We start from the raw sequence: 55,090 nt of genomic DNA on the forward strand, positions 1-55,090 counted from the left end.
CCCTGTAAACTAGCACCCCGCAAATCAATGCCGATTAAATCGGCGCCAACCAGATTGAGGCCAGTCAGATTCACAGTTTGAAAATTGGTTTGACCCTTGGCATAGCAGGCGAGCAATTCTGCGGATTCCATCGTTAGTCTCCAGCAGGGAGCAGCATTGGCATTCCAGCAATACCATACCTATAGTGAACCCTGCCAGTCCCCATACTGCAGTCCATAGTGTTGGAGAATCTCCTCACAGCGTGCTTGCATGTTTGGCGTTGGCGGCCAAGTCACGGCAATGCCTTCAATTTGGCTCAATTCGTAGTCAAAGCGGGAACAGGTTTGGGGCAACAGCCGCACAGAAATCCCATCAAGTAACTGCAAGTGGGCAGCCAGCTCACGATAGACGGCCAGTGGCAGGCGGGGATTGTAGTACACACGTTCACTCATGGGGCTGGGTAGGGGGGGTGGGCAGTGCACAACAATTGACATCATTCAAGCAAACTTTACCCCACGCTAAAGCCCAGCGCACAAGTGCCACACGATTTTCTGATTTTGTTTTCATCAGAATATTACTGATATGGTTATCTACCGTACGCTTGCTGATGTCTAGTTTGGCGGCAATGTCTTGGTTGGTTAGCCCCGCCGCCACAAGCTCCAACACCTGTAGCTCACGCTCCGACAGCAGTGAATACTCCAACCGATCGTCTTGCGGTATAGACATCCCTAAATCCGTATAATTACTTAGACCCTTATACTCATTCTAGTTGACGATTTCTCTCCTTGCTGCTCTTTTAGCCCAAAACCACACGATTCCCTTACACACGCCCGGCCATCAACGGGGTCGAGGCATGGAACCGCTGTTGCGTGCCCTTTGGGGAATGGCCTTAGCCCAAGATTTAAGTGAGTTGCCCGGCCTTGATAATTTGGCGCAGCCAACAGGAGTCCTGGCAGAGGCACAGGCGGCGGTAGCAGCGACGGTGGGGAGCGATCGCGCTTGGTTTTTGGTGAATGGTGCCACCAGTGGTCTTTTAGCCGCACTTCTAGCCACGGTAGGGCCGGGCGATCGCGTTCTTGTGGGGCGCAATGTCCACCGCTCAGTGATTGCGGGACTGGTGTTAACGGGGGCGAAGCCCGTCTATTTGGGAGTCGCGGTTGATCCCCAGTGGGGGCTGCCGTTGCCCATTACCCGTGATGTGGTTGCCGCCGGCTTGGCTGCCTATCCCGATACCAAGGCGGTTGTGCTTGTCAGTCCCACCTATGAAGGCCTTTGCTCACCCTTGGTCGAGATTGCTCAGTGCGTCCATGACCACGGTTTGCCCCTCATTGTCGATGAAGCCCACGGCAGTCATTTTGCCTATCATCCCGCCTTTCCGGTAGCTGCTTTGGCCGCAGGCGCAGATGTGGTGGTGCAGTCGTGGCACAAAACCCTCGGCACGTTAACCCAAACGGCAGTGCTGCATCTGAAGGGGGAGCGGGTGTCCCCTGAGCGCTTGAGTCAAGCCCTGAACCTCGTGCAAACCACCAGTCCCAGCTATTGGTTTTTGGCAGCCCTTGAGCGGGCGGGGGTGCAGATGGCTGAGCAGGGAGAGCAAATCTATGCCCGACTTCTCCAGTGGGTTAAGACCTCTGAATGGCCTTTGCCGCGCTGGCAGCCCACAGGCATCCCTCAGGATCCGCTGCGATTGACCCTAGGTACTTGGCCAATTGGACTGACGGGCTTTGAGCTGGATGCGCTGTTGCAACCGCAAATTATGGCCGAGTTGCCCAGTGGGCGATCGCTCACCTTTTGCCTTGGCCTCGGTACCAGCCAAACAATGCTCGAAATCTTGGCCGATCGCCTGAAAAGTGTTTACGCCGAATACGTTCACAATGCGCCTCTGCCGCCACTGGCCATCCCCCCAATCCCTAACCTTGAAGAACCTACGCTCTCACCACGGGACGCCTACTTTTGCCCACAGGTCTCGGTTCCCCTCAAGGCGGCCTGCAATAAGATTAGCGCCGAGACACTCTCCCCCTACCCACCGGGAATTCCCGCTGTTATCGCCGGGGAACGGATCACTGCATCAGTGATTGAAACCTTGCAAACCCTCCAAGAGCTGGGGGCAGAGATCGTGGGGGCTGCCGATCCTACGCTACAAACCCTAAGAATCTGTAGGGTCTAGTCTTCCCAGTCCTCCTCTTCAATGAGATGGCTCACCAAATGCTGTTCCAAGAGGGGTTGCAGGTGTTGAAAATCTTGGGGAGAGAGCAGTTCGGGTTCTTGACCGGGGACAAGACGGGCAACGTACAGGGTCGGACTCAGGGGCGTATAAACGCTGTATTCTCGCGTACCGCAAAAGAAGCTACTGCCGAGGGGTTGATACTCCTCAATGTCATCATCGGCTTCCACCTCAACCGTGAGAATCTCATCTTCATCCAGATCCGGTAGTTCACCCGCTACGGTGAGGGTCAGTGCAGTGCGCTTGAGGGTGAGGTTTTGTTCTTCAAGGATGGCACGGGCTGTATCAAAGACCGCATCAATTTCCTGCTCCTCTAGGGGCACCAAGGTTTCTTCCTCGTCGTTTTCGGCCACGACCGCAAAAATTTCTACGGGATAGTCCACTGGCCGCAGCAGCGCATAGGTTTCCCCTTGCACATTCAGACGAAACTCGATGTAGCAGTCGAGGAAGCGACCGTCATCATCGTAAAGGCGGAGTTGCTCCATCTCCTCCTCGAAGTCTTCCTCCTCCCAGGGCTGCTCATTACTGTTTTGCTGGTTTTGATAGTTTGAACCCATGCTGCTTCGGTAAAAAGATTCCCTATGGCATTGGAGCATACCATGTAGCGGGTCGCCGTGGGGCATTCCCTGTGGCAACCTTGGTTAATTTTCTACAAAAAATTAAAATTAAGGGGGATCTAAGCCGGCAAATAGGGCGGCAACCACCTGTGCTGCCTTCTGATCGAGCTTGTGCCAGTCCACCTCCCCAGCAGGGTCAAAGAGGCTGAGGTCAGCTTGCACCTCCCCCACCTGAAAGTCATGGATGCCGCTGTAGTCGAGTTCTGGGGTGTACTGCTGAAAACAAATTTGGTAGCACAGCTCCCACAGGTTCACCCGCTCTTGGCGATCGCCCTGACGTAAGTGCAGCCAGTAGAGAATTTGTGGTTCGGCTTCACCACAGGGAATCTCAACGGTTTCATAGGTGCCCTGCCAAGGGGAAGTTTCTAGCGATCGCCGCAGATGATCAAGCAGGCGAATCAGTGCCGGTTGAATCAGTTGTGCCGCTGCATACCAAGGATGATCTGTGTTGGCCGTCATGAGACTAAGCGAGGGGTTTTTTGACATTGTAGGCTTCGTGGGAGAGCACACTACGGGGTTCAATGCGATCGCCCGTGTCATAGCAGATGAGGCGATAGTCATAGCTCAGGGGAATACTAATAATGCGGCGATCGTGATTCAGGCGCTTGCCCTTGAACTGGCGATAGTCGGCCCCTGCAAGGAGTTCTGCAATCACTTGGCGGGCTTTGAGGACAATCCACTTGGGCAATCCCTGTAGATCCACCACATCCTTGGCAAAGGTGGCCTCCCACTCCTGCCGTGCCAGTCGTGCCTGTTCCCGTTCTGCTACCTCTAGAGCTTTTGCTTGGATCAACTGAGCGCAGTAGTGGCAAACCTGACCATAGCCTTGGTGGCCGCAGGGAAATTTTTTCCGACGACGTGGCATAGGGCGTTCTCAAAAAAACTCAAAAAAAGCAAAACAGGGCAGAGAGTTATACCCCCCACCCTGAGCATCTATTGATATTTTCCGTCTAAAGGCGTACCACCGGCAACTTAGCCAAGCAGGGCATTGGCCTTGGCCACCACATTGTCCACCGTGAAGCCAAATTTCTCCATGAGGACGTTACCGGGAGCCGAGGCACCAAAGCGCTCGATCGACACCGTTGCATCGGCATAGCGGCACCAACCAAAACTCGAAGCCGCTTCTACAGCAAGGCGTTTTACCCCCGCAGGGAGCACACTGGCTTTGTACTCAGGGGATTGCTCCTCAAACAGTTCCCAAGAGGGCATGGACACGACCCGCACCTTCTTGCCACTGGCCGTCAGGGTTTCAGCAGCCTTGACACAGAGGGAGACTTCTGAACCGGTGCCAATCAGGATCAAATCGGGCGTCCCTGCACAATCTACCAGCGTGTAGGCACCTTTGGCGACATTGGCCGCAGAGGTACCGGCCAAGTTGGGGACATTTTGCCGCGTCAGTGCCAAGAGGGTTGGCTGTTTGCGGCGTTGGACGGCCACTTGGTAGGCACCCGAGGTTTCATTGCCATCGGCAGGACGGATCACCAGTAGGTTGGGAATGGCACGCAAGGAGGCCAAGGTTTCCACGGGTTGGTGGGTAGGGCCATCTTCACCAAGAGCAATGGAGTCGTGGGTCATCACATAGATCACCCCCGCTTGGGAGAGGGCTGAGAGGCGCAGGGCAGGCCGCAGGTAATCGGCAAAGACCAAGAAAGTGGCACAGTAGGGAATCAACCCGGAATTGTGGAGAGCAATGCCGTTGCAGATGGCGGCCATGCCGTGTTCCCGTACGCCAAAGCGAATGTTGCGATTTTGGTACTGGCCTTTTTGGAAGTCACCGGAGCACTTGAGTTCGGTGAGGTTGGAGTGGGTCAAGTCGGCAGAACCGCCAATGAGTTCCGGCAGATTGGGGGCGATCGCGTTCAGGCAAATTTCCGAATGCTTGCGGGTGGCCACAGCCTTATCTTCAGGAGTGTAGCTCGGCAGATTGGCATCCCAGTTGGCGGGCAGCTCACCCCGCAGCAGCCGTTCAAATTCGGCAGCCTCCTCAGGATACTTTTGGCGATAGGTGGCGAGGGTTTGGTTCCACTCCGCTTCATAGCTAGCACCGCGCTCCACGGCTTTGCGGAAGTGGTTGAGGACATCCTCGGGGACAACAAAAGGCTCATAGTTCCAGCCAAGGTTTTCGCGGGTGAGCTTGACTTCCTCAGGCCCAAGAGCAGCGCCGTGCACCCCAGCGGTGTTGGCTTTGTTGGGGGAACCATAGCCAATGGTAGTGGTGACTTTAATGAGTGAAGGTTTATCGGTTACGGCTTTGGCCGCTTCAATGGCTTTGGCAATGCCCGCAAGATCCGTATTGCCATCGGCGACGTGCTGCACGTGCCAACCATAGGCCTCAAAGCGCTTGCAGACATCCTCTGTAAAGGCAATGTCGGTGGAACCGTCAATGGAAATGTGGTTATCGTCGTAGAGGGCAATGAGTTTGCCTAAGCCCCAGTGACCCGCAAGGGAGCAGGCTTCGCCGGAGATGCCCTCCATGTTGCAGCCATCGCCAAGGATAACGTAGGTGTAGTGATCCACTAGTTTGACATCGGGCTTGTTGAAGCGAGCCGCTAAATGGGCTTCCGCCACTGCTAAGCCAACGGCGTTACAAATCCCTTGACCGAGAGGGCCTGTGGTCACCTCCACACCGGGGGTCTCAAAGTTTTCCGGGTGACCGGGTGTGCGCGATCCCCATTGGCGAAACTGTTTAATGTCCTCGATGGTGACGCTGTCGTAGCCCGTGAGGTAGAGCAGGGCATACTGCAACATACAGCCATGACCCGCCGAAAGGACAAAGCGATCGCGATTGAACCACTGCGGATTTTTGGGGTTAAACCGCATGAACTGGTTCCACAGCACATAGGCCATGGGTGCTGCCCCCATGGGTAGGCCGGGGTGCCCGGAGTTGGCCTTTTGCACCGCATCGATCGCTAGGAAACGAATCGCATTAATACAGAGTTCATCAAGGGATTGAGTCACCGCAGGCATTGCTTTCTCTCTCTAATTGGGTTTGCAGCAGACAGTTAACGATCGGGAGTAAATTTGCGGAAGGCCAACGTCACGTTGTGCCCACCAAAGCCAAAGGAGTTGGACAAAGCCACCGTCACCGGACAAGCCCGGCTCTGATGGGGAACATAGTCCAGATCGCAGGCAGGATCCGGTTGCTCCAAGTTAATTGTAGGGGGGATGCGATCGTGGGCAACTGCCATCACCGTTGCGATCGCCTCAATACCCCCTGACCCCCCTAGGAGGTGCCCCGTCATGGATTTTGTCGAACTCACGGGAACGCGACGGGCATTTTCCTCACCAAGGGCACGTTTAATGGCGGCAGTTTCCGTACTGTCGTTGGCGGGGGTACTTGTACCGTGGGCATTGATATAGCTCACCTGATCCGGGGCAATCTCCCCATCCTTGAGGCAGGCTTCAATGGCACGGGCCGCCCCTTCTCCCCCCGGTGAGGGAGCAGTCATGTGGTAGGCATCACAGGTCAAGCCATAGCCCACCATTTCTGCATAGATGCGTGCCCCCCGGGCAAGGGCAAATTCCAATTCTTCAAGGATCAAGATGCCTGCCCCTTCCCCAAGGACAAAGCCATCGCGGTTGAGGTCAAAGGGACGGCTGGCATGGTGGGGGTCATCATTGCGGGTGGACAGGGCACGGGCTGCCGCAAAACCCGCCACCGATAGGGGAGTAATCGCTGCCTCAGTACCGCCACAGATCATCGCCTTGGCATAACCGTGCTGCACCATGCGGAAGGCATCGCCAATGGCATTGGAACCCGCTGCACAGGCGGTCACGGAACAGGAATTGGGGCCTTTGGCACCGGTGTGAATGGCGGTGAGTCCGGCGGCCATATTGGCAATCATCATCGGGATCATAAAGGGACTACAGCGATCGGGCCCCTTGGTGAGATAGACCTCCTGCTGATCCTCCATCACCTTTAGCCCGCCCACACCCGTACCAATAATGATGCCAATGTCAGTGGCATTGCCCTCGTCAATCGTCAATTGGGCATCTGCAAGGGCTTGCTTACTGGCAGCCACGGCAAATTGAGCAAAGCGATCCATGCGTTTGGCATCTTTGCGATCCATGTAGAGGGTGGGATCAAAGCCACGCACCTCACCCGCAATGCGGCAGTCATGACGACTGGCATCAAAAGCCGTGATGTAATCAATGCCGTTGCGACCGGCCATTAACCCTTCCCAATACTCCGCAAGGGTGTTGCCGAGGGGGGTAATTGCCCCCATCCCCGTGACAACGACCCGTTTTTGGTGCGCCTTTGCCATGGATCTATGCAGCTACCTTATTGTTGATAAAGTCAAGGACATCTTGGACGGTTTTCAGTTTTTCCGCCTCTTCGTCGGGAATTTCCACACCAAACGCTTCCTCAAGTGCCATGATCAACTCCACGGAGTCAAGGGAGTCAGCATTGAGATCCTCGGCAAAACTTGCTTCGGGCACAACTTTTTCTGCATCAACACTGAGTTGATCGGCAACAATGGCTTTTACTTTTTCGAGAATTTCAGACTGATTCATAGATGCCTTAACCGGATGGACAACGATTGAGAACAGTAATTGATGCGGGCGATCGCCATTCCTCAAATCTAGGATGTTTCGTGCCCAGAATCAACGCGCCATAATTATAGGACAGATTGGGGATCCCCTAGGATGCTTCCGCAACTGTGATAAGCTACAGTTTGGATACTTGACACCAACAACGCTACATCCACTATTGCCCTCCCTTCACCGAGTTGCCGATGCATTTTACGATTGCCAGTCTGCTTGCCAACTTTAGCGAAGATAAATTTGTTGCCCCCAAGGTTCTCGAAAAAAAACTCGGCTGTGACGATCCTGAGAGCCAGCGAGAACTGGAAATTGCCCTCGATGCCCTAGAACGCATTGGCCTGCTTATTAAAGAACGGGGCAAGTATCGCCGCGCCAGTGATGATGGCTTGATTGAAGGGCGGCTGCGCTGCTCCAGCAAAGGGTTTTGCTTTGCGATTCAGGATACCGAGGGTGCCGAAGATATTTTTGTGCGCGAGCATCAACTCAGCACTGCTTGGAATGGCGATCGCGTGCTGGTGCGGGTCACCCGTGAAGGCCGCCGCAAGAAATCTCCAGAGGGGGAAGTGAAACTGATCCTTGAGCGGGGAAACCCCTCGGTGATTGCCCGGGTGAAACAGACCGAAGATGGGTTTCGGGCCACACCCCTCGACGATCGCCTGCTCTTTGAAATTGCCCTTGAACCCAATGACCTCGTCCCCGATCTATCCACGGTGGTGGATCAACTGGTGCATGTGAACATTCGCCGCTATCCCTTGGGGGGGTACCTGCCGACGGGGGAAATTGGCCAGATCCTAGGGAGTGATGCCCAATCGGCACCTGCTTTGGACTTGATTTGCTGCAAACATAATCTTGTCCGCCAATTTAGCCCCGCCCTGCGGACAGCAGCCGCCACCTTAAATGCCCAGTTGGAAACCTTGGACTTGAGCGATCGCCAAGACTTGCGGGAACTGGTCACCATTACCTTAGTGGCTCCCGGCCAAGAACCCCAAGTGGCCTTTTCCCTCGATGCCCTCGAGCAAAATCTCTGGCAGTTGGGGATTCACATTAGCGATGTGGGGGGATTGCTCCCCCGCGATGAACTGCTGGATCGCACTGCTCGCCGTCAGGGTATGACCCTCGCCACCCCTGAACTGAGTTTGCCCCTCTTGCCGCAGGAATTGGAGAGGTTGCGCTTGCTGCCGGGGGGCGATCGCGCTGCCATTTCGCTGCTGATGGTGATCAACAATGCCGGTGAAGTTCAGTCCTACAGAATTTACCGCAGTTGTATCCGCGTTGATGCCTGTGTCACCAGTGAGCAGGTGGCGGCCACCCTTGCCCTAGGGGATAGTTCCGGTGATTGGTTGCGTGCCCTGATTCACCTTGCCAATGCCGTGAGTCAGCAACGACAGGCACGGGGGAGTATTGAAGTCACCCCAGCGGATGCCCTGAGCCTTGCCTATGCCGATGAGGGTCTCGCCCCCGCCATTCCCCTACCGAGGGTCACCCCTTGGACAAGCTTAGTGATCCTTGCCAATGAACTCCTTGCCCGTCATTTGGCGAAGTTGGGGGTACCGGCTCTCTACCGCACGCAGCCTGTGCCCGAACTCTATGCCGTGCAGGATTTTCTCAAGCTCTGCCAAAATCTCAACTTGCCCTTGAGCCTAGACAATCCCGCGCAGGTCACGCCCCGCGACTGTCAGCGCTTTATGGCACAATTGGCCACCTCGGATCTGGCAGCCGTGTTGCAGGAACTGTTGCTCGATAAACTCAAACCCGCCAGCGATGCCGCCGTGGCGCTGCTCCACTTTAGTTTGGCCACTGGCGAGGGCTATGGCCATTTCTGCTCACCCCTCCAACGCTACACTGACATTGTGAATCAGCGCATTTTGCACATTCTCCTGACGGAAGGGCGCGATCGCCGCGGGCCACGGGCAAAAGAGCGCGTCAATCTTGGCGAATCCAGTTGCTTGGAGCAGGTGAATTGGACCGTCTTCACCACCGATACCCAGCGGGAAGTGGACACCCTGGTTAATGAATTAGCCCCTCACCTCCAAGAGCGGGAGCGGCAAACCTACGCCGCATGGAAAGATTTGGTGGGCTTGCAACGGGTGCGCCAAGTCCAAGCCTGCATCGGCGAAGTGCGTTCGGGCATTATTACCGGTGTGCAGTCCTATGGCTTCTTTGTGGAACTGATTGACTTTAATGTTGAGGGCTTAGTCCACGTCAGCTCCCTCAAGGATGACTGGTATGAATACCGTGCCCATGCCCAAACCTTGACGGGTCGGCGTAATCGCTTGCGCTACCGCTTGGGCGATCGCGTGGAAGTCCTGATTAAAAATGTGGATTCCTACCGCCAGCAGGTGGATTTGGCGGTCATTAGTGGTGGCTCCCAAGCGACGGAAGAAGATCTGAACGGCGCTAGTGATGGTGGGGAAGCCCTCACTCCTTCTGAGGATGACGCTCCTGAGACTCTCTAAACCAGCAGTTGACGTTTTGCAGGGAGTGGGCAGCGATTGAAAATCGTTTATTTTGGCACACCGGAGTTTGCCCTTGCGCCGCTACAACGGCTGCTGGAAACAGAGACCTATCAAGTGTTGGGGGTGGTCACCCAGCCCGATCGCCGACGGGGACGGGGCAACCAATTATCGCCTTCTCCGGTCAAGGCCTTAGCCCTTTGTCACGGGTTACCAGTTTGGCAGCCGGAACGTCTGCGTCGGGATCCAGAGCTGCCTGAGGTCTTGCGATCGCTAGGCGCTGATGTCTTTGTGGTGGTGGCCTACGGTCAAATCCTGCCCCCGTCGATCCTTGAGATTCCCCGTTACGGCTGCATCAACATCCACGGCTCGCTGCTGCCGAAGTATCGCGGTGCCGCTCCCATTCAGTGGGCACTCTACCATGGCGAAGGGGAAACCGGCGTGACGACGATGCGCATGGATGCGGGTATGGACACAGGCCCAATGCTCCTGAAGCGCAAAGTAACGATTCATCTAGGAGATAACGCTGCTACCCTCAGTGCCAAGCTCAGTGACATCGGTGCCGACCTCCTACTAGAAACCTTGCAGCAACTGCCACAGCTTCAACCCGAACCCCAAAACGACGCTGAGGCTACCTACGCACCGCTCATTCAAAAAAGTGACTATGCCATTGATTGGGGGCGATCGGCCCTAGCCCTTCACAACCAAGTGCGCGCCTTTTACCCCTATGCCTATACCCAGTGGCAAGACACCCCCTTGAAACTGCTGCAAACGTGGCCATTGGTGCCCGAAGTGAGGGCCGAATTACCGGAACCTTTACAGTCTTTTGTTTGTGAGCCTGAGGCAGCTTCCGCCCCGGGTACGGTGGTAGAGCTAATTAAGGGATGGGGCCCCGTGGTACAGACGGGCAAGGGTCGCCTGCTGCTGAGTCAAGTGCACTTGAGTGGTCGCAAAGCCCAATCGGGGTGGGATTTTGTCAATGGGGTACGGCTGGCGATCGCCACTCAATTCGATATGATGCCCTCAGCCCTGTAACTGAGTTTTAAGCACGCGGGGCTTAATGTAACTAAATGTTACGATTTTGCCGTTTTGACAGCATTTCACCTTGACACCCCTCGGATCGGCTCACTACACTGGCACACATACCTAGGTACGTCTCTAACCCCTATGGAAGATAAGCAAAAGGTTACGTTATATCTATCCCCCGATGTGCACCGCCAGCTCAAGATTGCCGCTGTCGTCGAGCAGGAAACGATGTCCACCCTTGCTGAACGTGCCATTGAATTTCTGCTGGCTCACCCAGACGTACTGGCGGAATATGCCGAGCAAAAGCATGGCAATGTGCATCGGGTTTACCACTGCCCAGAGTGTGCTAGTGCCCTTGTCCTGCGGGGGGATGAGCTAACGGCCTTGGTCAATCAGCCCACAGTGATTGATGACGACAGCCTCAGTGTTCCTTCGCTCTCCGTCGAGTTGGTGTCTGCCCGCTAGTGGCGGGGGTGTTGGGTCAGCCTTGAAAGAAGGAGGTGATTGCTGTGCAAGAAGAATTGAGTATCCTCATCCAAGCGCAATATCCGTTGATCTACCTCCTGACCTCTGAAGAAGAGCGGGCTGAGCAGGCGATCGCCACCATTGCCCAAAGTCAAGTCGGGCCTCAAGGGCGGTCTCCCCGCAAGCTCTACATCTGGACAGTGACCCACGGCATGGTCGAGTATGGCCATCCCCGCAACAACAGTCACCACAACACTGTCTCGCCGGAAGCTGCCATTCAATGGGTTGTTCACCAACGGGAACCGGGCATCTACGTCTTCAAGGATTTGCACCCCTTCATTGATTCGCCCCCTGTGACTCGTTCTTTACGGGACGCGATCGCCAGCTTCAAAAGCAGCCACAAAACCATTATTCTCATGTCCCCAGAAGCAGCGCAGCGGATTCCTGTCGAACTGGAAAAAGAAATCGTTGTCGTTGACTACCCCCTACCCAGTATCAACGAACTAGATCAGGTTCTCGGGGAGCAACTGGATCCCCGCAATCGCCGCCTCACCCCTGAAGTACGGGAAAAACTCGTCAAAGCCACCCTTGGCCTGACGCGGGATGAAGCTGAAAAAGTCTTTCGCAAAGCCAAAGTGACCGCTGGGCGCCTTACGGAAGCCGAAGTGGACATCATCCTCTCTGAGAAAAAGCAACTCATCCGCCGCAATGGCATCCTCGAGTATATGGAAGTGGATGAAACCATTGATTCGGTCGGCGGTCTAGAGGAACTGAAAGTCTGGTTACGCCAACGCTCCAACGCCTTCAGTGAAAAGGCGCGTGAATACGGCTTACCGCAACCGAAGGGGATGTTAATTTTGGGGGTCCCCGGCTGTGGGAAGTCCCTGATTGCCAAAACCACCTCCCGCCTTTGGGGCTTGCCGTTGCTGCGCCTTGATATGGGGCGCGTCTATGACGGTTCAATGGTGGGGCGATCGGAAGCGAATTTGCGCAATGCCCTGAAAACCGCTGAATCGATCTCCCCTGCCATTCTCTTCATTGATGAAATGGACAAGGCCTTTGCGGGCGGAGCAGGCTCCTCGGACTCCGATGGCGGTACCTCAAGCCGGATCTTTGGCTCCTTCCTCACTTGGATGCAGGAGAAAAAGTCTCCCGTCTTTGTCTTGGCGACAGCCAACCGCGTCGAACGGCTCCCCGGTGAATTTTTGCGCAAAGGTCGCTTTGACGAAATTTTCTTTGTGGATTTGCCCAATGCCGAGGAGCGCAAGGAAATCTTTCGCATTCACCTCACCAAGCGCCGCCGCGACATTGATCGCTTTGACCTCGAGCAACTCGCCAATATCTGTGATGGCTTTTCAGGTGCCGAGATTGAGCAGGCCATCATTGCTGCCATGTACGAAGCCTTTGCTCAAGGGCGTGAGTTTACCCAGTTAGACATTATTGCCGCTAGCCGTGCCACTCAACCCCTTTCCAAGACGATGCAAGAGCAGGTCACGGCACTGCGGGATTGGGCACGCCAACGGGCGCGTCCGGCGGCTGCTTCAGTGGCTGAATACCAGCGACTGGAGTTTTGACAAGCTTCCTTCTGTCTGCCCTGCGCAGATGGGAGAAAGACCCGACCACAGGGGTTTGGTTCGCCATAAATTGTGGTTCATTCAGTCCAATGTTTCTGTCTCAATCTGGAGGAAATCCACATGTCTCACTTCAGCACCCTGCGTACGAAAATTACCGATGCTGAAATCTTGAAAGCGTCCCTGCGGGATCTGGGCATTACGGTGAAAACCAATGCCGATGTGCGTGGCTACAATGGCCAACGTGTTCGCTCTGACATCGTCGCTGTCCTCGATGGCGAGTATGATCTGGGCTGGTCTCGCAATGCTGATGGCACCTTTGATCTGATTGCTGACCTCTGGGGTGTGGCCAAAAAACACAACCAAACGGAGCTGATCAACTCGATCAACCAAAAATATGCCATCAACAAAACCTTGGCTGAGGTGAAGCGTCCTGGCCTTCAGAACGCCAACGTCAAGCTTGTGGTGCATAGCTAATCCTGTTGCCAATTGCTTTGTACTGTCTAGCGCGCGTTCCCAAGTAATCCGCTGGCTGACTCCCTAGGGGTCGGCCTCTTTTTTTATCTCAGGATTACGAATATGGTATTTTGGCGGTACAGGGAAGGATGGCTTATAGTTATTGAGTTCTGGCCAGCACATTCAAGAGCGTTTTTCTCCAGAGGCTAAGCTAGTCGTTGCCAGTGGAGATGTCTGTGAGGTGATTCGTCAGGTGCCGGATAAGGCCATGACGCTCATCTTTACGTCGCCGCCCTACAACCTCGGCAAGGCCTATGAAACCCCGGTGGCGATTGAGGACTATCTCCAAAGCCAAAGCCAAGTGATTGCCGAGCTATATCGAGTGCTGCGGCCAGAGGGAAGTTTGTGCTGGCAAGTGGGGAATTTTGTTCAAGGGGGAGAGGTGTATCCCTTGGATATTTTGTTTTATCCCCTGTTCAAGCGGTTGGGTTTGAAGCTGCGCAATCGCATCATCTGGAAATTTGGCCATGGTCTCCATGCCACAAAGCGCTTTTCTGGCCGCTATGAAACGATTCTCTGGTTCACGAAGTCCGATCACTACATCTTTAATTTGGATGCCGTGCGTATTCCAGCCAAATATCCGGGGAAACGCCATTTCAAAGGTCCCAATAAGGGCAAACCCTCGGGCAATCCCTTGGGCAAAAATCCATCCGATGTCTGGGAAATCGTTCTTCAGGATTGGCAAGAACTGGTGTGGGATATTCCCAATGTCAAGTCCAATCATCCTGAAAAAACATTGCATCCCTGCCAGTTTCCTATTGAGTTAGTGGAGCGGTGCGTTCTCGCCCTCAGCCATGAAGGGGATTGGGTCTTTGACCCCTATATGGGGGTGGGATCATCCCTCTTGGCTGCCCTAATGCACAATCGGCGGGCGATGGGCTGTGAAAAGGAACCCACTTATGTCAACATTGCTCGCCAGCGGATTCAGGCCTATGAAAATGGCACCCTGCCCTACCGTCCCCTCGGCAGACCGGTGTACGCCCCCACAGGGCATGAGAAAATAGCCCAAGTTCCTGAAGAGTGGCAACAGTGAATTGGCGATCGCTCGATGAACGGGTACGCATTCAATCCAAGTGGGTGACCTTGATTGCCGAGAAGTGGTTGACGGACACAGGTGAAACCCTAGAATACTGGCGGGTAGAAAAGGCGGACTCGGTGATTGTCCTGCCGCTGCAAGGGAAGGATTTAATCTGCCTGCCGCCAACCTTTCGGGTGGGGGTTCAGCGAGCTACGGTGGATTTTCCCGGTGGCAGAGTAGGGTCGGATCAAGATCCGATCGCGATCGTGCCGCAAATTTTGACACAGGAATTGGAAATTACCGCTAATGTCATTCAAGGAATCACCCCGATCAGTGAGCAGCCTTGGCTAGTCAATATACACCACCGTTTCCTCGCCGTGACTCTCTACCCATGTGTCGAGCTGCTGTTGATACGCTTGTCGCTCTGCCTCACACCGTTCTTGGTAACGCATCTGTTTTTTTTTCGGGTGATGCCCATCTGGGCGAGGGCATAACTAATGGTGGAAACTTGAACGCCAAATCGCTGGGCACGGTCGATTAAACGGTCATCGGGATGGGCAGCAACATCGGCTGCTAAGGCCGCCCAATCCAGCTTCCAAGGACGACGGGGGACAACTGTGGGGGCTAAGTCGTCTCGCTTCAGCCAGCGATGGATAGTGGCGCGGCTCACCTGAAAAATTTGAGTCGCTTCACTGATTTTGCCACCTTGCTTGATATAGGAGACAACCCGCTCTCGTAAGTCCAAGCTATAGCTCATATTCTTGAGTAACATTCATGACGCTTTGAGTATAGCCTATGCCTCTTGAAAATATCTCACTCCCTTTGGAAACAGCTATAGCTATACGTTGACATCTCCCCTATTGCCAAACTTTTATTTTCCCCTAGGGCAAATTTTTGAGCTATGAGCCTATCGGTCAATTATTGCTATAGAGGCTAAAGAGCGATCGAAAGTCGAAGAGACGAATCAACATTGGCCAAAAGGCATCTAGGCCATTGGGGGCTTTGGGTTTGTGCCACCATGTGAGGCCACCATAGAGCAGTTGTACAAGGTGCCGCTGTGCCTCATCACTGACCTCTAAAAACCGCAGGTAAATGCAGCACCGCTCCTCTTCAGTGCGGGTACGAACCACGGCTGCGGTGACGCTAAAGTCCTGTTCCAAAAAGGTCAGCGTGCCGACGGTATCTCTTTGGGCTTCGATAAAACGCCCTGCGGTCAGCAATAGGGCAGCACCAGTCTCCGACACATCGCGGGTATAGCCCCAGTAGGTTTGATCCCCCAGTTGGAAACGACATACAGTGCAAACGGGAAAGCGATCGCTCTGACGGCGGGTGGGCTGATCAATGGAGGACAGAACCGCAATCAAGGCAATAAAGGCGTTGTAGAGCGTCCAAGCCAGCATCACCTCTAAACCCGCCCGTTCATACTCCATTGGTGGCCAGATATGGAGCCAGTAACCCCCATAGCGGATAAAGATGCCCACTCCGACTGCAATCACAAATACTGCGAGCGGCCATGTATAGCGTAAATTCAACCGCTTCCGATTGGAGAGGGTGCCCTTATTAGTGACAATGCTGCCAATTTTACCGAAGGGATTGCGGAGGATTTTAATCAGTTGCACCATCCCCGGAAAGGCAAAGGTCACCTCATAGACTTCACCCCAGACGGAAAAATACCGCCCTTCTGTCGCCCAGCTAAAGGTGGCAATTACTAACAGCGTGTAGGGCAGGGCATAGAAAAGGTACTCACCCAATGTCGCCACCGTTAAGGAGATGCCTGTCATTAGGCTCAAAAACGGACCAACGAGAAAGCACGTGCGGATAAAGGGATTAATGTTGTGCAAGAGCAGCGAGAGGTGGCAACTGCGCTGAAACCAAGAAAGCTTTGACCAAATGGGGAGATCATCACCACAGAAATAGATTTGCATATTCCCCTGTAGCCAGCGCAGCCGTTGCTCCAGATGATCTTGGAAGTTGCGAGGAGACTCCCCCATGCTGAGGATTTCATTGAGGTAAACGAGGCGATAACCAGCGATCTGCATTTTGGTTCCCGTTTGGAAATCCTCGACCACGCAACGGGTGTAATAGCCGCCTACGGCTTCTAGGTCACGGCGGCGCACCACATAGGAGGTGCCACAGCAAATGATGGCGTTGCCAAAGTCCCGCCCCGGCTGAATAAAGCCAAAAAAGTACTCCATATCGCCGGGCATCATGAACTCAATGCCAAGGTTTTGGGCGTGGTAGTCAGGGTTAAAGAAGTGCTGGGGGGTCTGCACCATGGACACGTGATCATCTTGAAAGAAGCCCACGGTGCGGCTCAGGAAGTTCTGAAAGGGAATAAAGTCGGCATCAAAAACAGCAATCAGTTCACCAGTGGTGTATTTCAGGGCATGGTTGAGGTTCCCTGCTTTGCGGTGCTCATTGGTGGGACGGGTGAGATAGTTGACCCCCAGATGCTCACAGAGAACCGCAATTTCCGATCGCCGACCATCATCGAGGACATAGATGCTTTTATTTCGGTAGTTGATCGCCTGACAGGCCACAATCGTCCGCCGCAAAATATAGGGAGGCTCATTATAGGTGGGAATGAAAATATCCACACTGGGGCAGTATTCACCACTGAGAACCGCCTGCTGATAGTAATTGGCCTGTCGCGATCGCCATGCAGTCGTCAGCCATGCCGTCTGATAGAAGTAAAGCAAATAGGTGAAAAAGTAGAGCACCTCAAGACCATAGAAGCCAATACTGGCAGTAAAGCTCAACCAGTGGGCATCATTGAGCGTCACCCAGCCCCGCCACACCAGATAGCGGCAGCCAAAGAGAATAACAATGAAGCGAATGATCAGGCGGCTAACATTATTGCTGGGAATAAAATTGAGGGCAACTGCCATCACTGCTGCAAGGACAATGGGCCACCACACGCTTAAATCATCGGTGGGCATCTGCAGGAGGTCAGGCAGAGGCCGCAACTGATCGGGATTCACTAAATCAATGGGAAAGAGCGTCGGTCGCCACACCGTCGCCAACAGCACACCAAAGAGGAATAGGATGCTGAAAACAAAAAGACCCCAGACCCACGGTGAAACCAGTTGCGGGGGGGAAGTGGGCTTGGGTGGCTCATGGGTCATAAGGAGACCCCCTAGGGGAAAAAGAGGAAATTTAGGCCATCGTCGGCATTTGCAGGCGAGCAAAAATCATGCGGCCTGCCGAGGTTTGCAGGGCACTGGTCACAACCACCGACAACTGATCGCCAATGTGATCCACCCCCTCTTCGACAACCACCATCGTGCCATCCTCAAGGTAGCCCACCCCTTGCGCTGGTTCTTTCCCTTCCTTGAGAATCTTCAACTCCAGCGTATCGCCGGGGAGGTAGATGGGGCGCAGGGCTTGCGCTAACTCGTTGACGTTAAAGACATCCACTTTTTGGAAGCGGGCAACTTTGTTGAGATTCAAATCATTGGTGACAAGGGTGCCGTTGATTTCTTGGCACAGGCGCACCAGCTTGGCATCCACCGTTGTTAATTCTGGATAGTCTGCGGAGTGAATGACAATGCGATCGCCCAAACTGGCTTGGAGACGATTGAGAACATCGAGACCCCGCCGACCGCGAATCCGTTTTTGCTCATTCCCCGCATCGGCAATGAGTTGCAGCTCCTGAAGCACAAACTGGGGCACAATGATTTGCCCTTCGAGTACCCCGAGATTCAACAGTGCCTCAATGCGGCCATCAATAATGCAACTGGTGTCCAGTACCTTTGCTCGGGCAGGTTTGAGCATGCCCTCAGCCAAGAGACTGCTGGCAACGGCATTGGGGTTAATTAACCGCAGCAGGGCAGGCCCGTGACTATCGGCCAAGGTGGTTCCCGAATAGGCAAAGACAATACTGGTGAGAACAGCAATCAGGGGTTTAATAAAGGAAAAATCTTTGGGAATGGGCAACAGGAAAATCGGTGCCAGCATCAAGTTGGCCAAGAGCAACCCTACCACCAGACCCACGGCTCGCGACAAGAGCGTTTCTGGGGGCAATTGGCGGATACTGCGCTCAAGACGATGGTAAAGGGACTGCAACAATAAACCAAGGGCAATGCCAACAATGGCGCCAAAGCCAGCCATGACCCACTGCAATCCCCGCACATTGGCCACTTGAGCAAGAACCGTTTCTGGCAGAAGGTCAATGCTGTTGAAGCCAACGGCAATTCCCATCACGACGATAATGAGGAGTAAGATGGTATCGAGCATTAGTTCGCTCCTGTCGCGCTGGACATCTCCATAGGCCATTACTTTAGGATTATACTTTTTTCTCTTTTGCTGCGGTGTTGGGCTGCTGCATATCGAGATGGCGACTAATGCGGGTACCGGCTCGGATGCCCTCAGCTTCCGCTTGAGGCCCCAGAATGGCTCGTGCTACCATGCCACCGAGGGTCGCCCATAGCGTTTCCTTAGTGAAGGTTTGACTGGTTTTCACCCACCACTCTAGAAAAAGATGCAGGGATGGGGGAGGAGGTTCCTCAGGGGATGGCGCCGCCAACTGTCGCCCGAGATCTTCCCCCAGTTGCGAACCAACCATATTGCCCACTACGCGCCCGACGGTTTCGCCCACAGGCCCCAAGACCACTTGCCCTGCCAAACCGCCAGCAATTTCACCGGCGGTACCCCCGATTTTGTCACCGCTGTGAATCTCCAAGGCTTTCGCGACCCGTTCCGGCGTTGCCTCAAGGGCAGTAAATTGCAGTTGGGTGATTTGCTCCGTGGCTTCCATCCCTAATCGCGCACCAATCACACCGCCAACAAAGGTGCCCACTTGCACCCCCATGACCGCACCCGCAGGCCCCATAAACAGGCCACCCGCCGTTCCCCCCACCATGCCACCAAGAATATCGCCCACGTAGCCGCCCATGAGAAATCCGCCCATGGAGGTGAGTTTGTTGCCCACCTCTTCAGGTTCGAGATCAAAGGCGCGGGTGAGGTTTTGCAAGCCCTTATTGCCTTGGCCAATGATCTGGACATCCCCCCAAAATTGAATGGCCGCCAACAGTTGTAGGGGCGTGATTTGCTCGAGGTGATACTCAATGGTAATTGAGGCGGCAAGGGGGTTAACGTGAACAGATTTGATCCCTTGGAGGGTTTTCAGATAGGCACTCAGGGAATCGCGAAAGGCAGCATCCGTTTTCAGTTCTTGAATCCGCAATCGCAGGCGATCGCCCGTGAGGTGCATGACTTCGGCAATCGGCGCAGTTTCGGCAGTGGCCATGGGAAACCCACCCAATAGGCTCTAGTTGCCGTTGTAGCACGCGCACCAAAGTAAGGAGGAAGATCTGTCAAAATGTTAAGGGAATCACACACAGAGTGAATGACCATGACAGCCACGGTAAAGGTCGAACATCTCAAGAAGTCCTACGGTTCCATTACAGCGGTGGCCGATGTCTCCTTTAGCGCCCATCAAGGGGAAATTTTTGGGGTGCTGGGGCCAAATGGCTCAGGGAAAACGACAACACTGCGCTGTCTGTGTACCCTCTCGCGACCGGATGCTGGGGTATTGGAAGTCTGTGGTCTTTCGGTTCTCCACCAACCTCATTTAGTGCGCCAAAAATTAGGCTATGTGGCTCAAGAGGTGGCGCTTGATAAAATCCTCACGGGTCAGGAATTTCTAGAATTACAGGCGGCGCTGTACCACATTCCCCGTGCCCTGATTCCAGAGCGCATTGAAGCAGTGCTGGCACGGTTGGATTTATTGGAATGGCGCGATCGCCAGTGTGGTACCTACTCGGGTGGCATTCGCAAACGCTTTGATCTCGCAGCAGGACTACTGCATCAACCCCAAGTGCTTGTCTTGGATGAACCCACCGTAGGCCTCGACATTGAAAGTCGCCAAGTGATTTGGGATGTGCTGCGGGATCTCAAGGCTCAAGGACTGACGATTATCTTGACCAGCCACTACCTTGAGGAAGTGGATCTCCTTAGCGATCGCTTGGCGATTCTGGATAAAGGGCGCGTCATTGCCAGCGGCTCTCCCGAGGAACTCAAGGCCAATATTGGGGGCGATCGCGTCACGTTGCGGGTACGAGAATTTACACCGCGTCAAGAGGCACAAATGGCCCAGACCCTTCTCAGTCAATTGGACTGCGTGAAATCGGCGCTGATTAATGCCAACCAAGGCAACTCCTTGAATCTGGTGGTCACAGATGCGGCTGTGGCGATCGCAGCCATTAGAAGGGCGCTAGAGGAAGCAGGACTCCCCCTCTTTAGCGTGGCGCAGTCACGACCCAGTTTAGATGATGTCTATTTGGCCGCCACGGGTCAAACCCTCTTGGATGCCGACTTGGCAGCAGCGGCGCAGCGGGACAGCAAACAGTTGAAAAAAGAGGCCATGCAACGCTAATGGGGCAGCCAATTCTTTGGGTTCATGGAGACTGCCTCGACCCCACGGCGCCCATCTTTGACCGCTATCCCCACGCGCCGGCCATTTTTGTTTGGGATGTAGCGCTCCTCAAGGAGTGGCAAATTCGCCTGAAGCGGCTGGTCTTTCTCTATGAGTGCCTGCTGGATCTCCCCGTGGCAATGTACCGGGGTGAGGTCGCTCCCTTGGTGAATGCCTTTGTTGAGGTGCACGGGGGCGATCGCGTGGTGACAATGGCCAGTCCTAGCCCGCGCTTTCGCGCCATTTGTCAGCAATTGGCCTATCCAGTGGAGATCCTAGAGCCAGAACCCTTTGTCACGTTACCTGCCAATGCCGATTTGAAGCGATTCTTTCGTTATTGGAAGTTGGCAAAACCCCGCTTGGGACTATAAAAGATGCTGGCGATCGCCCGATCCTTTGAGAAGATGCCTTGGCAGCCGCGATTCTCCCTGTTGGATCGCTATATTCTGCGGGAGATGATTCGCCCCTTTGTCTTTGGTTTTGGCATTTTTACGGCGATCGCTGCCGTTATTGGTACAGTGTTCTACCTCATTCGCAATATGGTGGAGCACAACCTTGGCATCCTCAGTGCCCTTCAAGTCTTTTTTCTGCGTTTGCCCACCTTTGCGGTGCTGGGCATTCCCATGGCGATGCTCTTTGGTTCGCTCCTTGCCTATAGTCAACTCTCCCGTCGCAGTGAACTGATTGCTTGCAAAAGCTGTGGGGTGAGTCCGCTGCGTTTAGTGCGACCGGCGCTCCTAGCGGGGTTCTGTGCCTTGCTCTTTACCTTTGCCCTCAATGAACTGGTGGCTCCCCCCATGGCCTACCGCGCCATCAAGACCTTGGAAGTGGCGATTCAACGCCCCCAACCTACCTTTCAAACCCGCAATATCTTCTACCGTCGTTTTGCTGGGGGGCAGCTTCAGCAACTCTTTTTTGCCCATCGTTTTGATGGCGAGGTCATGGGTCAAGTGACGGTGTTGAACTTTGAGCAGGGGCAATTGCGAGAAATTATTACGGCGCAGGAAGCCCAGTGGCAGGGTTCGGCGTGGCTGTTTCGGCAGGGCACCTACCACCACCTGACCCGCGATCGCGACTATGACGTGGCCGAGACCTTCTCAGAACGAACATTTGCCTACCCCCGCACTCCCCTTGATTTGGCCATGGAAACGCGGGCACCAGAGTTTATGACCAGCCGCGAAATCTATCAGTACTTGCAAGTTTTGGCGGAAAGTGGCGATGCCAAACGTCTGCGGCAGTGGCGGGTGCAGTTGCAGGAAAAGCTCTCCCTTCCCGTTTTGTGCCTGAGTTTTGCCGTTGTCGGTGCCGTTTTGGGCATCAGTTCTCCTCGCCAAGGACAGGGGCGTGCCTTTGGTCTCAGTGTGGCGATTATTTTTGGCTATTACGTTGCTGCCTTTATTTTCACCGCCTTTGGCGAGGGGGGAGCAGTGTCGCCCATCGTGGCCAGTTGGTTACCGAAGGTTGTCGTCAGCGCGATCGCCCTCGGCATGCTCTACCACGCCAATCGGCACTAGTAGGGAATCTGCCAATAGCGACAGGCCGCATGGGCAAGGGTCATCACGCCCACAGGGATAGCTTGTTCATCGACATCAAACTCCGGGTGATGCAGGGGATAGTTCGGGCGATCGCGAAACCCCACCCCAAGGCGAAACATCGCACCGGGGGCATGCTCTAGGTACAGGGCAAAATCCTCTGCCCCAAGGGACGGTTCCGGCAAAATATGCACATGGGGGGCACCCACCACATCAGTCGCCGCCTCCGCCAGCAGTTGCGATAGGTAGGGCGTATTTTCCACCCCCGGTACGCCCCGCCGATAGTGGAGTTGGTAACGGGCACCATAGGCATGGCAGACATTGGCCACAATTTGCTCAATCCAGGTCGGGAGGGTGGCACGGGTTTCTGGATGGAGCGATCGCACCGTTCCCTGAAGCGTCACCTGATCGGCAATGACATTGGCAGCCCGTCCCCCTTGAATTTTGCCAAAGGTGACCACCACGGGTCGCAGGGGATTCTGCGTGCGGCTAATGGCCTGTTGCAAAGCACTGATCACTTGAGCGGCAATCCAAATCGCATCTACCGCTTCATGGGGGCGGGCACCGTGGCCCGATTCTCCCAAAATCGTTAACTCAATGTCATCGGCAGCCGCCGTCAACGCCCCATAGCGTACCGCTACTTCCCCCGCTGGAATGGTGGGAAACACATGGAGCGACAAAATGGCACTCACCTCTTTCATAGCGCCATCGGCAATCATCCAACTCGCCCCTTGGGCAATTTCTTCCGCTGGTTGAAAAATAAACCGCACCCGGCCGGGGAACTCCTCCTTGAGGGCTGCTAACACCATTGCCGTGCCCAGACCCACCGTGGTGTGGACATCGTGACCACAGGCGTGCATCACCCCGCTATGTTTTGAGCTAAACTCGAGTCCAGTGCGCTCTTGAATCGGCAGGGCATCCATATCGGCGCGAATGGCCAAGAGCCGCTGTTTTTTAGGATTCCCCGCCAGTTCCGCAATCACCCCCACTTTGCCCACATCCTGCTGTACGGTTAAGCCGGCGGAGGAAAGTACCCCCGCCACATAGGCAGCCGTTTGATGTTCTTGGCCACTCAATTCGGGGTAGCGGTGCAGATGGCGACGAATTTCAATGAGACGGGGGGTGAGGGTTTGGGTAATCTGGCGAATCCGAGCAAGCATAGCGCAGCCGTGGCGATATTTTTGTATCCTATCGAATCTCAGGAATTGCCGGTTGCCCACTCCTGATAGGGGTGCTCCGCTAAGTAGGCATTGGTATAGCGGGGGTCGTCGGTCACCTCAAGGCCAATCCAAGGGGGTAGAGTCAGGGGATAGTGAGCACGGGGCAATTCAATTTCTGCCAAAATCAGGCCAGTACAGGCGCCAGTAAATTCATCCACTTCCCAACACAGATCACCCGCTGGAATACGATAGCGGTTTTTCTGGATGATGGGTTGTAGGCACAATTCCGCGAGGAGTTCCCTTGCATCAGCAACGGGGATAGCATACTCATACTCACGGCGTTGGCCACCGCTGGCTTTGCCCTTGATCGTGATCCATGCCTCCTCCCCCGCAAGACGCACCCGCACCGTGCGCTCAGGAACTGTGGACAGGTAGCCTTGGGCAAATTGGGACACACTTGTGACCAGCGATCGCCATTCTTCGCCTATGACAAGGAACTTGCGCTCAATTTCGATGCCCATTGCCTAGACCGCTGTGGTAAATGAACCGTGGAGACCATAGGGAATGTGGTGTTTCAAGCGCAATCGTGCCACTGGCCCGGCGCTAATGGCTGCCGCATCAAAGATGAGTAACTGCGATTTGTGGCAACTGGCATCATACACCACCTGCAAAAGCCAGCCATCTTCTTCCCCTTGGGCACCCTGCCAGAGAAAGTCACCCTTTTGCAGACCCCGCGGGACAAAAATGGGTTCACTGGCAAAGCCACGCGGCGCCGCCGACCAAAATTGTTCCTCGCCCGTCTGGCGATCGCACCGCCACAGAGCCTGGAGAGGCGCATTGGTTTTCGGATCATGCCCTGCCGCCAAATAGGTGTAGCGATAGGGTTGCCCCACCTTGGCCGGATGCACTACGGGAAATTCACAGGGGCGATCGCTCACCACTTGCCAATCCACCGCCTTGGTTTTGGGGTTCAATTGAATCCGCCACAGCAGGCTTGAGGGCAGCGCCGCAAAATTCACCTCCCGAAAATCCATGCCCGGTTCGAGATTGGGAAAGTGGCTGTAGGCAATGGACTCCACATGAATTTCATCCCCAGCTTCGTAGGCATTGGCATGGTGAAAGACAAAACAGGCGGGCATCGTCAACATCTGGGGAGTCCCACCCCGACGAGGCAGCAGCCAAACCCGTGTCGGTTCCTGCGCATGGAATTGAATGCACTGGGCAGCGCCCCGCAGTCCCAGCAGATAGGGCAGCGGATTTAACCGCACTGGATTTTGAAAGACAATGGCGTAGTTGGGGGTCAGGGCAAAGTCATGGATAAAAGCAAACCCCGGAATCTGAAATACGGGTTGCGAGACACACTGACCACTGGCATCAAATTCATAGAGTGTAATGCGGGTGCTGAGGCCGGGCTTGACACCAAAATTCACGAGCCGCTGCGTCTGAGGATCAAAGCGGGGATGCGCTGCAAAGGCATCCCTCTCCTTGAGGAGACCCCCTAGGTTGTCGAGGCCAATGGTTTCTAGGGTCACAGGGTCAAGGCAGTAGGGCAGACCGGCTTCCCAGAGCGCCAGTAATTTGCCCCCCCAATAGATCACATGGGTATTGGCAATGTTTTTGACCCGAATATCGAGGAAATTGGCCAGCCAGCCCCCCGGTTTTTGGGTGCCAAAGACACCGCGATAGAGAAGGCGATTGGCCTTTTCCTCCGCCAAAAATCCGGCGGTACGCACGTAGCGATTGCGAAAATGCACCCGTCCCTTCTCAAAGCGAAAAGCACAGATCATGCCGTCGCCATCAAAGGGATGGGCTAAGGGCACTCCCCCGCGCTCCAACCGTCCAGGGCCATTGCGGTAGAGCGTTCCCACCAAATCCGTGGGCACCGTACCTTCGACATCCTCAATCCAATAGTCATATTCTTGGGTGAGAGATTCGGTCCCCCCCCGCCAATCCGCCATCGTGTAGGGGCGATCTAAAACTCCAGTCATGAGACACTTGGCTCCAACTCAACAGTGACAGAGGATTGAGAGGCGGGCGCCGGCACCTGCTGCGGCAACCAGTTCAACAGGGGTAGGGGCAATAGCGTACTCAGGTTGGTAATGAGCACCAGCAACCAGAGGCGATCGAAGTTATGCTCGGTAATCCCCAGCCAGTGGGTCAGCAGTGCCCCCAACTCATGGGAGACCAGATTGGCAAGGTTGCTAATGGACATCAGCAGCGCAAAGAGGGTGGCCTCAATCCCCGGCGGACACAGCCGCGCCGCCAACACGAGTACCGGCATAAAGGCAATCTGCCCCATAACTGCCAAAATGAGGCTATCCCCCAAGCTAAACCACTGGTCACTAATGCCCCATTGGCGATTGAGGTGGGTGACCAAAATCAAGCTAGAGAGTCCCAAAAGGGCTGAGAGAATCGTGCTCCAGAAAAAAATGGTACGAATGGGCAGCGTTTTCAAGTAGCGCTGGAAAATCCACACCCCCAAGAGGGAGGCGATGCTAGTGACAAGGCGCACCCGCCCCAAAAACTCCGCCTCAAAGCCCAATTCATTCGTTGTGAAGAAAAAGAAGGCTGATTCCGAGCCGGGGGTGGCTTGCCAGAGGAAGAGAAACGCCACCGGCAACCAAATCCGTTTTTGCATCATTGCTTGGCGCACACGGTTGATGTGCTCCCAAGTCTGACGCAGTTGAGGCCGAGCCGTAACCCGTGCTTCGGCGATCGCCCAGGCAACCCCCGACATCAAGAGCGGAAACGCCGCTGTAATTTGAAAGACGGTACGCGGACTAAACCACTGCAACAGTTGGCCACTAAAGTAAGCGGTGAGGATGCCCCCCACGGCAGTCGCTGCCCAACTTAGGGATTGCAGCGTTCCCATTTCAGTCGCCGATTCTTGGCGTGCCCGTTCCACCACCAGTGAATCGACAATCACATCACTGAGGGCGATCGCGATCGAGGCTGCGAGAATCGCTGCCGTTGCCTGCCAAGGGGTAGCTACCCACGTCCCCAAGCTCAACCACGCCCCACAGCCCAGCAAGCCCGACAGAACCAGATAGGAACGGCGACGAAATCCCAAAAGCGGCACACTATCAGAAATGAGGCCAAACACCGGCTTAATGACCCAAGGCAGCGCAGCCACACCCATTAATGCTGCCACTTCCGCCGGCGACAGCCCCAACTCATCCTTAAAGAAAAAGCTAATGGCCAGCCGTGCTAAGCCCAACACCCCTTGGACAAAATACACCAGCAAAATGGCTAAGAGTTCGCCACTGGGTTCTTGCCCAAAAAGGAGCGTCTCCTTGAGCCACTGAAACCAGCGTTGAGGTTGCGAAGGTTGAACTAACATTACCAAATGTTAAGCAACAGCATTGCCTCCATCATATCCAGACAAGCTGAAAATTGCTAACACGGGTACTCTTCATTGGCTCCTAGACTCGCAAGAGACGCTAATGGCGGTTATTTGGCAACCTCCAGTTGATCGAGGCGCAGCCAAACTGTAGGGGTGGGCACTGGAAATTTAATCTGCGCATAGTCACCGCGAATCTCCACCACCTCGCCCCGTCCCTCAAAGAGATAGGGGGGATAGCGATGATCACTGGCTAGGGCCTCAACACTGTTGGCCAATTTTTCAGCAACGACCTTTACCAAATCTCCCTTTTTAATCGCCATAGGAAACCCTAACGCTGCTCAGCCCACATTCTATCCTAAGGAGAATCGCCAAGGGCTTTAAGTCTGTTGATGAATCCAATTGCCAAACCTTAACCAAGGGGAAACGCCACCTCAGTCCTTCACTGCCATTCATCGGGCACTGCCAAAACAGTAGCCCCTAGAAAATGAGCAACAAAAAGAACAGGGGTCTGAACCAAGACGAAGTTCTTTGGCGATAGACTACGCTTAAGCACCACACTACCTAAGGAAAGCCTTGCATGGACTGTATTCCAGTGATTCTATCCGGGGGATCAGGCAGTCGCCTTTGGCCCTTATCGCGCCAAGCCCACCCCAAACAGTTTATGCGTTTAACAGCCGAAGGGCAGAGTCTGCTACAACAAACGTGGCAACGGTTACAGGGGTTGCCCCATCTTCATCCCCCGGTGATCGTGGCCAATGACGCCCATCGCTTTCTTGTGGCAGAACAATTTCAAGAGCTAGGGGTGACACCAACGCGGATTTTGCTTGAACCCTTGGGGCGCAATACGGCTCCTGCGATTACCCTTGCTGCGCTCTACGTCACAGAAGTCCTCGCCACCGATGCCATTCTTTTGGTGCTACCAGCGGATCATTTAATTCAGGATGTTGCCGCCTTTCAGCAGGGGCTACAACGGGCACTGGCACCCGCCACCAAGGACTGGTTAGTGACCTTTGGCATTACCCCCACCTCTCCCCATACAGGCTACGGCTACATTCGGCGGGGGGAAGCTCTCAGTGAGGCCCACACCTATCGGGTGGCAGAGTTTGTCGAAAAACCCGATTTGGCAACGGCAGAGGCTTATCTAGCGGATGGCCATTACCTTTGGAATAGCGGTATGTTTCTCTTCCGCGCCCAGAGCTTCTTAGCAGAATTGGCACAGCAGCAGCCAGACATTTTGCACCATTGCCGCTTGGCACTGCGGGAGGGACAGGAGGATTTGGACTTTATCCGCTTGGCCAAAGCACCCTTGAGTCAGTGTCCCAGTTTATCGGTGGACTATGGGGTGATGGAAAAGACGCAAAAAGCAGCGGTGGTGCCCCTAGAGTGCGGCTGGAGTGATGTGGGGTCTTGGTCGAGTCTCTGGGAGGTGACACCCAAGGATGAATTTGGCAACAGTTGCCGTGGCAATGTCCTTCTCTATAGCAGCAAAGAGTGCTTTGTTCACAGTCAGCATCGCTTGGTGACCCTACTGGGGGTGGACGATCTGATCGTTGTGGAAACAGCCGATGCCGTTCTCATTGCCCATCAGAAGGCAGCACAACAAGTCAAACAAGTGGTGGAGCAACTGCAAGCGCAAGGGCGCCCGGAGGCGGACAACCATCCCGTCGTCTATCGTCCTTGGGGGCACTACACTGCGATTGATGCTGGTCATCGCTTTCAAGTGAAGCGGATTACGGTCAAGCCGGGGGCGAGTCTTTCGCTGCAACAGCACCATCACCGCGCAGAACATTGGATTGTTGTCAGTGGTACAGCGGAAGTTACCTGCAATGGCAAAACGTTTCTGCTGACGGAGAATGAGTCCACCTATATCCCTGTGGGCGCTGTGCACCGCTTGGCCAATCCGGGGAAAATTCCCCTTGAAATGATTGAAGTGCAGTCGGGAGCCTATCTTGGCGAAGATGATATTGTCCGCTTTGAGGATCGCTATGGTCGCGAGACAGGGCGATAACCGCTGGGCAAACCCTTAGACCGCTAGCCAAGCGATCGCCACCCCAAGGGCGGAACCAACGATGACTTGAATGGGGGTGTGCCCCAATAACTCCTTGAGGCGGGCTTCTGCCAATTCGTGCCCATCTTGGAAAAATTCATCAACAATTTGATTGAGAATGCGGGCTTGTTTACCAGCGGCTTGGCGCACCCCGGCCGCATCGTACATGACAATGCAGGCAAAGACAACGGCGATCGCAAACTCAATGCTATCCCAGCCCCGCTGCAGCCCCACCCCAGTCGCCAAAGCAGTAACAAGGGCGGAATGGGAACTGGGCATGCCCCCCGTTTCCACCAGAACGCGGAAATTGAGCTTGCGGTGTTTGGCAATGTCAATCAGTAACTTGAGCATTTGGGCGATCGCGCTGGCGGCGAAAGCGACCCAGAGGACATGGTTAGCCAGTAGCTCACGAAGACCGTCCATCATGGTTACGGACAAGGACAAACTCTGCGCCCATCCTAACCCACTTCGGGATCGTTAATGACTGCGGCTGGTAATGTAGTCGGCGATCGCCTGCAAAGGAACGGCGGCTGCCCCATACACAGCCAACTCTGCCTTCGCCTCTGCCACCAAGCGTTCAGCCTCTTGGCGAGATTTTTCCAGACCCCACAGGCGCGGGTACGTCATTTTTTGGGCGGCCACATCTTTACCAACGGTTTTACCGAGGACATCGCGGGTCGAAGTAATATCCAAAATGTCATCCACAATCTGGAACGCCAAGCCAATATTTGCCGCATAGCGCGACAGGCGAGCCACATCAGATTCATTCGCCCCCGTCAGTAATGCCCCAGAAACCACAGAGGCCTCCAGTAATGCCCCCGTTTTGTGGGAGTGGATAAAGTGCAGCGTTTCTAGACCAATGTTCGGCTGCCCTTCACACTCCAAGTCCACCACTTGACCGCCCACCAATCCCGTTGCTGCCACCGCATGCCCCAACCGCGCCACAATTTTCAGCAGATATTCTGCGGGCACGTTTTTCGTTTGTTCCACCACATATTCAAAGGCATAGGCCAGTAAGCCATCCCCCGCCAGAATGGCAATATCTTCGCCATAGACTTTGTGATTTGTGGGCTTGCCGCGACGGTAGTCATCATTGTCCATAGCCGGCAGATCATCGTGGATCAGCGACATCGTGTGGATCATCTCTAGGGCACAGGCGGTGGGCATGGCCATTTCCACGGTGCCCCCCATCAGTTCACAGGTGGCCAAGCAGAGAATTGGGCGCAGCCGTTTGCCCCCTGCCATCAGTGAATAGCGCATCGCATCGTAAATTTTCTCTGGGTAGGCAACGGGGATCGATGCTTCGAGGGCCGCTTCCACAAGGGCTTGGCGTTCTTTGAGGTAGGCCTTGAGATCAAATGTGCCGGCGGGATGGACTTGGGGGGGATCAGCGGAAATCATGAACAACTCCTCAGGGTGCGGGCGGCATAGAGGTCAACGAGAGCAGGGGCTTGTGCCAGTTGTGACGGCGACAATAGCTCCATACAGTATTGTGCAACAACATGGCAACGGTCATCGGACCGACGCCCCCCGGAACAGGGGTAATATAACTGGCCACAGCACAGGCAGCCTCATAGTCCACATCGCCCCAGAGACTCGATTTGCCGTCGGGGCGTTGAATGCGATTAATCCCGACATCAATGACCACTGCCCCCGGCCGAATCATGTCGGCAGTAATCCGCCGCGGCTGTCCCATCGCTGTGACTAAAATCTCAGCACTACGGGTGACACTGGCAAGATCACGGGTGCGCGAGTGGGCGATCGTCACCGTTGCATTGGCAGTGAGTAACATCAAGGCCAAGGGCTTGCCGACCAAAATACTGCGACCCACGACCACTGCCGAGCGACCTGCAACATCAATGCCATAGGCGACCAAAAGCTGCATCACTCCAGCAGGCGTACAACTGCGCAGTCCCGGTTCATCGCGCACGAGCCGACCGAGATTTTCGGGATGCAGGCCATCCACATCTTTATCCGGATGAATCGCGTATAGCAGGGGACGGGGATCAAGGTGGGGTGGTAGGGGTAATTGCAGCAGAATGCCATCCACCCGTTCGTCCTGATTTAGCTCAGTAATTCTGGCCAATAAATCCGCTTCTGTAATGGTGGCCGGTAAATGGGCACCAAAGGATTGAATCCCGACGCGGCCACAGGCTTGTTCTTTGGCACGGACATACACGGCACTGGCGGGATCATCACCAACCCGCAACACGGCCAACCCAGGCGATCGCCCCCACTGGGCTTGAAACGTCCGCACATGATCAGCCAACTGGCGTTCAATGGACTGGGCTAAGGATTTGCCATCAAGGCAGGCAGCGGAGTTTGCAACCAAAGGACACCTTAAAATTGATCAATCACGAAAGTCTAGGGTTGAGTTGCCGAATGCGTTTCCATCGGTTGGCAACAACATCGAACTAGTTTACCTCAAACAGGGAACACCAAGGCTAGCATTGATCAAGTTCTCTCTGCTAAGCCACCGTAGATAGGGAATTGCGCCAGAAGAGTTAACGAATTGTGCCAAAGGCTTAAGAATCGCTAGGGGCGATCGCCCGAAGGGGAGGTTCGCTCCACTTGAATTTTGGCAATGGCAGGGGTAGTACACAGGTAGGTCAGCACATCCTCCGCACTCATCAGGCGCTTGAGCACCACTTGGCCAATGGTTGAGGCCGGGTCAGGATGGCTGGGCTTCACTTCTACCATGAGAACCATCTCCTCCACTTGGTACAGCCAGAGCTTTTCCTCCCCCTCTAGAATGTAGAGGCAGGTACGGGTGATCACGGGCGATCGCCGCCACGCTTGCTCATTCCAGAGGCCTTGGGGTTCCCACACGCGGCCAATCTGCCACCCCTCAGTGAGGAAAAAGTATTTCATGCCACAGGCGGCGATTCATTCCCTTGGGCACTGGCGGTCTCCTCGGGTTCCATGGAATTAAAACAAGCTGCCGCTATCAGCAAAAATGGCGTTCCTGGCAGGAGGGGTAAAATAAAGCCGATAACCCCAATAATTCCAAAAATCACACCAAGAACCATACGTGCTGTATTACGGATGCTTTTAGTCACAGGCATTCCCTTCGAGTTGCAATCGGCGAGGATGATTCACCTCTAACGTAGCCTGAACCTTGCCTTTTCACAAGTTGCTGGTGCTAAGCTTTATCGAGAATCGCATCCCGCAGATCCATGCCGTCCATTTCTGCTTTGTAGAGGTTTGCCCCCTTAAAGTTGGCACGGCGGGCATTGGCCTTCGACATCTTGGCCGCAATGAGAACCGCATATTCAAAGTTCGCTTCAATGAGACTGGCACTTTCAAGAATCGCTTCTTGCAAAATTGCGCTCTTGAGATCGGCCAAGTGCAGGTTGGCCTGAAAGAGATTGGCACGGGTGAGGTTGGCATAGGCAAGGGTCGCTTCCACTAGGCTCACTCGCCGCAGTAGCGTGCCCACCAAGTTGGCTTGGCGCAGATCGGCCATGGCAATATTTGACTTGTAGAGATCAGCACCCGCTAAGGTAGCCCGTTGTAAACAGGCCCCCTGCAAATCCGCCTCAATCAGGTCACTCATGTAGAGGTTTGCTCCCGCCATGTAGGCATCCTTGAGGAGGGCATGGCGCAGATCCGCACCTGCTAAATTGGCCTGATCAAGATTGGCATTGGTGAGGTTGTACAACTCCAAATTGGCGCCCGTTAAATCTGCCTGTCCCAGATCAGGGCGAATATCACTGTTTTGCTCCCGCCATTGATTCCAAGCGGTAACCCCCTGCTTGAGAAGCTGAAGATGTTGGGGATTGGCCACGGCAGTTATCCTTGGGCACTCGGATCAGTGTTTTGATAACCGTAAAAATCAATGCGATAGTCAACAATTTTCACGCCAGTTTTTGCTTCAATCTCAGCAATGAGAGAGGGGGGTAGCTCAACATGAACGTCAATAATTTTGTGGCTATCGAGACAATTGACATGGCTGTGACTATCACTGATATTGCCGTAAAGGCGCCCATCGGCACGCTCAACGCACTCAATAATGCCATGCTCGGAAAGGGCTTCGAGATTCTGATATACAGAGGTATGGCCGATGTCTTTGCCGGCTTGATTCAGGCGATCGTAGATCTGCCGCGCTGAGAGGTGATCCTTGGCATCCCAGAGCAGTTCAAGAATGGCACGCCGCTGCCGACTCAGCCGCAATCCAAGCCGCTGACAGCGATCGATCGCATCCTCAAGGGAACGAATGGGGGGTAGGGGACTGGGAGCAGGAGACGTGAACACGGCGCTATCCTAAAAAATAAAATTCAAACAGCAGATTTTGCTTAGCTAAGTAGCCTATTGCAGTTAAATCGCAGTTTTAGGGTTATCCATTTGCTAACCTGTAGTCACTATGATAATCAATCCTTTGGTTATAATCAAATTCGCTCCTTGTCAAGGCTGTCAGCCGCTGTTTGAGACAGCAAATAAAACCCCAGAAAGGCAAACATCATGGCAGCGATCGCCTTGACCACTTTCACGGGGATCAATGTGGCAATCCCACTGCCCAAAAGCACACCGAAAAACGTTGTACACACCAAGCCAGAGGCCACGCCTAGAAAGACAGCGGTAGCGGAGCGGGCATTACTCCCTAAAGTAATCGCCACCAGTTGACTCTTGTCCCCCAGTTCTGACAAGAACACAATCGCAAAACTCACGGCGAAGGATTGCCAGTCCATCCAATTTCTCCAAAGATGTTGCTGCTATAGGGCAGATTAACGGTATGGGCAGTTGCGGTCAACGATCGCTAGTGGCGCAGGGTGGCAGGATCAGCTTAAAACTAAGGTACAATTCTTAACACCAATTCTGCTTATAGCCCTGTTCTAAATGGCGGAGGTGCGCATCTTGAATACCACTACTGACGGATCGAGCGCGATCCCACCGGACACCACTTCCTTGAGCAGTCTGGCACAGGCTTGGGCAAAGCGCTATATTACCAACCTCAACACCACCGCCCTTGCGGAGGATGATCCAGCGGTGGTTGCCCCTCGGCTCTTGACCGAATTGCCGAATGCCAGTGTCAAGGCTTGGCAGCGCACCGAAGGCTTCTTGGCCGCAGAGATGATTCGCCATGGCATCCCAGCGGAACTGGTGGATCCTTGGAGCATCTCCAAAGACATCCATGACATTTATCAGCGCACCCTCAAACTCTACGAAGCCGGCAAGGGCACCCAGCAAATGACCGCCAAGCTGGCTAGTGCCATCAGTGAGATTCGCCGCCGCTATACTGCCGTCGATCCGCGGGTGATTGGCTTTGTCAGTATGCAGTTTCACCACACGGGGGTATTACTGCTAGAAGTGGCACCAACGAGCCAACGTGCGATCCTCAGTAGCTTCTTCAAAGTCATTGATGATCACCTCTACATGCCCTTGCACCGTGCCTATAACGCAGCAGCCAACTACGACTACAATGATCCGGCCTTGGCTTTAGTGCGCCATCTGTTGCCCCAGAGCACGGCGATCGCCACCGCTATTTGTGATCGTGTTGCCGAACTCAACCCCCAGCACCGCTGTTTTAGTGGCCCTTTGACCCAAGCCAGTGTGCGTGTTTCCAGTATTCGCGATGTCGAGATGTTCCAGATCTACCTCTGGGTATGTCTTTTGGAGCAAAGCCTTGAGGCGCTGCAACGAGAACTCTTTCCTCTGTGTTTGATGCTTTATCCTTCGCTGAATGTGATATGGGAGCTAGTGTTTCAAATGGTGCACCTTTTGGGTAAGGAAATACAAACCCGTGCCGCTGGCTATGATACAAGTGTTTTTACCCCCTACTATCTATCTCTCCGAGAAATGTTTGATCCCAAGATTTTTCAAGGACTCCTATGATTCCCAATTTGCAGCAGGTTTCTCTCTCCCCCATTGCCATTGCGGGGTCTGGTCTGTGGGCGATCGCCCTGTACTGGGGCTTTTATCCCACGGGGCAAGCCTTAATACAGCGTTTAGTGACGTGGCTAGGGGGTGAAGCAAACCAAAGTGCCGAATTCTGGGCAGGGATGGTGGGGCTAGTTCCCTTTATTCTGGTGGGGACGGGTTGCTTTATCCTCTGTAGTTTGGGCTTGGGGCAAAGTTGGGCCTTGAGTTTAGGCCTGATGGCAACCATCGGTGGGGCAATCTACGAACTTGGCCGGCGGGATGGCCAACAATCCTAGGTTGGGTTGCGGGGGAGAATCCGCTAACATTTAGTTAATCTTTATGGTGTTTCCTAGAGAGGAAGCGCACTTCGTTGCCCCTGAGAATACTCGCCGGTGATTCAATGAAAGCGTCTGCGGATGCCAGTTCTACCCAAGAAACGACACCGCCGCTCAGTTTGCTCCTGTTTGTTGCCAATCGTCCGGGCGATGAAGAGGAAACCGCTGCTATTCAAGCCCACATTCAGCAACTACCCTCGAACTTTGGCTTTGAATTAAAAGTGGTGCCCATAGGTGAGCAGCCCTATCTCCTAGAGGAGTACAAGCTGGTTGCCACGCCTGCCTTGATTAAAGTCCGTCCTGAACCGCGTCAAACCCTCGCTGGTCGTAAGCTGCTGCAAAAAGTAGACTATTGGTGGCCGCGCTGGCAGCGGGAAGTGGCTCTCGGCCTACAGGCAGATATGCAAAAGTCGGCAGCGGAGCAGTCCGATTGCTCGATGGAACTCAGCCGCCTGAAGGATGAGCTGTTTCAACTGCGCCAAGAGCGCGATCGCCTTGCGGAACAACTGCAATTCAAAGATCGGATTATTGGCTTGCTGGCCCATGAGTTGCGTAACCCCCTCACTGCTGTTGGCATTGCCCTTGAAACCCTCGAAGCCAACCTTCAGGAAGAGAGCACTCAGCAACTCCATATTGAGGACATCCAACGTCTGTTTCACCATGCCCGCAGTCAAACCCAGATGATGGGACAACTGATTATGGATTTACTCTTAGCGGCGCGCGGACCCCAAGATAAGCTGCAAATTATGGCACGGCAACTGGATCTGCGACAACTGTGCCAAGAAACGGTTGAGGATGTGCGCCTCAATTTTGAACGTAAAAAGCAGCACTTTACCACCGACATTCCTTTGGATTTACCCTTGGTTTATGGCGATGGCGATCGCATTCGTCAGGTCCTTGTCAACCTGCTGGACAATGCCTGTAAATACACTCCTGCAGGGGGCAAAATCCACCTGAGCGCCTTTCACCGCATGACTCAAAAAGTACAAGTTACCGTCTGTGACACTGGCCCCGGTATTCCCATTGAGCAGCAGGAAAAAATTTTTGGCGAGACGGTTCGCCTCGATCGCGATCGCACCATTGAAGGCTATGGCATTGGCCTTGCCCTTTGCCGCCAAATTATTCGTATGCACTACGGCCAGATTTGGGTGGACTCCCAACCGGGAAAAGGCAGTTGCTTTCACTTCACACTGCCCGTTTATAGCTAGCGCTGCCCTTCCTTGACCATGCGGGCGATCGTTTCAGCGCGCAGATAGGGATCAGGCCCAAGGGGCAAAATTTCGTAGAACTCATTATCCGGCAAGCGCATCAGTTGGAGCGACTCCTGCTCGCGATAGATCACATAGACTCCCGGTGGCCATGTTTTGGCACTGCGCACTGGCACAGGAATGTCACGGCGCTCTTCGCCAACGCCGGCAAGGCGTACCACCTGTGTATTGGGACGATAGACCACCTTATCTTCACGGGTGCGCCGAAATAAAAAGCGATCCAAAACCTTGGGTAGAATCTCTGTTTCTGTGCCCCCCAATTGCAAATTCAAATCCAGCAATTTGTCTTCAAGGGTAAGTTCAATGATGTGGGGTTCAGGGACGAGGGGTTGGGAGTGAATCTCAGTGGTCTCTTGGGGCGGTTCGGCGTTAGGTTTCACCTTCTGGACAATTTGGCTGATGTATTCCAGATCCACTGTCGTGATTTTCTTAAAGGTGACAAACCAAGAGAGGAAACTGATCGCCACTGCCGGTTCCAGTGTCGTAATCAAGGCTGCTAAATCCAACTCATCGAGACGAATCGCCTTGAGGGCAGCCTCAGTTTGACCCAAGACAACGGCTTGATCCCCTGCACTTAAGTGCTTGAGACTGCCGTAGAGCAATCCCAAATCAATGGTTTCTTGACAGCCTTGGGTGGAAATGCGATAGGTGATGTCGTAGAGCCAATCCAGTGTCACCAAGTCATGGTTGAGCATCCAGAGGGCAAAGTTAAAGGCCGTTTGGGGAAAGGCAGCTTGGGCAATGCTTTTGACAATGACTTGGGCGCGATCGCGCTGGAGCAAGGTAAGTAAGGCTGCTTGCTTGTCTGCCTTGGTTGTCAGTTCATGGTAGCCAAGGAGCGCTTGGAACAATTCCTGATCACTGGGCAGTAATCGAATGGCTGCTGGAGGAGTCATAAGCTTTAGTGTCGCAGATTCGTGTGACCCATTGCCCCTCACCCTATGATGAACGATCCAAAAGGCAACCCTAGCCCTTAATTCCACTATAGAGGGTGGTTAGAATATCTATGCTATCCCCCTACCTTTGCTTCCAATTGGCGCACTCGCTTGAGGAGATCCGGCAGCTGCTTCACTGCGGCTGAAACCTTGAGGTAGAGGGTTTGATCCATGGCCGGAATCCCCCCCATGCGGCTATCTGGGGGGACAGAGCTACTGATGCCGGATTTAGCAGAGACAATGGTGCGATCGCCAATGGTCAAATGACCCGCTGCCCCCACCTGTCCCGCCAGAACGACATGATTACCAATGTGGGTCGAACCCGCTAAGCCCACTTGAGCACAGAGAATCGCGTTTTCACCGATGGTACAGTTGTGAGCCACCATCGTCAGGTTGTCAATCTTCGTGCCATTCGCCACAGTAGTCTCCCCAAGGGTGGCGCGATCAATCGTTGTGCCGGCACCAATTTCGACATCATTGCCAATCACCACGGTGCCCACTTGCGGAATTTTATAGTGGCGACCATCGGGCAGAGGCACATAGCCAAAGCCATCACCGCCGAGGACAACACTATTTTGCAGAATGACGCGATCGCCCAATTGCACCCGCTCCCGCAGGGCACAGTGGCTATAGATACGGCAATCGGCGCCAACCACCACATCATCGTAGAGCGTGCAATGACTATCAATTATCGTGCGATCGCCAATGCGCACGCGATCGCCAATCACGGTATAGGCACCAATGGTCACCTCAGCTCCCAACACCACATCGGCGCCCAGAATTGCCGTCGGGTGAATTTTGGCGGAGGGTTTGGGTTGCGGATAAAACCATTCAATACATTTGGCAAAGGCAAGGTAGGGATGGGGCACCCGCAGCAGGGGACAGGCTGCCTCCCCTTGAAAATCGGGACGGACAAACACAGCAGCCGCTGCCGTGGTCTGCAATAGAGCGGTGTACTTCGGATTGGCCAGAAAAGAGATATCCGTGGCTGTTGCTGTTTCTAAGGGGGCTACCCCCAACACGGGGCGATCGCCCTGCTCTGGACAATCAAGGGTTGCCCCAAACCGTTCGGCCACCTCTGCCAACCGCATCTTGCCGTCCTCATCATCAAACTTGAGTTTTAGCTCAGTCTATCAGGTCTCGTTTGTGAAACCGATCAAGAATTTAGCGAAATCGTTCATACTGAACATTTTATCCTTTGCACGGGTGATATTCATTGAGTGGCAACTTTGTCAATGTGTTTGTTATATTTTTTAACACGTATGCCCGATAACATGGAGTAAGGAGTACATTCTATGGAGCAACGCTTCCCCGAACTGAATGTTGACCTCAGCTTTGAACAGGAGTTTCAAATGCGGGTGATGGAGGAGCAAGTGAGTGCCATGAGCCTTCAGGAAGCGCGTGAGCTACTGTTGCAAGCCTCTCGCCTATTGATGATGAAAGACAACGTCATTCGCTCCTTGGTCAAACGCGCTGCCTAGGTCACACAGGTGTGGGACGGACCTCTTTCTCCACCTTGCTTCCGCCGTCGAATCAAGTAGGGGATAGTGGCCTACCACGCACGGGGCTGAAACTGCGGGTCGTTGAGAATCGTCACCCCATCCCCCGACTGCGCCAACACAAACAAACCTTGCCGATAAGCGTAGCGAGCCACCTCGGGCGGCACAATCATCCCTGCCACGGCACCCAAGAGTTTGGTGCCACGATACTGGTGAGCTAGACGGCGAAATTTCGCAATCCGCTCTAAATGTTCATCAACATCCCCTTGGCTAAGTTTTGTTTTCACTTCGATGAGAACGGCTTCATCGGTGTTAACGACCAACAGATCAATTTCTAAACTCTCGTTGCCGTCTTGAAGAATCACATCACTGTAGAGTTGAGAAACAGCAATTCCCCGACTCTGAAATAAGCGCAACACAGCTGGGCGGACTTGCCACTCCACAAACTCCCCAAGGCGATTGCCCAGTTTGCCAATTTGTTGGTTGAGCTGCCGTGCTTCTTCTCGGAGCAACCGTTCGGTTTCTTGAAAACGCCGGTCAGTCTCTTGGAACCGCCGATCTGTTTCTTGAAATTGTCGCTCGGTTTCCTGAAATCGGCGTTCTGTTTCCTTTTGAGCCGCCAGTAGCTCTGCCAATAATCGCCAAACATCTTCAGGGGTGTATACCTGTGTCATTCTGGATTGATAATTGCCAACAAACTGGTGCGTACGCCTTACCATCATAACTTAGGAAACAATACAGAAGCTTGGTAGCTTCAACGCTTCAGTACGAGGGAAAAAACCCAAAAAGGACTTTAGTTCCAGAGGATATAATAAGAATGAGGGCTGACCTTGGTGAAAAAAATAAGCGGTTAGAAGAAGCCTACTGTAAAAATTATTTGCGATCGCTCCTAAGAGGTATTGGTATATGACTCGTCCACTGCTGCTGAGCGTGGTGTTGCTGGGGATATGTTATCCCTTGGCCACGTTGGCGACTCCCCTGCCCCCGATCTTGAATCCCATTTCCCCGACCACCGGCTTTGAATCCTCGGAAATGAACCGCCTTTGGCAAAATCACTGGCGTTCTAAAGACCGCCGTGAGGCCAGTACGATGCTGCAACCATCCGCTGACAAGGTGCTACAAATTGAAGTGGATGGCCAACTGCTGACGCCCAGCCAAGCTCAACAACTCCTACTGCGCCAAGAATAATCCTGCGGGACTTAAACTATTAGCGGGAACATTTCACGTACTCGCTATGCCCCTAACCCGTCGTCAAACCCTCGGCCTCCTCGTCGGCAGTGCCGCTACACTCTGGTTGCGATCGCGCCCAGCCGTGGCTGAAGGTGAGCCGTCAGAAATTTATACGCTGCCGCCTTTGCCCTACGGCTACGATGCCCTAGAGCCAGTGATTGATGCGGAGACGATGCAGCTACACCATGACAAACACCATGCGGCCTATGTGAAGACGCTGAACAAGGCACTGACGCCCTACCGGCAATGGCAGGGGCTACCCATTGAGGATTTACTGCGCCACATTCGCCAACTACCCACCGCCATCCAACAAACCGTGCGCAACCACGGCGGCGGCCATGCCAACCATTCCCTCTTTTGGCAAAGTATGGCACCGAATGGGGGCGGTGAACCCACGGGGGAGTTGGCCACAGCAATTGCAACCACCTTTGGCTCGTTCTCAGCGTTTCAAACCCAGTTTCAGCAGGCAGGTCTGAAGCACTTTGGCAGTGGCTGGGTCTGGCTTGTGCTGACGCCCCAAGGAAATCTGGCCATTACCACCACACTGAACCAAGATTCGCCGCTGATGCAAGGGCAAGTGCCGATCTTGGGCAATGATTTGTGGGAGCATGCCTACTACCTGACCTATCGCAACCGTCGCGATCAGTACCTAGAGGCTTGGTGGCAGGTGGTTAATTGGCCTTGGCTGAGCGATCGCTACGCCCAGATGCGCGCTCTTTTGACTTAGTAAGCAAGGCCTGCTCATGGCGATCGTAGGCATCAATAATTCGCTCGACAAGGGGATGGCGAATCACATCCCCCTTGGTTAGATAACAAAACGCGATCCCTTCGACATCTTTGAGAATTTTCGTGGCCACACTGAGGCCAGAGGTTTGATGTTCTGGTAGATCGGTTTGTGTCAAGTCCCCCGTCACCACCAAGCAGGAGTTAAAACCAATGCGGGTCAACACCATTTTCATTTGGGCAGGGGTAGTGTTCTGGGCCTCATCGAGGATGACAAAGGCATTATTGAGGGTACGCCCTCGCATATAGGCCAAGGGAGCCACTTCAATCACCCCCCGCTCCATCAGGTTACTAATTTTCTCCGGCTCCACTAGTTCGTAAAGAGCATCGTAGAGGGGACGCAAATAGGGATCAATTTTTTGCTGTAAATCTCCCGGCAAAAAGCCGAGCCGCTCCCCTGCTTCCACCGCAGGCCGTGTCAAAATCAACCGCTCATAAGTACCCGACAGTAGCGCTTGGACGGCTAGAACGGTGGCCAAGAAGGTTTTGCCGGTGCCCGCTGGCCCAATGCCAAAGGTGAGTGTGTGGCTGCGAATGGCTTGAATGTACTGGCGCTGGCGAAAGGTTTTGGCACGAATAATGTCGCCACGACGGGTGCGAGCCAGAATATCCTGTTGCAGCTCTTGGAGGGCTTCCCGCTGCTGGGTGTCGTAGGCATGGCGGACGGTGAGAATATCTACCCCAGACACAGGACGCCCCTCGCGCCAGAGGGTACCGAGGTCTTGAATCAGTTGTTGGCAGAGTTGGATTTGAGCAGGGGTACCAGTGATGTAGAGATCCCGCCCCCTTAAAACAAGGGTCGCCCCTGTTTGGGCGGCAAAGATGCGCAGGTTGGCTTCTTGCTCACCGACAAGGGCGATCGCACTCTCAGTGCTGTGGAGGTCAATCGTGAGGCTTTCCCTCGTGGTCATACCCAAGGCTTAGCGATTGCGCTTGCGGGCGGCCTCCTGTTTGCGTTTGCGGCGCAGGCTGGGTTTCTCGTAACGTTCACGCCGTTTGACTTCCGAAAGAATGCCCGCTTTTTGGATTTTTTTCTTGAATCGCCGTAGAGCGGACTCAATGGATTCGTTTTCACCTAAACGCACTTCAGACACGCGCTAACTTTGCCTCCTTGATGATGGATAAGAACGACGACGGGATCGTCGGGGGCGATCGCTCCCTTGATGATCTATTTTAGGTGTACTTTTGGCATCGTCATAGACATCTAAGTAAACCTGCTGACCGGCGGCTTGGGCAGCAGCCTGTAAAACCGCTCGAATGGCATGAAGATTGCGACCGCCACGGCCATAGACCCGTCCCTTATCCTCGCCAGCAAAGGCAAGGCGTACCCAGATGCGAGAATTGGCAGGGGAAAATTCCGCATGCAGCCGTAGGGTTTCTGGTGCTTCCATAAAGGGTTCCAGCAGGAAGCGAATCAAGGCAGCGTAATTGGGGGCAGCCGACTCAGTCATTGCCTATTTTTTGGCAGTTTCAGGGAGAAGATTCGCTTTGACAAACAGCCGCCGCACGGTATCTGTGGGTTGTGCGCCCTGCGCCAAACGCCGCTTGATAGCCTCTTCCTTAAGGCGCACTTCATCACGGATCGGATCGTAGAAGCCCAATTCTTCGAGGGCACGCCCATCGCGGCGATCCGTATTATTCATGGCCACAATCCGATAGGTGGCGTTCCGTTTTTTGCCGTAGCGTTTGAGACGCAGTTTAATCATGTCAGCCTATGGAGATAAAAGGGGCAGATTTTTATCGACAATTTTCTAGTATAACGGACATCCCAAATCGGGTAAAGTAGATTGCGGTTCGAGTTGAGCACTGCCGATGACAAAGACAGCATGGTTATTTCCCGGCCAAGGGTCGCAACATCCAGAAATGATGGCGGATTTGCTAACGGCCTATCCCCCAGCCGAGGAGCGGTGCGCACAGGCAGCGGCTATTTTGGGGTGGTCGGTCATTGAGTGCTGTGCAGGTCGTATCGGTAACTTAGATCAAACCCTCTATACCCAGCCGAGTTTGTTTCTGGTGGAGAGCTTGCTTGTGGATGCCCTCAAGGAACGGGGGGCAAAAGCGGACTTTGTTGCGGGGCATAGTCTCGGCGAATATGTTGCCCTCTATGCGGCGGAGGTTTTTGACTTTACAACAGGACTGAAGTTAGTGCAGCGGCGAGCCGAACTGATGAATGCCGCCGGGGGGGGCAAGATGGTGGCCTTGATTGGCTTTGACCGCGAGCAGTTGCAAGAGGCGATCGCCAGCACAGCCAATGTGGTTCTGGCCAATGATAACCATCCGGGGCAGGTGGTGATTTCGGGGCTGCCGGCAGCGGTGGACGCGGTGCTAGGCAAAATTAAGGTGAAGCGAGCGGTTCCCTTGAATGTGAGTGGGGCTTTTCATTCCCCGTTTATGGCGGAGGCCGCAGCCACGTTTGCCACGCTGCTGGAGGAGTACACCTTCCACGAGGCGATCTTTCCCGTTTTGAACAATGTCGAACCTGAACCGACAACAGATGCAGCGGTGATCAAGGCACGCTTGCGATCGCAGATGACCGGCTCTGTGCGGTGGGTGGACACCTGTCATGCCCTTGCGGCAGCGGGGGTGACCCAAGCCTTTGAAATTGGTCCCGGCAACGTATTGGCAGGCTTGGTTAAACGCACGACCCCAGAGATCACCGTTACCAGCATTGCCACGATCGCTAGTTTGGAGAGCCTTGGGTGAGTCGCGATCGCGAGCCGCTGATCAGTTTGCTCCTCTACCATCTTTTCAAATGGTCAGTGGTGAGTCCACTCCTGCACACCTACTTTCGCGGGCGCATCTATGGTGCCCATCAGGTACCGCTGCGAGGGCCACTGGTGGTGGTAGCCAATCATGCCAGCTACTTTGATCCACCCCTGATTTCTAACTGTGTGCGCCGACCGGTGGCTTGGATGGCCAAGGAGGAATTATTCCAGATTCCCATTTTTCGGACATTGATTCGGTGGTATGGTGCCTATCCTGTGAAGCGGGGAGCCGGCGATCGCCGCGCATTGCAGGCCGCCCTCAAAGCTCTAGAACAGGGTTGGGCAGTGGGGGTCTTTTTGGAGGGCACGCGCACGAAAGATGGGCGCATCTATGATCCGAAATTGGGGGCAGCACTCATTGCCGCCAAAGCTCAGGCGCCTCTATTGCCCGTCTGCCTTTGGGGAACCCAAGAGATTCTCAAAAAAGGTGGATTTCCCCGACCGGTTCCGATTACGGTGCGCATTGGTGCCCCCATTCCCCCCCCGGCTTCGGGCGATCGCCCTGCCCTAGAAGCAGTCACACAGCACTGCTGCGAAGTGATCCACCGTCTCCATGACTTGGGTCGCTAGAGCAGACCATCCTTAGCGGCCATCAATTTCAGGAGATCCACCACACGGCAGGAATAGCCCCACTCATTGTCGTACCAAGCCACCACCTTAAAGAAATTGGCATTGAGTTGGATCCCGGCTGTGGCATCAAAGATACTGGAGCGGCCATCGCCAATAAAATCACTGGAGACAACCGCCTCTTCGGTATAGCCGAGAATTCCCTTGAGATCCCCCTCAGCCGCTGCCTTCATTGCCGCACAAATCTCGTCATAGCTCGTGGCCTTCTCGGTTTTGAAAGTTAAATCCACCACCGACACATCGGGCGTAGGAACGCGAAAGGCCATCCCCGTCAACTTGCCCTTGAGTTCGGGCAACACCAGTGTCACCGCTTTAGCAGCGCCGGTAGAGGCGGGAATAATATTTTGGCCAGCCCCGCGGCCGCCGCGCCAATCCTTCTTACTAGGACCATCCACCGTCGGTTGGGTTGCGGTGACAGAGTGCACCGTGGTCATCAAGCCCTCAGCTAGCCCAAAGGTTTGATGTAGGATCTTCGCCACCGGTGCCAAGCAATTTGTGGTGCAACTGGCATTGGAGACAATCACATCCACCGCTGGATCAAAGGCCGCATCATTAACACCGACGACAATTGTTTTCACCTTGTCGGCATCCTTGGTGGGGGCTGAAATCACCACTCGTTTCGCACCGGCCTGAAGATGCTGCGAGGCGCCATCATAGCCGGTAAATAGACCGGTGGATTCAACAATGTAGTCGGCGCCAACCGATCCCCAAGGCAGTTCTGCGGGATTGCGAATGGCCGTACAGGGAATGAACTTACCATCAATTTCAATGCCCTCTGCCGTGGCCTTGACGATCCCCGGATAGATGCCGTGGGTGGAATCGTACTTAAAGAGGTAGGCAAGGTTATCCGCAGGCACGAGATCGTTAATGCCGACAAACTGAATATTGTCGCAGGCGAGACCCGCCCGTAGCACCAAGCGGCCAATGCGGCCAAAGCCATTAATACCGACTTTCAAGGTCATGAAAACTCTCCCAAGGCAATCAACTAATAACGGGGTAGGGTTGGATCCACTGCCGCAGCATAGGCATCAATACCACCGACAATGTTTTTCACATTACGGAATCCCTGCTGAATCAACCAGTGACCCATTTGCGCCGATCGCACACCGTGGTGGCAGAGTACCAAGGTTTCCCGATCTGGATCAAGGAGCTGGCAAATTTGGGGCGACCATTGGGGAAACGCACTCAGGGGCAAAAGGGTGAAATGGGGGAGGTGAACAATCGCCCACTCCTCTGGTTCCCGCACATCAATGAGTTGCAAGGTATCCGCCTCTGTGGCTAGGCGTTGCGCCAATTCCACCACTGTGATTTGTCCTAGCATGGCTTCCCCTTGATTCTAGGGGGATAGATCGGGGATCGTACTAAAGTCATCCTTAAGATTTACCTGCCGGCGGTAGGCTTTGGTAGGCCACCTCGATCGCCGTCGGTTGATGAGCCACTTGGGGCACATCTAGTACTGCCGTATTCACCAAGTTAAAGAGGGGATTGGCCAAGATACCCGCCAAGGAGGTGGCAATCACCGTCATCACTAGACCCACCTGCAACGGACGCATGCCAAAGGTTGACCAAGAAACCTCGGGATAATTTTGCACAGCTAGGGACATTTCTTGGGGTTCCTTGACCACCATCATCTTGACAACACGAATGTAGTAGTAAATCGAGATCACACTCGTTAATAGACCCAGCAGCACCAGACCATAGGCACCGGCTTGCCAACCCGCCCAGAAGAGGTAAATTTTGCCAAAAAAGCCGGCCAAGGGAGGAATCCCGCCTAAGGAAAGCAGGCAGAGGCTCAGGCCGAGGGTCAGCAACGGGTCTTTTTGATAGAGGCCGGCATACTCACTAATTTGATCGGTACCCGTGCGCAGGGAGAAGAGAATCACACAGGTAAAAGCGCCAAGGTTCATGAAGAGGTACACCAGCAGGTAAAAGAGCATACTGGCATAACCTGCCTCAGTGCCAACGACAAAACCAATCATCACAAACCCCGCCTGGCCAATGGAGGAGTAGGCCAGCATCCGCTTCATGCTGGTTTGGGCAAGGGCAACCACATTGCCAAGAATCATGCTCAGGATCGCCAACACCGTAAAGATGAGTTGCCACTGATCGGTGACACTGGGGAAGGCCAAGGTCAAAAAGCGAATGGCAAGGGCAAACCCAGCCGCTTTGGAGCCAACGGAGAGAAAGGCAACCACAGGTGTAGGGGCACCCTCATAAACATCGGGCGTCCATTGGTGAAAGGGCACTGCCGAAATTTTGAAACTAATGCCAGCAATAACAAACACTAAGGCCACCACCAGACCCAAGGATTCCCCAGAGAGAGCTTGGGCAATTTCTGGTAACTGGGTGTGCCCACCGGAGAGGCCATACAACAGTGACGATCCATAGAGGAAAATGGCAGAACTGGCCGCACCAATCAGGAGATATTTCAAGGCGGCTTCGTTGGAGCGGCTATCGCGCTTGGTGTAGCCGGTGAGCAAATAGGAGGCAATACTCAGGGTCTCTAGCGCCACAAAGATAAACACCAGTTCTTGGGCACCGGCAATGAACATGCCACCCACCGTGGCCGTCAACAGAATCGTCATAAATTCGCCGAGGGAACTGCCGGTTTGCTCAACATAGCGAATGGACATGAGAATCGTGCCCAAGGCTGAAAGGGCAATCAGTCCCCGGAAGAAGAGGCTGAGGTGATCAGAAATAAAGCTGCCAAAGAAACTGACGGTGTCGGGCTGAGTCCACAGGGGAATCATCGTGGCGATCGCTCCCCCTAAACCGACAATGGCAAAGTAGGGGGTCCAGCGATCGGCTTGGCGTCCCTGAATCAAATCTGCTAGGAGGACAACAAGCAGCGTCACAATCACGATGGTTTCCGGCAAAATGGTGCCTGCATTCAGCTGTCCGGCCAGTGTCACCAAATCCATAACTCTTTACGCGCCTTGATGGAATCCCCCATATCTACTCAGAGAGTTTTAATGGGACTTAAAATACCCTACCAGAAATGGTAGGGCGGCGGTACAACTTTTTTACTACTTAGTGCCTACAGTTCTGTCAGTAGAGCTTTATAAAGCCTCTCTACTACTCTTACGCCCACCCTTGCTCTGATGAGTTTCGGGTTTACTTTGAGCAGCTTTAGTCGATCGCAGTATTCCCCTAACTCTTTGCCTATCGTAGTTTTTGGGCGGCTCGCTTTCGGCTCGAGCCGCGTGAACACGTACTGCCAGATGGCGTTACGGCATAGCTGGCTTCCTCCCGGGATCCATCTTTCGCTTTTGCCGCTGGAGTCTTCGACCAACCCAAAGCCGAGGAACAGCTTGAAGGACTTGATGGATCGGTTCCTTTTGGTCCGCTTGCCCTTCTCTGTAGTCACCCATTCGATGATTTCTTGCCCGTCCGGGCTTAAAAAGTTCCCGAACGGGTATATATGGGCTAATAAAATTCCTTCCACTCTTCGCCCAAATCCAAATTGGGCGAACACCGCTCTATACTTGTTGAACTCCGGCCTGCTAGCTAGCCGGATCATTTTTTTTTCGATTGCCTGTATGTGCTCTTCCAACTCACAGAGTTGGCTTGCCTGAAACGTCGTAAATTCGGAGATTCCGGTTCCTATTGAATTTTCCAGTAATTTACTGTACCTAGTTCTTGCTGCTTGGGATAGCTCCCAGCCGGCGATGAACTTCCACAGCGCCCCGTTGGTTCTTACTGCTGCCACCTCTGGGAATTCGTGGGCTAGCTGCTGGCGCAGTCGGTTTTTAATTGGAACCGACCGGCGTTCTAAATGGTTGATTTCAAGGCAATATTGCCTAATCTGATAAGCTTCCGAGAATAAATCAAATCGCAAAAACCAATCTGGTTCTTGCAGGTGCCGCAGCCCGTAGCAAGCGAGCGCCAGAGCGTCGGCGTGGTCGTTTTTTCCGGGCAATCGGTAGGCTTTTCGAGTTGCGTATAATTGCGCATGGCCGACCCAAAGGACTTTTACCCCCGATTGATAAAGATATTCTACCCATAGCTTGCTGTAGTGGACTCCTGTCGGTTCCAGCACAGCATGAGTAGGCTCAAAACTGAGCAGCGTCTCAATCCCTTCCTTATTTGGGAGAAGATCGATAATTTCGCTTCTGTGCTTGCGCAGCCAGTCTCTGGGGCTTTCGGGCAATTCTGTCAACAAACAAACGGATACCCGACCCCGACTGACGTCTAGGCCAATTACTCTATTCATTGTTCGGTTCTTAAGCTAGGGACGTTTCCACTCTTCCCCCCTGACGAAGCCCTAGATTGTCCCGTGGTGTCACCCAAATCTACTCGAAGGCCTACGGGGGCGGTAGGGGGCAGCTGCCGAGACCAAGATATGGAAAGGTCTAAGACCCTTATCTTATCGAAGTCCTCTGGCAGGTGCCTGTCCCTACCGACGGACCGGGGGTGGAAGCCGATCCGCGATCGCCCCACCCTAGGGGCGATTTCGTCTCCCGGCTTCTAGGGAGACTCGTCAGGCGGCAAGCAATCGCCAAAGGCTAGTCGGTTAAATCTGAGAAGATTTCTTCCTCAAACTGCTTTTTGATTTCCATTAGTTTCCCCAAACCCACTCTGGCTAAACCCTCATATTCAACGCAGTTAATCAGGTTAATGGCGTTGCAGTTTTCAAGCATTTGTTTTAGACCTCTCGCCTCGGCCCCCGATACGCGGCATTGCGAGCCGTTCTCTAGGCGGCAAACTGCGTAGAAGTCGTCCTCGTCGCAATCTCCATAAAAGGAGACATCGGTTAATTTTGTTAGGTTTAAGTACCGGTCGTCATCGACTCGGTACCAGGGCGCTAAATGAATTTGTACGGCCATAGGGATACTAGCGATCGCGAGTTCTTAGCTCCGATCGCGCGATAGTTGCCAGATTGTGCGAATGCATAGCCACTGCCAAGCATGGCGTTGGCTAAATATCACCTAAGCTGATATACGCTTAGGTTTATAAGAGCACTCTAGCTTAGATTCTTTATTCGGTCAAGCGGATAATGCAGAAGGATGAAAATGTACTTACTCTGAAAAAGTTGCGGCGGAGATCGGGGTTGACCCAGACGCAGTTGGCTAACCATCTAGGACTGCGTCAGGGGACGATTTCAGATTGGGAATGCGGTAAAACCCAACCGCGTTTGTCTCCCACCGAAACTCACAACCTCTGTCAACTGCTCGGTTGTACGCTTGATGAGTTGAAGGAGGCTTTTGAGAACACTAGGTCTATGCACAAAATAGAGAGCGATCGCCAGTGAGCCAGCGATCGCCGCTAAAGTAAAGGGTAAGTTGTTTCCTGATACCACCATTATGCTGCAGCCTCACTACCTTTTAAGTCGGCAACTAAGCCGCAAACAACGCTTAACTCAAGATTTGACTTTATTGATCAGCCGTTCTCGCGACGGCGGACTCCGTATCGAGTTTCTGGAAGCCACTTTCTTGCAAGCCGGTGAAGGCTTTACACTGGCTCGTCAAGAAATCGAGGAACTGTTGGAAAAGCTATGGCCAAAAGATGAACAGACTTGAGCAACTGTCTTTCTTCGACAGCCCTTCTGAGGGGAGCGCGATCGCCCGTGCCTCCGAGTTTTCTACAGGTGCGCAAGCCTCGCCCCCAGAGGGTTCCAACAGTTTTCCACAGTCTTATGTAACCTCTCCTGTACCATTTAGTCAGCGGTTACATAAGACATCACAGATTCTGCTGACTTATCGGCGCAATGGCATTGTTTACCAGCTGGAGAAGGTTTACTGCGGCAAGCCCAATTGCAGGTCTTGTCCGCATGGACCCTATTGGTACGCGTACTGGAAATCGGGCGGAAAGACCCGATCCAAGTACATTGGAAAACGCCTAGCTTCCCAAGTAATCGAATCAGCTCCTGCCAATTAACCGTTAAGCCCCACGGCTGGCCGCCCAAAATCGCACTTAATATTAATGGCGGCCAGCGCTGCAACCGTTAACGTTTGGCCGTGATCGGCGGCGATCGCCCCCCCCTCCTGCCCGCGACTGCCCCTGCCTAGAGCAGATCCACCGCCGCGGCCAAGTCCTCATCGAGGACATCGCAGTAGCGCTGGACTAGCTTCAAATCACTGTGGCCGGTAAGGGCTTGGATATGTCTGCTATTTAGTCCCAACTTGGCTAGGTGCGTGATTGCGCCTCTCCTGACTGAATGGGTGCTGTAGCCCACCCAGCCCAAGCGCAGACAGGCGCTTTTGAAATGCCGTGCGTAAATCTGCAATCTCAATGGTCTGTCTGGATTGAAATGTGACGGAAACAGCCAGATAGACCTTTTATGTCTATACTCTTCCAAAATTCGCTTTAGCCGACGACTGATCGGCACCTCTCTTGTCTTTCCATCCTTGCGGATCCTACCCGGTATTACGATCACATCCCTAGTTCGGTTACCTTGGTAGCAATGATCTACCTTTAGCTGGCAGACTGCCCCTGCCCGCTCGGTTGTGTACCAGCAAATTGCCAGAATAGTCCGGTAGGGCTGCTCCAATTCTTGGAAAAGTTGTAGGAACTGCTCTTTACTGAGAGGTTCTGCTTTGCCAAATCTGTTTAGCTTCACAGTTCAAATTTTCCTTAATTTGGTTGTAAAATTGAACCAGAAACCCTTGATTTTGCTTTTGCTTGGCTCTGAAGCTCAGTCCTAGAGAAGCTTCGGGGCTTTTAGCTTAAGTTCAAATTTTCCCAAAATCTGAACTTGATTAAGATTGCTTCCTCTCCCGAAAAAACGCTAATAACCTAACTAAAATTTTAGGTTAGTTTCGGGTGAAAACTATGACAGCATTTGCTCCAACCGATCTACCTTCTTCGGTTAATACGGTCGAGAAGCTCGCCGTGTGGACCGCAATGGTCTTGAACCATTTGAATCCGAACACCACCGCGATCGAGGCACCAAACACCGCCGTTCGGGTTGCCACGAGCGGCATCTTTTACATTGTTGATTCGGATCCACCCCGCTGGCGCCACGTCGGACGCCAATCCATCCCCCTCAATGCAAATTGGCAACGTGGTAGCGCCAAGATCTGGACATTCGCTGAGGATTTATCCAGCGCGGCTATCCCTGCAGAGTTCAAGAGCTAGAGCTAGAGCTAGAGCTAAGGAGATGGCCATTGTTTGCCCCGCCGCCTCTGCCGCTAGGATTTGTTGGGCCACCTCCGCCCGTAGTTCCGGCAGCCCCGACTGCCATACCAATGGTGCCGTTCCCGCTTATGAGTCCTAGCGGCTCTCCTTTTGAACCCCCTTCTAGCAATCCAATCTTGCTCGACCCGGTTGAGTTTACGCTTAGCCGTGCGCGGGATCTAGGGTTCGAACCCGACAAACTTCTAAAAGACTTACTTACGCCTGATCCGTCAACCGCAGAGCGAGATCAACGCCAGCATCAGCACTTAGAGAATTACGCTCGCGGCTATGCCCCCTTTTACGGGGAGCGGGTCGTCTTGCTGGTTCCCCCCTTTCGGGGGGGGCAGAGCTATGGCGTGTTATACCGAGTTAGGTACAGGTTCCGTCATCAATACATTCGTTCGTGCCGTCCTGGTTCCATCGAAGAAACGACATTAGAAGCAATTCTAAGGGGTCGCATACTGGGATTCCGGCTAATAACAAGGCACCCAGTCAATTGTCCTAATTTACCCGGTGGTCCTTATTATGCGACCCATATTTGGGTTGCGGATAGTCAAACCAGTCCCACTAGTTTGGTCGAAGAGAGTTTTTTATGTTCGGTTTCTGGTGAAGGAGTCTACTGGTCTGTTCTATCGATATCCTCGATAACACGCGCAGATGGTCAAATAGATACCGGCGGTGATCCACCTGCCACTATCCCGCAGCAGGGTCCCAAGATGGCGCCTGCGGGTTTTGCTCCTGCGCCTCCAGTTCCTTCCCCTGCTGCTGACCCAGTAAGCCCTACTATCCCCGACTTTATTCCTCGTACGCTGCCTCCGGGGATTCCTGATCCTGAGTACCCCGCAAAACCCAAACCCGCAGAACCTGACCAACCAGAGCCTGAGCCTGAGCGACCTCCGGCAGTCTTCCCCGGCACGCCACAGACGTTCCCTCTGCCGGTGGTACTGCCTGAGACTGCGCCTGCGCAGCCACCTGAAGAATCGCCGCCGCCTCAAAATCCGCAGCCACTGGAGCCGGTAGAGAAACCTGAGCATCCAGAGCAGCCGCGGGAAAACCCGCCGGAAAACCCGCCGGAAACTCCTAGCCAACCCCGGCCAATTCCCCTGCCTCCAGTTCCTAAGCCCCCGCCGCAGACCCCTGAGCCGCAGCAGCCTGAGAGGGACGTCCCGCTGGGGCCCCCAAGTCGGCAGCCCCTAAACCCAAATTTGCCTCCGCCGGTAGTCCCCGCCCCCGCACCCACCCCACCTAGCACTCCTTCAACTCCCACCCCCTCGGAACCGCCAGATCCTGCGCCGGCGAGGGTTCCGCTTGCCCCTCCGTTGCCTGAAATTCCGCCGCAGCCCCATCCGCTAGAGCAACCCGCGCCGCCCTTAGTGTCTCCGCGCCCCTCTGAGCAACCGCCCCCTGCGGCAGTTCCCGTTAAGCCGACCCCGGCGGTGCCCTTCCTGCCTGGTCTTATCCCCGGCTGGACTCCTGATCCGCCCGGCGTCCCGATCGCTCCCCCCAACCCAGTCATTGAGCCGCCCCCCACTGGCACCCCTAGCCGTCCCCCGGTGGTAGAGCCGCCAAGGATTCCAGTATTAACCCCGCCGGCATTGCCACCGTTTGTGCAGCCTCCCATTACTGGCCAGCCCCCTTACTGGCCGCCGGTAATTTTTCCCCCCATTACCACGCCCGAGACTCCTCTGGATCCCCCACCAGATCAGGGGGAAGGTGATTCTATTTGTGATTGTTGCGTGGAGATTATGAACAACAAATGCAATGAACTCAACATCTACATCAGAAGCTACTTTGATCGGCTGTTCGATCTGGTCATTAAACAGGGTGGCAATAACAACATCTGCGAAGAACCTTGCATAGACCAAATTCTTGAAGACTTGGAAATTATAAAAGCTGAATTAGAAGACTTAAAAGCACGGGTAGGGCCAGGGCAAAACTTATTGCCAACTCCTTTAACTGTCCCTTACGTGGCGGAGACAGCTGCAGAGGACGTGCGCGAGCTGCGCACTTTAACCCTTAACGTCGTAAATCCTCCGCCGGAGGCGCTGCCCTTACTGACCCGAAGTGCTGATTTAGGTCTTTCCGATAAGCCTTTGGTGAAACCGGTAAAACGTACATACAACCTTCTGGGGGGCGATCGCTGGCAGTGGGATAGCAATAATCAGGCTGCAGGCTGGCAGCTTAATCCAGAAGCTTTGATCCTGCAGGCCGTTGAGGACCACTACCAACCCGAACTCAGTGGGGATAGCGATCGCCCGCAGGTTCAAACAAGCATTCAAAGCATCACTGTAACCAATATCCTAGAATTAATCGCAGCGACGTTGGCAGTGCCACACTTCCGCTCCGGTCTCTGGAAGTACCCCGCAGAGGTCCAGGGCGGTTTAATTTCCCTAGTGGAAGACTTTCCGCCAAACTCCGAGCTTAGCTACCTTAAAGCCAAGCGAGTTTTCCAAGACGTGCAAGATTATGGCCAGTGGTACTTAGAGCAGCTGGACGCAGTCTTCGGTCATTGGCAGCAAGTTATTGAAGTCGAAGATACGGACGCCACCGAACCCGGTCAGCAGAAATCGCGCATAGTCATCCCCAACCTCTCGGAGGCGGTCACTGAGTTACTGGGGCAATTAATAGTCGCCAATATTAACTTAAAGGCCTTGCTTAAAATGGGGAGTAGCACCCTTATTGAAACGATCGGGGCGCGCAAGGAAGCGATCGCCACCCAGTTTAAGACAGACGCGATCATTGACTATTTGGCTTTCCCTACTAAAGAAAGGGTGATTGAGTTGCCGGTTTTGGCAACTTTACCCGACGAACTGTCGCGCGACGCTCAGCCCTCCCAAGACTTACTAAGGCGCTGGGCTAACCTTGAGAACTTCCTCCAGCCCAGTAAGAAAAAAATCCCCATTCTAGAGTTTGCGGGCGGCAAAACCAACTTCCAGACTGCCCTATTGGACTTGCTCCAAGCCGCTGCCATTGTTAAGGCTCACCTAACCCGCAAGCTACCGAAAACACAGGCCGAATTTGTCAAACAAATTAAAGATATGCTCGGCCTACTTAACCAAGAAGAACTTGCGGAAGATTGGAGGCGATTTATAGAGCAAGTGGAACAGGGCTTCTCAAGCGATCCTGACCTTTGGCCCAATACTCTTCAAGGCAAGCCGTACGGCAGAAGCCCAGAAGAAAGGCCCCGTATAGTAGATTTGCAGAAGGATAAGAATAATAATGGCTCTCCCTAAAGCACCCGCAGTGGCACTTTCGGCTATCAAAAGCAAAGCCTTAAGTGAAGCTATTATCCGCCTTCAAGGCAGCGAGTCTTCAGTGAAATCTATTAGCCTCGGCGTTAAGAGAGAAACCGGAGGCTCCTCAAATTGGTTGTCCAACGCGTTGAGTTGGGCTTTGGGGCAGCTTGGTGGCTTTCTCGTTTGGGGAGCTGGCGCTCTTGCCCGTGCTTTTTCCTTCAGCTTGACTAGCTTAGTATCTTGGGTCCAAGCGGGCACTTACTTCATCTGGACCTTCAATTGGAGCATGACGGATCAAGAAATTGCCCAGCAGATAGAAAGCGCCAAAGTTGGCATAGCCAGCCTTCTCGGAGGAGCAGCAGGCGAGCTCGCGGGTTATCTTACCTGCGGGGCTACCGCAGGAGGGCTTCTCTACGTCTTTAACCCTCAAATGGCGGCCTACGTACTTAAAGAGCTGGGCGAAGAGGGCTTGGAAGAATTCTTGGGTTACATTTATTCCCTAGCCAGCACAACATTTCAGACTAGC

At 54.0% G+C, this 55,090-nt stretch carries 66 protein-coding genes (2 of these 66 only partly in view); 25 read left to right on the top strand and 41 right to left on the bottom strand.

Translation table 11 applies throughout. The features are described 5' to 3' along the window. The 3 genes in view from RHH27_RS10210 to RHH27_RS10220 are tightly spaced (at most 48 nt apart) and all read right to left on the bottom strand, a layout consistent with a single transcriptional unit that may run on beyond the window. Window positions 1-131, bottom strand: the start of a protein-coding gene (locus tag RHH27_RS10210; RefSeq protein ID WP_206200051.1) for a pentapeptide repeat-containing protein. The gene continues 862 nt to the left of window position 1, outside the view; only the first 131 of its 993 coding nucleotides appear in the window; its start codon is at window positions 129-131; the stop codon falls past the left edge of the window. Between the two features lie 48 nt (window positions 132-179). Then, window positions 180-431, bottom strand: a complete 252-nt coding sequence (locus RHH27_RS10215) for a hypothetical protein (RefSeq protein WP_302678207.1) — start codon at window positions 429-431, stop codon at window positions 180-182. After that, on the bottom strand, window positions 424-705 hold the full coding sequence (locus tag RHH27_RS10220) for a helix-turn-helix transcriptional regulator (protein WP_011057702.1): 282 nt from the start codon (window positions 703-705) through the stop codon (window positions 424-426). Before RHH27_RS10220 ends, RHH27_RS10215 begins: the two co-directional genes overlap by 8 nt. A gap of 43 nt (window positions 706-748) precedes the next feature. Between RHH27_RS10220 and RHH27_RS10225 the strand changes: the two genes are divergently transcribed. Further along, a complete protein-coding gene (locus RHH27_RS10225) occupies window positions 749-2,146 on the top strand; it encodes an aminotransferase class I/II-fold pyridoxal phosphate-dependent enzyme (protein WP_302678208.1) in 1,398 nt (465 codons plus the stop codon). Here the strand turns inward: RHH27_RS10225 and RHH27_RS10230 are convergent. The 6 genes from RHH27_RS10230 to acpP form a co-directional block, all read right to left on the bottom strand. Continuing rightward, on the bottom strand, window positions 2,143-2,688 hold the full coding sequence (locus RHH27_RS10230; protein ID WP_302677684.1) for a DUF3727 domain-containing protein: 546 nt from the start codon (window positions 2,686-2,688) through the stop codon (window positions 2,143-2,145). The two genes, RHH27_RS10225 and RHH27_RS10230, sit on opposite strands and share 4 nt — an antisense overlap. 180 nt (window positions 2,689-2,868) lie before the next feature. Next, the gene (locus RHH27_RS10235) at window positions 2,869-3,279 is read right to left on the bottom strand and encodes a hypothetical protein (RefSeq protein WP_190278265.1); all 411 of its coding nucleotides are present in this window, start codon (window positions 3,277-3,279) and stop codon (window positions 2,869-2,871) included. 4 nt (window positions 3,280-3,283) lie between these two features. Beyond that, the gene (locus RHH27_RS10240; RefSeq protein WP_206200055.1) at window positions 3,284-3,685 is read right to left on the bottom strand and encodes a hypothetical protein; all 402 of its coding nucleotides are present in this window, start codon (window positions 3,683-3,685) and stop codon (window positions 3,284-3,286) included. Window positions 3,686-3,792: 107 nt separating this feature from the next. Then, window positions 3,793-5,787 (bottom strand): transketolase, encoded by a 1,995-nt coding sequence (gene tkt / locus RHH27_RS10245; RefSeq protein ID WP_206200056.1) that lies wholly within the window; start codon window positions 5,785-5,787, stop codon window positions 3,793-3,795. Window positions 5,788-5,822: 35 nt separating this feature from the next. After that, a complete protein-coding gene (gene fabF / locus RHH27_RS10250; RefSeq protein ID WP_206200057.1) occupies window positions 5,823-7,085 on the bottom strand; it encodes a beta-ketoacyl-ACP synthase II in 1,263 nt (420 codons plus the stop codon). 4 nt (window positions 7,086-7,089) lie between these two features. Continuing rightward, the gene (gene acpP / locus RHH27_RS10255) at window positions 7,090-7,335 is read right to left on the bottom strand and encodes an acyl carrier protein (RefSeq protein WP_149819108.1); all 246 of its coding nucleotides are present in this window, start codon (window positions 7,333-7,335) and stop codon (window positions 7,090-7,092) included. A 221-nt stretch (window positions 7,336-7,556) separates the two neighbouring features. On the opposite strand from acpP, the gene RHH27_RS10260 reads away from it, so the two are divergent. From RHH27_RS10260 to RHH27_RS13405, 7 genes are all read left to right on the top strand, one after another. Further along, the gene (locus RHH27_RS10260) at window positions 7,557-9,821 is read left to right on the top strand and encodes a ribonuclease R family protein (protein ID WP_206200058.1); all 2,265 of its coding nucleotides are present in this window, start codon (window positions 7,557-7,559) and stop codon (window positions 9,819-9,821) included. Window positions 9,822-9,857: 36 nt separating this feature from the next. Next, window positions 9,858-10,853, top strand: a complete 996-nt coding sequence (gene fmt / locus RHH27_RS10265; protein ID WP_302678209.1) for a methionyl-tRNA formyltransferase — start codon at window positions 9,858-9,860, stop codon at window positions 10,851-10,853. Between the two features lie 132 nt (window positions 10,854-10,985). Further along, window positions 10,986-11,309, top strand: a complete 324-nt coding sequence (locus RHH27_RS10270; RefSeq protein ID WP_206200060.1) for a ribbon-helix-helix domain-containing protein — start codon at window positions 10,986-10,988, stop codon at window positions 11,307-11,309. A 44-nt stretch (window positions 11,310-11,353) separates the two neighbouring features. Next, window positions 11,354-12,883: an AAA family ATPase gene (locus RHH27_RS10275; RefSeq protein WP_206201683.1), complete on the top strand. Its 1,530-nt coding sequence runs from the start codon at window positions 11,354-11,356 to the stop codon at window positions 12,881-12,883. Window positions 12,884-13,003: 120 nt separating this feature from the next. Beyond that, on the top strand, window positions 13,004-13,357 hold the full coding sequence (locus tag RHH27_RS10280) for a DUF1257 domain-containing protein (protein ID WP_149819118.1): 354 nt from the start codon (window positions 13,004-13,006) through the stop codon (window positions 13,355-13,357). Between the two features lie 247 nt (window positions 13,358-13,604). Next, complete coding sequence (locus tag RHH27_RS10285) at window positions 13,605-14,429, top strand: site-specific DNA-methyltransferase (RefSeq protein ID WP_206201684.1); 825 nt, start codon at window positions 13,605-13,607, stop codon at window positions 14,427-14,429. Next, a complete protein-coding gene (locus RHH27_RS13405; protein ID WP_302678210.1) occupies window positions 14,417-14,908 on the top strand; it encodes a hypothetical protein in 492 nt (163 codons plus the stop codon). The genes RHH27_RS10285 and RHH27_RS13405 overlap by 13 nt, the downstream gene beginning before the upstream one ends. On the opposite strand, the gene RHH27_RS13320 is transcribed toward RHH27_RS13405, so the two are convergent. The 4 genes from RHH27_RS13320 to RHH27_RS10305 form a co-directional block, all read right to left on the bottom strand. Then, window positions 14,800-15,186, bottom strand: a complete 387-nt coding sequence (locus RHH27_RS13320) for an IS630 transposase-related protein (RefSeq protein ID WP_310743748.1) — start codon at window positions 15,184-15,186, stop codon at window positions 14,800-14,802. The genes RHH27_RS13405 and RHH27_RS13320 overlap by 109 nt on opposite strands. A 142-nt stretch (window positions 15,187-15,328) precedes the next feature. Continuing rightward, complete coding sequence (locus RHH27_RS10295) at window positions 15,329-17,539, bottom strand: glycosyltransferase (RefSeq protein WP_302678211.1); 2,211 nt, start codon at window positions 17,537-17,539, stop codon at window positions 15,329-15,331. A 31-nt stretch (window positions 17,540-17,570) separates the two neighbouring features. Then, entirely contained in the window at window positions 17,571-18,650 is a 1,080-nt protein-coding gene (locus tag RHH27_RS10300; RefSeq protein WP_149819124.1) for a PIN/TRAM domain-containing protein, read from the bottom strand. A gap of 49 nt (window positions 18,651-18,699) precedes the next feature. After that, on the bottom strand, window positions 18,700-19,662 hold the full coding sequence (locus RHH27_RS10305; RefSeq protein ID WP_206200065.1) for an HMA2 domain-containing protein: 963 nt from the start codon (window positions 19,660-19,662) through the stop codon (window positions 18,700-18,702). Window positions 19,663-19,767: 105 nt separating this feature from the next. On the opposite strand from RHH27_RS10305, the gene RHH27_RS10310 reads away from it, so the two are divergent. The 3 genes from RHH27_RS10310 to RHH27_RS10320 are packed head-to-tail and all read left to right on the top strand — an operon-like array spanning window position 19,768 to window position 22,343. Further along, window positions 19,768-20,790 carry an ABC transporter ATP-binding protein gene (locus RHH27_RS10310; protein ID WP_302678212.1) on the top strand — a complete coding sequence of 341 codons (1,023 nt, stop codon included), beginning with the start codon at window positions 19,768-19,770 and terminating at the stop codon, window positions 20,788-20,790. After that, window positions 20,790-21,200, top strand: a complete 411-nt coding sequence (locus tag RHH27_RS10315) for a hypothetical protein (protein ID WP_302677676.1) — start codon at window positions 20,790-20,792, stop codon at window positions 21,198-21,200. The genes RHH27_RS10310 and RHH27_RS10315 overlap by 1 nt, the downstream gene beginning before the upstream one ends. 3 nt (window positions 21,201-21,203) lie before the next feature. Further along, window positions 21,204-22,343: an LptF/LptG family permease gene (locus RHH27_RS10320; protein ID WP_302678213.1), complete on the top strand. Its 1,140-nt coding sequence runs from the start codon at window positions 21,204-21,206 to the stop codon at window positions 22,341-22,343. Here RHH27_RS10320 and RHH27_RS10325 read toward each other — a convergent pair. The 5 genes from RHH27_RS10325 to ndhO all read right to left on the bottom strand — a co-directional run bounded on the left by RHH27_RS10325 (window position 22,340) and on the right by ndhO (window position 27,184). Next, entirely contained in the window at window positions 22,340-23,521 is a 1,182-nt protein-coding gene (locus RHH27_RS10325) for a M20 family metallopeptidase (protein ID WP_206200069.1), read from the bottom strand. The genes RHH27_RS10320 and RHH27_RS10325 overlap by 4 nt on opposite strands. 38 nt (window positions 23,522-23,559) lie before the next feature. Continuing rightward, window positions 23,560-24,042 carry a CYTH domain-containing protein gene (locus RHH27_RS10330; protein WP_206200070.1) on the bottom strand — a complete coding sequence of 161 codons (483 nt, stop codon included), beginning with the start codon at window positions 24,040-24,042 and terminating at the stop codon, window positions 23,560-23,562. A gap of 3 nt (window positions 24,043-24,045) precedes the next feature. Next, window positions 24,046-25,509, bottom strand: a complete 1,464-nt coding sequence (locus RHH27_RS10335) for a carotenoid oxygenase family protein (RefSeq protein ID WP_302678214.1) — start codon at window positions 25,507-25,509, stop codon at window positions 24,046-24,048. Beyond that, window positions 25,506-26,861, bottom strand: a complete 1,356-nt coding sequence (locus RHH27_RS10340) for a folate/biopterin family MFS transporter (protein WP_286627071.1) — start codon at window positions 26,859-26,861, stop codon at window positions 25,506-25,508. The genes RHH27_RS10335 and RHH27_RS10340 overlap by 4 nt, the downstream gene beginning before the upstream one ends. Before the next feature lie 110 nt (window positions 26,862-26,971). Further along, complete coding sequence (gene ndhO / locus RHH27_RS10345) at window positions 26,972-27,184, bottom strand: photosynthetic/respiratory NAD(P)H-quinone oxidoreductase subunit O (RefSeq protein WP_181494778.1); 213 nt, start codon at window positions 27,182-27,184, stop codon at window positions 26,972-26,974. A 257-nt stretch (window positions 27,185-27,441) separates the two neighbouring features. Between ndhO and RHH27_RS10350 the strand changes: the two genes are divergently transcribed. After that, window positions 27,442-28,872: a mannose-1-phosphate guanylyltransferase/mannose-6-phosphate isomerase gene (locus RHH27_RS10350; RefSeq protein ID WP_302678215.1), complete on the top strand. Its 1,431-nt coding sequence runs from the start codon at window positions 27,442-27,444 to the stop codon at window positions 28,870-28,872. Between the two features lie 15 nt (window positions 28,873-28,887). On the opposite strand, the gene RHH27_RS10355 is transcribed toward RHH27_RS10350, so the two are convergent. The 8 genes from RHH27_RS10355 to RHH27_RS10390 all read right to left on the bottom strand — a co-directional run bounded on the left by RHH27_RS10355 (window position 28,888) and on the right by RHH27_RS10390 (window position 33,578). Next, window positions 28,888-29,337, bottom strand: a complete 450-nt coding sequence (locus RHH27_RS10355) for a divergent PAP2 family protein (protein ID WP_149819142.1) — start codon at window positions 29,335-29,337, stop codon at window positions 28,888-28,890. Window positions 29,338-29,388: 51 nt separating this feature from the next. Then, window positions 29,389-30,312 carry a geranylgeranyl diphosphate synthase CrtE gene (gene crtE / locus RHH27_RS10360; RefSeq protein ID WP_149819144.1) on the bottom strand — a complete coding sequence of 308 codons (924 nt, stop codon included), beginning with the start codon at window positions 30,310-30,312 and terminating at the stop codon, window positions 29,389-29,391. 10 nt (window positions 30,313-30,322) lie between these two features. Next, window positions 30,323-31,243 carry a bifunctional methylenetetrahydrofolate dehydrogenase/methenyltetrahydrofolate cyclohydrolase FolD gene (gene folD, locus RHH27_RS10365; protein WP_302678216.1) on the bottom strand — a complete coding sequence of 307 codons (921 nt, stop codon included), beginning with the start codon at window positions 31,241-31,243 and terminating at the stop codon, window positions 30,323-30,325. 203 nt (window positions 31,244-31,446) lie between these two features. Continuing rightward, on the bottom strand, window positions 31,447-31,782 hold the full coding sequence (locus RHH27_RS10370; RefSeq protein WP_149819148.1) for a hypothetical protein: 336 nt from the start codon (window positions 31,780-31,782) through the stop codon (window positions 31,447-31,449). Then, window positions 31,779-31,976: a DUF454 family protein gene (locus tag RHH27_RS10375; protein WP_302678217.1), complete on the bottom strand. Its 198-nt coding sequence runs from the start codon at window positions 31,974-31,976 to the stop codon at window positions 31,779-31,781. The genes RHH27_RS10370 and RHH27_RS10375 overlap by 4 nt, the downstream gene beginning before the upstream one ends. A 77-nt stretch (window positions 31,977-32,053) precedes the next feature. Continuing rightward, window positions 32,054-32,698, bottom strand: a complete 645-nt coding sequence (locus RHH27_RS10380; protein WP_302678218.1) for a pentapeptide repeat-containing protein — start codon at window positions 32,696-32,698, stop codon at window positions 32,054-32,056. Window positions 32,699-32,703: 5 nt separating this feature from the next. Then, window positions 32,704-33,165: a Fur family transcriptional regulator gene (locus RHH27_RS10385; protein ID WP_302678219.1), complete on the bottom strand. Its 462-nt coding sequence runs from the start codon at window positions 33,163-33,165 to the stop codon at window positions 32,704-32,706. 134 nt (window positions 33,166-33,299) lie between these two features. Continuing rightward, window positions 33,300-33,578 carry a TMEM165/GDT1 family protein gene (locus RHH27_RS10390; RefSeq protein WP_302677666.1) on the bottom strand — a complete coding sequence of 93 codons (279 nt, stop codon included), beginning with the start codon at window positions 33,576-33,578 and terminating at the stop codon, window positions 33,300-33,302. A 178-nt stretch (window positions 33,579-33,756) separates the two neighbouring features. Here RHH27_RS10390 and RHH27_RS10395 point away from each other — a divergent pair, with 178 nt between their 5' ends. The 3 genes from RHH27_RS10395 (at window position 33,757) to RHH27_RS10405 (ending at window position 36,313) form a co-directional block, all read left to right on the top strand. Next, on the top strand, window positions 33,757-34,743 hold the full coding sequence (locus tag RHH27_RS10395; protein ID WP_310742775.1) for a hypothetical protein: 987 nt from the start codon (window positions 33,757-33,759) through the stop codon (window positions 34,741-34,743). Beyond that, entirely contained in the window at window positions 34,740-35,066 is a 327-nt protein-coding gene (locus RHH27_RS10400; protein WP_149819160.1) for a hypothetical protein, read from the top strand. Before RHH27_RS10395 ends, RHH27_RS10400 begins: the two co-directional genes overlap by 4 nt. Window positions 35,067-35,152: 86 nt before the next feature. Then, the gene (locus RHH27_RS10405; RefSeq protein WP_399373385.1) at window positions 35,153-36,313 is read left to right on the top strand and encodes a histidine kinase; all 1,161 of its coding nucleotides are present in this window, start codon (window positions 35,153-35,155) and stop codon (window positions 36,311-36,313) included. On the opposite strand, the gene RHH27_RS10410 is transcribed toward RHH27_RS10405, so the two are convergent. Further along, the gene (locus tag RHH27_RS10410; RefSeq protein ID WP_302678222.1) at window positions 36,310-37,269 is read right to left on the bottom strand and encodes a hypothetical protein; all 960 of its coding nucleotides are present in this window, start codon (window positions 37,267-37,269) and stop codon (window positions 36,310-36,312) included. The genes RHH27_RS10405 and RHH27_RS10410 overlap by 4 nt on opposite strands. 113 nt (window positions 37,270-37,382) lie before the next feature. Then, a complete protein-coding gene (gene lpxD / locus RHH27_RS10415) occupies window positions 37,383-38,399 on the bottom strand; it encodes a UDP-3-O-(3-hydroxymyristoyl)glucosamine N-acyltransferase (RefSeq protein WP_302678223.1) in 1,017 nt (338 codons plus the stop codon). 204 nt (window positions 38,400-38,603) lie between these two features. Between lpxD and RHH27_RS10420 the strand changes: the two genes are divergently transcribed. Beyond that, entirely contained in the window at window positions 38,604-38,789 is a 186-nt protein-coding gene (locus tag RHH27_RS10420) for an NblA/ycf18 family protein (RefSeq protein ID WP_024125509.1), read from the top strand. A 71-nt stretch (window positions 38,790-38,860) separates the two neighbouring features. On the opposite strand, the gene RHH27_RS10425 is transcribed toward RHH27_RS10420, so the two are convergent. After that, window positions 38,861-39,481: a hypothetical protein gene (locus tag RHH27_RS10425; RefSeq protein ID WP_302678224.1), complete on the bottom strand. Its 621-nt coding sequence runs from the start codon at window positions 39,479-39,481 to the stop codon at window positions 38,861-38,863. A gap of 232 nt (window positions 39,482-39,713) precedes the next feature. Between RHH27_RS10425 and RHH27_RS10430 the strand changes: the two genes are divergently transcribed. Both RHH27_RS10430 and RHH27_RS10435 read left to right on the top strand, forming a co-directional pair. After that, window positions 39,714-39,995 carry a hypothetical protein gene (locus RHH27_RS10430; RefSeq protein WP_302677660.1) on the top strand — a complete coding sequence of 94 codons (282 nt, stop codon included), beginning with the start codon at window positions 39,714-39,716 and terminating at the stop codon, window positions 39,993-39,995. A 46-nt stretch (window positions 39,996-40,041) separates the two neighbouring features. Next, on the top strand, window positions 40,042-40,764 hold the full coding sequence (locus RHH27_RS10435; RefSeq protein WP_302677659.1) for a superoxide dismutase: 723 nt from the start codon (window positions 40,042-40,044) through the stop codon (window positions 40,762-40,764). On the opposite strand, the gene RHH27_RS10440 is transcribed toward RHH27_RS10435, so the two are convergent. From RHH27_RS10440 to rpsP, 4 genes are read right to left on the bottom strand one after another with little or no spacing between them, the layout of a single operon-like run. Continuing rightward, window positions 40,709-41,731, bottom strand: a complete 1,023-nt coding sequence (locus RHH27_RS10440; protein WP_149819174.1) for a PhoH family protein — start codon at window positions 41,729-41,731, stop codon at window positions 40,709-40,711. The genes RHH27_RS10435 and RHH27_RS10440 overlap by 56 nt on opposite strands. Before the next feature lie 9 nt (window positions 41,732-41,740). Beyond that, window positions 41,741-41,914, bottom strand: coding sequence for a 30S ribosomal protein S21 (gene rpsU / locus RHH27_RS10445; RefSeq protein ID WP_015126245.1), 174 nt, complete (start codon window positions 41,912-41,914; stop codon window positions 41,741-41,743). A gap of 3 nt (window positions 41,915-41,917) precedes the next feature. After that, entirely contained in the window at window positions 41,918-42,271 is a 354-nt protein-coding gene (locus tag RHH27_RS10450; protein WP_181494762.1) for a KH domain-containing protein, read from the bottom strand. 3 nt (window positions 42,272-42,274) lie between these two features. After that, window positions 42,275-42,526, bottom strand: a complete 252-nt coding sequence (rpsP, locus tag RHH27_RS10455) for a 30S ribosomal protein S16 (RefSeq protein ID WP_149819178.1) — start codon at window positions 42,524-42,526, stop codon at window positions 42,275-42,277. 106 nt (window positions 42,527-42,632) lie between these two features. Between rpsP and fabD the strand changes: the two genes are divergently transcribed. Continuing rightward, window positions 42,633-43,523: an ACP S-malonyltransferase gene (fabD, locus tag RHH27_RS10460; RefSeq protein WP_206200085.1), complete on the top strand. Its 891-nt coding sequence runs from the start codon at window positions 42,633-42,635 to the stop codon at window positions 43,521-43,523. Next, entirely contained in the window at window positions 43,520-44,155 is a 636-nt protein-coding gene (locus tag RHH27_RS10465; RefSeq protein ID WP_149819182.1) for a 1-acyl-sn-glycerol-3-phosphate acyltransferase, read from the top strand. The genes fabD and RHH27_RS10465 overlap by 4 nt, the downstream gene beginning before the upstream one ends. Here the strand turns inward: RHH27_RS10465 and gap are convergent. The 5 genes from gap to RHH27_RS10490 form a co-directional block, all read right to left on the bottom strand. Beyond that, a complete protein-coding gene (gap, locus tag RHH27_RS10470; RefSeq protein ID WP_302678225.1) occupies window positions 44,152-45,174 on the bottom strand; it encodes a type I glyceraldehyde-3-phosphate dehydrogenase in 1,023 nt (340 codons plus the stop codon). The genes RHH27_RS10465 and gap overlap by 4 nt on opposite strands. A gap of 23 nt (window positions 45,175-45,197) precedes the next feature. Next, window positions 45,198-45,533, bottom strand: coding sequence for a rhodanese-like domain-containing protein (locus tag RHH27_RS10475; RefSeq protein ID WP_302678226.1), 336 nt, complete (start codon window positions 45,531-45,533; stop codon window positions 45,198-45,200). 52 nt (window positions 45,534-45,585) lie between these two features. Continuing rightward, entirely contained in the window at window positions 45,586-47,133 is a 1,548-nt protein-coding gene (locus RHH27_RS10480; protein WP_206200089.1) for an NAD(P)H-quinone oxidoreductase subunit N, read from the bottom strand. 116 nt (window positions 47,134-47,249) lie between these two features. Continuing rightward, window positions 47,250-48,371, bottom strand: coding sequence for a transposase (locus RHH27_RS10485; protein ID WP_302678227.1), 1,122 nt, complete (start codon window positions 48,369-48,371; stop codon window positions 47,250-47,252). Between the two features lie 346 nt (window positions 48,372-48,717). Then, entirely contained in the window at window positions 48,718-49,038 is a 321-nt protein-coding gene (locus tag RHH27_RS10490; RefSeq protein WP_302678228.1) for a hypothetical protein, read from the bottom strand. 170 nt (window positions 49,039-49,208) lie between these two features. Here RHH27_RS10490 and RHH27_RS13325 point away from each other — a divergent pair, with 170 nt between their 5' ends. Together RHH27_RS13325 and RHH27_RS10495 are read left to right on the top strand one after the other, a co-directional pair. Next, window positions 49,209-49,463 carry a helix-turn-helix transcriptional regulator gene (locus RHH27_RS13325; RefSeq protein WP_315862891.1) on the top strand — a complete coding sequence of 85 codons (255 nt, stop codon included), beginning with the start codon at window positions 49,209-49,211 and terminating at the stop codon, window positions 49,461-49,463. Window positions 49,464-49,515: 52 nt separating this feature from the next. After that, window positions 49,516-49,731: a hypothetical protein gene (locus RHH27_RS10495; protein WP_302678229.1), complete on the top strand. Its 216-nt coding sequence runs from the start codon at window positions 49,516-49,518 to the stop codon at window positions 49,729-49,731. Between the two features lie 485 nt (window positions 49,732-50,216). Here the strand turns inward: RHH27_RS10495 and RHH27_RS10500 are convergent, their stop codons facing one another. Further along, complete coding sequence (locus tag RHH27_RS10500; RefSeq protein ID WP_302678230.1) at window positions 50,217-50,771, bottom strand: tyrosine-type recombinase/integrase; 555 nt, start codon at window positions 50,769-50,771, stop codon at window positions 50,217-50,219. 212 nt (window positions 50,772-50,983) lie between these two features. Between RHH27_RS10500 and RHH27_RS10505 the strand changes: the two genes are divergently transcribed. Continuing rightward, window positions 50,984-51,289 carry a hypothetical protein gene (locus RHH27_RS10505; protein ID WP_302678231.1) on the top strand — a complete coding sequence of 102 codons (306 nt, stop codon included), beginning with the start codon at window positions 50,984-50,986 and terminating at the stop codon, window positions 51,287-51,289. An 834-nt stretch (window positions 51,290-52,123) separates the two neighbouring features. On the opposite strand, the gene RHH27_RS10510 is transcribed toward RHH27_RS10505, so the two are convergent. Both RHH27_RS10510 and RHH27_RS10515 read right to left on the bottom strand, forming a co-directional pair. Then, window positions 52,124-52,336: a hypothetical protein gene (locus RHH27_RS10510; protein ID WP_302678232.1), complete on the bottom strand. Its 213-nt coding sequence runs from the start codon at window positions 52,334-52,336 to the stop codon at window positions 52,124-52,126. Window positions 52,337-52,444: 108 nt separating this feature from the next. After that, a complete protein-coding gene (locus RHH27_RS10515) occupies window positions 52,445-52,573 on the bottom strand; it encodes a hypothetical protein (RefSeq protein ID WP_302678233.1) in 129 nt (42 codons plus the stop codon). A 491-nt stretch (window positions 52,574-53,064) separates the two neighbouring features. On the opposite strand from RHH27_RS10515, the gene RHH27_RS10520 reads away from it, so the two are divergent. Both RHH27_RS10520 and RHH27_RS10525 read left to right on the top strand, forming a co-directional pair. After that, window positions 53,065-54,561, top strand: coding sequence for a hypothetical protein (locus RHH27_RS10520; RefSeq protein WP_310745000.1), 1,497 nt, complete (start codon window positions 53,065-53,067; stop codon window positions 54,559-54,561). A 10-nt stretch (window positions 54,562-54,571) separates the two neighbouring features. Beyond that, window positions 54,572-55,090 carry the start of a hypothetical protein gene (locus RHH27_RS10525; RefSeq protein WP_310742738.1) on the top strand. Its footprint extends 1,077 nt past the window's final position, so the window shows 519 of its 1,596 coding nt (coding positions 1-519); the start codon lies at window positions 54,572-54,574; its stop codon lies beyond the right edge, outside the window.

Origin of the sequence: Thermosynechococcus sp. PP555, assembly GCF_031583225.1 — a bacterium.
Taxonomy (GTDB): Bacteria; Cyanobacteriota; Cyanobacteriia; order Thermosynechococcales; family Thermosynechococcaceae; genus Thermosynechococcus.

Coding starts and splice junctions, on each gene's coding strand:
- RHH27_RS10480 (WP_206200089.1), bottom strand. CDS start 47,133: ATGGATTTGGTGACACTGGCCGGACAGCTGAATGCAGGCACCATTTTG.
- RHH27_RS10230 (WP_302677684.1), bottom strand. CDS start 2,688: ATGGAGCAACTCCGCCTTTACGATGATGACGGTCGCTTCCTCGACTGC.
- RHH27_RS10240 (WP_206200055.1), bottom strand. CDS start 3,685: ATGCCACGTCGTCGGAAAAAATTTCCCTGCGGCCACCAAGGCTATGGT.
- RHH27_RS10295 (WP_302678211.1), bottom strand. CDS start 17,539: ATGACCCATGAGCCACCCAAGCCCACTTCCCCCCCGCAACTGGTTTCA.
- RHH27_RS10410 (WP_302678222.1), bottom strand. CDS start 37,269: ATGACTCCTCCAGCAGCCATTCGATTACTGCCCAGTGATCAGGAATTG.
- RHH27_RS10220 (WP_011057702.1), bottom strand. CDS start 705: ATGTCTATACCGCAAGACGATCGGTTGGAGTATTCACTGCTGTCGGAG.
- crtE (WP_149819144.1), bottom strand. CDS start 30,312: ATGATTTCCGCTGATCCCCCCCAAGTCCATCCCGCCGGCACATTTGAT.
- RHH27_RS10260 (WP_206200058.1), top strand. CDS start 7,557: ATGCATTTTACGATTGCCAGTCTGCTTGCCAACTTTAGCGAAGATAAA.
- RHH27_RS10305 (WP_206200065.1), bottom strand. CDS start 19,662: ATGGCCACTGCCGAAACTGCGCCGATTGCCGAAGTCATGCACCTCACG.
- RHH27_RS10495 (WP_302678229.1), top strand. CDS start 49,516: ATGCTGCAGCCTCACTACCTTTTAAGTCGGCAACTAAGCCGCAAACAA.
- RHH27_RS10325 (WP_206200069.1), bottom strand. CDS start 23,521: ATGCTTGCTCGGATTCGCCAGATTACCCAAACCCTCACCCCCCGTCTC.
- RHH27_RS10440 (WP_149819174.1), bottom strand. CDS start 41,731: ATGACCACGAGGGAAAGCCTCACGATTGACCTCCACAGCACTGAGAGT.
- RHH27_RS10315 (WP_302677676.1), top strand. CDS start 20,790: ATGGGGCAGCCAATTCTTTGGGTTCATGGAGACTGCCTCGACCCCACG.
- lpxD (WP_302678223.1), bottom strand. CDS start 38,399: ATGCGGTTGGCAGAGGTGGCCGAACGGTTTGGGGCAACCCTTGATTGT.
- RHH27_RS10310 (WP_302678212.1), top strand. CDS start 19,768: ATGACAGCCACGGTAAAGGTCGAACATCTCAAGAAGTCCTACGGTTCC.
- RHH27_RS10475 (WP_302678226.1), bottom strand. CDS start 45,533: ATGCTAGGACAAATCACAGTGGTGGAATTGGCGCAACGCCTAGCCACA.
- RHH27_RS10300 (WP_149819124.1), bottom strand. CDS start 18,650: ATGCTCGATACCATCTTACTCCTCATTATCGTCGTGATGGGAATTGCC.
- RHH27_RS10430 (WP_302677660.1), top strand. CDS start 39,714: ATGACTCGTCCACTGCTGCTGAGCGTGGTGTTGCTGGGGATATGTTAT.
- gap (WP_302678225.1), bottom strand. CDS start 45,174: ATGACCTTGAAAGTCGGTATTAATGGCTTTGGCCGCATTGGCCGCTTG.
- RHH27_RS10355 (WP_149819142.1), bottom strand. CDS start 29,337: ATGATGGACGGTCTTCGTGAGCTACTGGCTAACCATGTCCTCTGGGTC.
- fabF (WP_206200057.1), bottom strand. CDS start 7,085: ATGGCAAAGGCGCACCAAAAACGGGTCGTTGTCACGGGGATGGGGGCA.
- RHH27_RS13320 (WP_310743748.1), bottom strand. CDS start 15,186: ATGTTACTCAAGAATATGAGCTATAGCTTGGACTTACGAGAGCGGGTT.
- RHH27_RS10340 (WP_286627071.1), bottom strand. CDS start 26,861: ATGTTAGTTCAACCTTCGCAACCTCAACGCTGGTTTCAGTGGCTCAAG.
- RHH27_RS10215 (WP_302678207.1), bottom strand. CDS start 431: ATGAGTGAACGTGTGTACTACAATCCCCGCCTGCCACTGGCCGTCTAT.
- RHH27_RS10370 (WP_149819148.1), bottom strand. CDS start 31,782: ATGAAATACTTTTTCCTCACTGAGGGGTGGCAGATTGGCCGCGTGTGG.
- RHH27_RS10285 (WP_206201684.1), top strand. CDS start 13,605: ATGACGCTCATCTTTACGTCGCCGCCCTACAACCTCGGCAAGGCCTAT.
- RHH27_RS10505 (WP_302678231.1), top strand. CDS start 50,984: ATGACAGCATTTGCTCCAACCGATCTACCTTCTTCGGTTAATACGGTC.
- RHH27_RS10435 (WP_302677659.1), top strand. CDS start 40,042: ATGCCCCTAACCCGTCGTCAAACCCTCGGCCTCCTCGTCGGCAGTGCC.
- rpsP (WP_149819178.1), bottom strand. CDS start 42,526: ATGATTAAACTGCGTCTCAAACGCTACGGCAAAAAACGGAACGCCACC.
- RHH27_RS10375 (WP_302678217.1), bottom strand. CDS start 31,976: ATGCCTGTGACTAAAAGCATCCGTAATACAGCACGTATGGTTCTTGGT.
- RHH27_RS10420 (WP_024125509.1), top strand. CDS start 38,604: ATGGAGCAACGCTTCCCCGAACTGAATGTTGACCTCAGCTTTGAACAG.
- RHH27_RS10350 (WP_302678215.1), top strand. CDS start 27,442: ATGGACTGTATTCCAGTGATTCTATCCGGGGGATCAGGCAGTCGCCTT.
- fabD (WP_206200085.1), top strand. CDS start 42,633: ATGACAAAGACAGCATGGTTATTTCCCGGCCAAGGGTCGCAACATCCA.
- RHH27_RS10280 (WP_149819118.1), top strand. CDS start 13,004: ATGTCTCACTTCAGCACCCTGCGTACGAAAATTACCGATGCTGAAATC.
- RHH27_RS10330 (WP_206200070.1), bottom strand. CDS start 24,042: ATGGGCATCGAAATTGAGCGCAAGTTCCTTGTCATAGGCGAAGAATGG.
- RHH27_RS10320 (WP_302678213.1), top strand. CDS start 21,204: ATGCTGGCGATCGCCCGATCCTTTGAGAAGATGCCTTGGCAGCCGCGA.
- RHH27_RS10235 (WP_190278265.1), bottom strand. CDS start 3,279: ATGACGGCCAACACAGATCATCCTTGGTATGCAGCGGCACAACTGATT.
- acpP (WP_149819108.1), bottom strand. CDS start 7,335: ATGAATCAGTCTGAAATTCTCGAAAAAGTAAAAGCCATTGTTGCCGAT.
- RHH27_RS10335 (WP_302678214.1), bottom strand. CDS start 25,509: ATGACTGGAGTTTTAGATCGCCCCTACACGATGGCGGATTGGCGGGGG.
- RHH27_RS10450 (WP_181494762.1), bottom strand. CDS start 42,271: ATGACTGAGTCGGCTGCCCCCAATTACGCTGCCTTGATTCGCTTCCTG.
- RHH27_RS10425 (WP_302678224.1), bottom strand. CDS start 39,481: ATGACACAGGTATACACCCCTGAAGATGTTTGGCGATTATTGGCAGAG.
- ndhO (WP_181494778.1), bottom strand. CDS start 27,184: ATGGCGATTAAAAAGGGAGATTTGGTAAAGGTCGTTGCTGAAAAATTG.
- RHH27_RS10270 (WP_206200060.1), top strand. CDS start 10,986: ATGGAAGATAAGCAAAAGGTTACGTTATATCTATCCCCCGATGTGCAC.
- RHH27_RS10490 (WP_302678228.1), bottom strand. CDS start 49,038: ATGGCCGTACAAATTCATTTAGCGCCCTGGTACCGAGTCGATGACGAC.
- RHH27_RS10400 (WP_149819160.1), top strand. CDS start 34,740: ATGATTCCCAATTTGCAGCAGGTTTCTCTCTCCCCCATTGCCATTGCG.
- tkt (WP_206200056.1), bottom strand. CDS start 5,787: ATGCCTGCGGTGACTCAATCCCTTGATGAACTCTGTATTAATGCGATT.
- RHH27_RS13325 (WP_315862891.1), top strand. CDS start 49,209: ATGCAGAAGGATGAAAATGTACTTACTCTGAAAAAGTTGCGGCGGAGA.